The organism is Vallitalea sediminicola, from assembly GCF_054408565.1.
The window spans coordinates 1-57,671 of sequence record NZ_BTPT01000012.1 but is presented as its reverse complement, the minus strand read 5'-3'; the positions used below and the strand labels follow the sequence as shown (position 1 = coordinate 57,671).

Sequence of the window (57,671 nt, the reverse complement as noted above, 5' to 3'; positions counted from 1 at the left end):
AACTTATCCTTTTACTCCACCAGCTGTAAGGCCTGAAACCATATTTCTTTGTATCATAAGAAAGATAATTAGTATAGGAATAGCTGTTAATAGCGATGCTGCGGAGAAAATTGGCCAATTACGGGTATACTGAGTTGCTTGAAGCGCATATAATCCAGCAGCCAATGTGTATTTTTCTGAACCGGTCATAAAAGTCACTGCAAATATATATTCATTCCATACAAAAATGATAATCATAACTGCTGTTACTATGATAGATGGCTTTGCCAAAGGTATAATCAACTTAGTTACTAGCTGAAAATCATTAGCTCCATCAATTTTACCTGCTTCTTCAATCTCTATAGGTATAGTGTCAAAATATCCCTTCATATTCCATAACCCAAATATAGCCATTGTTCCTACATATATCAAAATTAATCCCAGATAGGAATTTACCAATTTCATAGGCATCAGTATACGGTAGATTGCAAACATTGATAAAATTGATGGAAAAGCATTAAGTATTATCAATATATATAAAATAGTTTTTCTTCCAATAAATTTGAATCTAGAAAAAGCATAGGCAGCAGGTATAGCTACTCCCAATGATATAGTTACCGTAGCGACAACTAATATTAATGTATTTTTTAACCATAAAAGATATGGTTCGTTAAATAATACCTCTTTATAATTATCAAGTGTCAATTCTTTTGGTACAAATGAGAATGATCCACTTAATATATTATTAGTACCATTCAATGATACAGATAAAGTATAGAGAACAGGTACAAGACACATAAGGCATGCGACAATAAAAAATATATTGAGTAAAATCATCTTAATCATATGACTTGTTTTTTTATGCATCTACATCTCCTCCTTTTAATCTGCCTCGAATGGTTAACGAGAATATAATTAATATCATAAATATAATTATGGATATTGCCGAACTGTAACCATAATTATTGGTGACAAAAGCTTTTTCATATGTATAAGTGATAATGGTATGAATATCTGCTCCTGTCTTGGAACCTTGTTGCTGTGTTAGCAGATAGATAATATCAAACTGCTTAAAAGTAGTGAATATAGTAATAACAACTGCTGGTGCAATAATAGGTTTCAACAGAGGTATAGTAATTTTTCTTGCCTTGTCAAAATGCCCTGCGCCCTCAATTGTTGCGCTTTCATAATATGTTTTATCAATACTTTGCAATGCTCCATCTATAATCATAATCATAAAGGGTAATGCCAACCACAGATTAACCATAACAGAAGAAGCAAAAGCTATGTTATTACTGTTTAACCAGTGTATATTAGCAAAACCTAGCTTATTAAGCCAATGATTCAATAAACCGAATTCTGTATTAAACATTCCCATCTTCCATAAAAGAATAGATATGTACCCAGGCATTGCCCAAGGGAACATAAGTATAGTTTTGTATAACCCTTTTAATCTAAGGCCTTCCACATTCAATAAACTTGCTATAATAAAAGCAATAACCATCTGTAATACCATGTTAACAATAGTCCATATAATTGTTCTACCAAAAGCCGTAAGGAATCCTGTATCTAGTACAAATAATGCTTTCATATAATTCTGAAATCCAATTACTTGAAAATCAAACCAATGATATACATTCATATTGGTAAGAGAGATATAACCAGTATAAAGGATAGGAAAAACAATCATAAGGCCTATTAATGCCAAACCAGGAAAAGAATATATATATGGAATAATCTTCTTGTAACCTCTTTTTTTCATTTCTGCACACCTGCCTTAATGTCACTTATACTCATATTGGTATACAGAAGGGGTACTTACCCCTTCTGTATATATTTATTTCATAGCTTCAATCTGTTCTAGTGCCTTTTTCTGCGCTTCATCTGAAGCTGTTACAGGATCTGCATCCCCTTTATTTACGCTTGATAATAAATTCTCTGTTATAGCCCACATAACATCCATCTCTGGTACATTAGGCATTGGTACAGCCGATGCGGATGCTTTTTTAAGTGTCATAACAATCTCATTATTCTTAACCGCATCATCATCATAGCATACATTGTTTACTGGCGCAGAACCAATAGCTTTTGCTAAATTGATACCTATATCAGGTTTTGATAACTGTTCTAGAACTTTTGCTACTGCTTCCTTCTTGCTTTCTGCTCCTTTTAATACACATATACCTTGTATACCAGCAAATGGGCTGATAGCTTTTAATGTTTCATTTACAACAGGCATAGGAGCTATACCAATATCAATACCATTCTCTACTAGGTCTGGAATTAACCATGGTCCACCAATAGTAGAATGAGCTTTACCTTCTTTGAATAATGTAGTCATTGTATTATAATCACCATCTATTGGCATATATTTTACAAATTGCTTATGATATTTGATAGCATCTTTTGTTTCCTGAAGGTCAAGACCTGGCTCAGCTTTTTCATTTATAACGAATCCATCATAAGCATGAATCCATCCTACAGTGAAATACGCTGTACTATGTTGCTCAACAAATCCGTAATTACCATCTTTTGTATTAGCTTCCATATAAGCCAATAAATCATCAGTTGTTCTTGGAGCCTCTTTCATAAGAGCTTTGTTATACATGAACAACAAAGATTCAAAGTAAATAGGTAATTGATATATTTGATCTTTATAAGTTGCTGCACTGACAGTCATAGGTATAAAATCATCAAATGTTGATTCAGGAATGAAATTGGTAATAGGTGATAAAATACCCATCTCAGCAAATATTCCTATCTTGTCATGTGCAAAGAAATACATATCAGGCGCACTACTCGGATCATTTCCAACAAGTTTTAGAGTCTCTGTTAACTTTTCTTTTCTTTCAACAGATACGATTATCTCTGGAGCTAACTTATCAAGTTCTTTCTGAATTTCTTCAGCTATAGCCTCTTGTGTCTCGTACCATATTTTAATATGTGTTGGTTCTTTGGTTTCTTCTTCCTTATTTCCTGAAGTGTTCTCACTTTCTAAATTTGCAGTAGTATCTTTGTCTTCTTCTTTTTTCTTACCACAACCTACAATAGTACCCATACATAGAGTGGCAACTAGTAAAATAGCTAAGATTTTTTTCATGTTAATGCCTCCCATTTTGATTGTCTAAAGAATTTCACCAACGCTTGTGGTGAAATCCTTTGTTTAACATTCTTTCTTTAATGCCTTAATTCCAATTATAAACAGGTGTTTCAGATGTACCATTAACATCGGATGTAGAAGTAAATACTCTGTTAGCCCCTGATTCCCAAGTTACATTACCATTAGCATCTTTTTTAATAAATTTAAATTCAAAAGTTGTATTAGCTGGTACACTGACTGGTAAAAACCACTCTGGATAATTAGGATTCATCATAGTTTCTGTACACTTATCTGTATTCCAATTACCTAACTCTGGAATGCTACCTACAACATGAATTGTATCACCATAACCTGTATTAGCATTCACATGGAATATAGCTTGCACTTGATCACCAGATAAAACTGTATATCCAAAAGTATTACTTGTACTTCCATTATTAGTAACTGTTATATTGACGTCACCAGCAGTTACATTAGGTACTATGGTTTCTATGTAATCAGCTGTATTAGCTACAACGTTTGCACTAACACCATCAAATTTCACATCAATATTTCCATCAAAATTATTTCCGTAGATATATACTTTATTACCTACACGGCCCATAGTTGACATAACATTACCAATTTTAGGTCCATTATTATTTGAATTACAAGACCATACTCCTGCATATCCTCCTGGCAATGTACCTATGTACACTTGACCACCATTAGAAACTACAAGTCCACTAGCTTTCATGATACCCTCAAGTTCATCGTTATAATTACCATCTGCAAAACCAGTAGTTACATTAGTATTAACTGTCACTGAATTGTCAGGCTGACGATTGATAGCTATTAGAACCTCTTTATCAAAGAATTTACGTGTCATAACTAACACATCATTATTTGAATAAAGTATTTGTGTTGTTCCATAAGCCAATGCATCATTTTCTTGTCTTAGATCTGACATGTTCTTAATGATGTTATAAGCATCTGTTGATGTATTGAAGCTGGAATCTACTTCCATGAACATTCTTCCGCCAACATCACTACTTGTATCAGGTGTCATGTACTGCTCTGTTCCATAATATATATTAGGAGTTCCTCTTGATGTAAGAAGTGCTACCAATGCCGCATTATAGACTTCTCTACGTGCTTGATTATAACCAAATCTAGTTACATCATGATTATCAAGAAAAGTAACTGCTTGATTTTCATAAGTATATTCACCAGTTGTAAAACATAACATATTTCCAAAATCAGCCATGCTAGTACTAAAATCTCCAAATGTAGTTGTTATGCATCTAAAGAATTCAAAGTCAAGATTATTGACCCCTGTTCTATCTGGAAATGATTGATATTCATCAAATTTCGGATCAGGTCTACCAATAAAGAATTCACCAAAATGAGTTAAAGGTCCATTATTATTACTGTCAATACTATCTTTTAGACCTTTTACAAAAGCAGGATTCATATGTAGAGTTGCATCATGTCTAAGACCATCAATTCCTTTATCAGCCCAAAACTGAGCTGCTTTTTCTAGGTACTCTACTACAACACCATTTTCTTGAGAATAATCAGCTAATGAACCTAGCTCTTTATGTCTAAAACCAAAGTGTGATGTATCAGTACCTCTGTCTCCTAGACCATGAAAAAACCCTTGAGTATCATTATGTGGATCTGCTAATAAATTCTCTAATTGACCATCACCATTAAGATCTACTGGTTCGCCATCAGCATCAAATACATAATTTCCATTAGAATTCTTATCAGGTTCATATAATCTTCCGTCTTCTGGACTATTATTATCTGTTGGGTTCAACCAACGACTACTATGATTAGTTACAAAATCAATAACAAGCTTAATTCCATTAGCATGTAGAGCATCTCGCAATTGTTCAAACTTCTTCATAGATCCAAAGTGTTTATTAGTTGCAAAATAGTTTCTTACATGATAACCATGAAAACTGGTCCAAACATCTTGGCTACCACCTGGTTGATAATCGATAATCGGTGTATCACGATTTTCATAAGGTGCACTAATCCAAACTGCGGTTACACCCATACCTTTTAAGTAAGGTATTTTGTCAATTATACCTTGGAAATCTCCACCTTGATAGAGTTTCAAGTCATCTCCATCACCTTTATTATTGTTATCACTATCATCAAATAGCTGAGCTGATGATGGTACATTATTTGATGTGTCCCCATCTGCAAAACGGTCAGTAATAATCTGATAGACTACATCCTTAGGTGTAACAGGACCAAGTGGTAATGTACTAGCACTGACTGGTACATTCAACTGACAAACTACACACATCATAACCATGAAAAGAGCTACTATTTTCTTCTTCATTTTAAAATCCTCCTATAATTTGTTATGTTATTTAATTATTTATTTAAAACCCTAGTTAAGTTATACATGGAGGTCTATTAGTTTCTAGAGTTTGAAATACATTAATTACTTGGGAATATTTCAAAGACATATTTTTTACCAATTAAGGAAAGTGTTTTCCTTATTAACTTGAATATTTATTAGGATTAATTGGTAATTTTATACTAATTATACACTCGCATTTCATATATGTCAACAAATCAACTATATTTTGCTTGACTTTTTTAGGAAAACGTTGTACTATTTAAGTACAATGTTTTCCTAATATATAGAAAGGATTGATCTTATGGCAACTATTAAAGATGTTGCACGAGAAGCAGGAGTATCTATCTCGACAGTATCTAAGATTATAAATAAATCCTCCCCCATATCAGCTGCTACAACAGAGAAGGTTGAAGCTGTTATGAAAAAGTTACACTATTATCCTAATATAAGAGCAAGAAATTTTGCTAGACAGACAACAAAAAACATCATTTATATGATGAAAATTGAAAAGAATGTAGCTTTTACCAATCCCCATTCTTTTGAGATTATGTGCGGCATCCAAGAAGCTCTTGCTAAAAAAGACTATAATCTAAGTATTATAAGTTCTAATTCCGAGGAGGATATATCTAGGCTTATTGATAAAATTGTTTATCAAAAAAGTGCTGATGGTATAATTATTCATGCTTCAGCATTTGACCCTACAATAGAGAGTGTCATAACAAAATCCAATTTCCCTCATATGCTCATAGGCAAACCAGATTATAACAGTGCATTATGTTGGGTTGATATCAATAATTATCTATCTGGAGAAATTACAGCCAAACATGTTATTGGATTAGGTTATAAGAAGATAGCTTTCATAGGCGGAGCCGAAGATGATCATATATCTGGACATCGTTTGGAAGGCGCAAGAACTATAATAAATCGCAGTCATGGAACTCTACTTCATAATGAATATACTGATTCTTCTAAAGAAATGAGTTTTGAAGTAATGCATAAAATACTGAGAGAAAAAAAGACACCCGATACAGTAATTTGTGCTAATAATAATATAGCTCTTGGTGTAGTAGATGCCATTAAATACAATGATTTTAAGATACCTGATGATATATCCGTAATTACTTTTGATGATTATCCTTATTCTCGCATTACAGAGCCTATGTTGTCTGTAGTTAATATCGATGTCTTTGATATGGGTTATCAAGCTGCTAAAACTTTACTCAGAAAGATTAAGAACCCTAATCTGCAGGTTCAATCTTATTCTACTTTGCCTACGTTGATTGAAAGAGGTTCCACTGTAAAATCAAAATAATATTTTAACAATCTATTTTATAGTAATAACTAAATGCACTTAATGATTCTAAATTCTTATTTAGGTTTATTAAGTGTATTTTAATATATGTATAAATAAAATCTACAGTCTTATCCTTTATCAGCAATATGTAATTAATCTTATAGTAAATACTAGAGCCTGAATCATTTTCTAATGTTCCTAATAATATTCTAATTCTTATAATATTGCCATTAAATTTATTAAATTATATAATTAACTTTGTTGACTTTGTCGAAATATGTATAAATCTATGAATTATAACAAAACGCATTAGTCTATAGCAAAGAAATTAATAAAGGATATATTGGTGATAAACATGAGAAAATATTTCAATCGAAAAATTTTACTTATCATAATAGCAATAATGGTGTCATGTACAATATTTATATTTAATTATCACTATACTCCTCATAAGAAAATGCCTAGAGCCAAAAACGGAGTTATAGATCTTACAAACTGGAATTTCATAAAAGATGGTACAGTAAAGTTAGATGGGGAATGGGAATTATACTGGAACCAATTTTTATCATACAATGATTTTCAAAACAGCAGCACCATTAATTCAACTGATCATTTTCAAGTCCCTTCAATGTGGAAGGGTTCTACAATAAATGGAACAAATATTTCTGTAGAAGGTTATGCAACTTATAGATTAAAAGTCAGAACCAATAATAAGAATAATCTAAAAGGGCTAAGGCTTGTAACTATTTGTGATGCATATAAGATTTTTATAGATGACAAGATGATAGGTTCAAGTGGAACTTTAGGTCAGGATTTTGGCACGACCATATCTGAGTACAAACCCCAAATTCTTGTTTTTGAGCAAAATTCTATGGAGTTTGAAATATTAATCATGGTTTCTAACTATATTGATAAAAGAGGCGGCATTGTTCATTCCATTGAATTAGGAAATTATCAACAAATAATAAATATAAAAGAAAACGCCGTGAAAAGAGATGCGTTTCTTATTGGTGTATTCTTGATTATGTTCATGTACCATATAATCATCTATCTACGTACAAGAAGAGATGCGACCACAAAATATTTGGCTCTTATGCTTTTACTAGGAGCATCACGAGCGGCATTATCCCAAGAATATCTAATTCTCAATGTAATTCCATTGAACGTGGAAGGAATAATCTTCTTAAATTACATGACTGATTGTTGGGGTGTAACTGCATTATCACTCTTCACTTATAGAATGTATTCACAAGAGGTCTCCCAAAAAATTATAAGGGTAATAATTAGTATAGCATTCGTCTTCACTATAATGACTCTGCTTTTTCCACCTAGTATATATATGAATTATATTATATGCATTGATATATTTTTAGAGATAGTAATTATTTATCTAATAGCCACTCTATTCAAAGCTGTTAGAAGGAAAAGGCATGATGCTGTATTACTTCTTATAGGAATGATAGGTTTATTAGTGGATACTATGATTGAGATATTGGTTTATTGGGATATCATAAATAATTACGGAGATAAAATAACTGTTGCCGCCATGTTTTTGCTTGTATGCATACAATCCGTCATTTTAACGACTAGATATGCTAATAAGTTTTTTGAAGTAGAAAATCTATCTAAAAGATTGATAGCACTGGATAAGATAAAAGATGAATTCTTAATCAATACATCGTACGAATTAAAAACCCCTCTTCGTGGCATTATCAATATTAGTGAATATAGCTTGCAAGACTCTTTGGGTAAGCTCAATAATAAACAAAAAGAAAATCTGGAAATTGTAATTAAAATCAGTAAAAGCTTATTGAATCTGGTCAACGATCTATTAGATTATTCAAAGTTCAAATATGGTGATATAAGTATCCATAAAAAAAGTGTAGACATAAAAGAAATAGTCAATGTGGTATTGGAAATGTATAAATACATTGAAGTAAATAAAGATATTAAATTCATGAATCATATTCCCAAGGATGTTCCTCTTGTATATGGGGATGAAGATAGATTGATTCAGATTATATTCAACATTGTGGATAATGCAGTAAAATTTACTGACTTTGGTGAGATTAATATTTCTGCAGTAGCAGATAACACTATGGTAGAAATAAGCATAGAGGATACTGGTATAGGAATACCAAAAGATAAAATCAATTTTATTTTTCAAGTATTCAATCAAATAGATGATACTATAGCAAGAAAAAAAGGCGGAACAGGTTTAGGACTAAGCATAACAAAAGCCCTAGTAGAAGTACACGGAGGTAAAATTAGGATTAAATCAGAAATAGGTAAAGGTTCAAAAGTCATATTTACCCTTCCTATAAGTCATGACGAAAAAACAAATTTCGACTCTGAGATAATGACACAAAAATTAATATTCAATAATACCTTATTGAAAACAGTATCTAAAGAACCTTTATTCATTCAAGAAGATAAAGAAATCACTGTTTTGATTGTGGATGATGATGATATGAACAGGCAACTACTTATAAATATTTTATCAGCTGAAAATTATGATATTATTGCAGTTGCAAATGGCATGAAAGCATTAGAGGTATTATCAAAAAATAAAAATATAGATATTGTCATAATGGATATAATATTGCCTAGGATGTCAGGATATGAAGTATGTCGCAAGATCAGAAAAGAGTATACTCTTTTTGAACTACCCATACTTATGTTAACTTCCAAAAATTACTCTACAAGCATCTCAATCGGAATTGAAGCAGGAGCAAATGATTTTTTATCAAAAGCTTATGATAGAGGCGAAATAATAGTACGACTCAAAACTCTATTACAAATGAAAAAATCGATAGATTCCGCTATTAACTCAGAAATGGCTTTTTTACAAGCACAAATCAAACCACATTTTCTATTCAATGCTTTAAATACAATAGTATCTTTGTGCTATGTAGAACCTGAAAAAGCAGGGGAACTAATTGCTGAGCTAAGTAATTATTTAAGAGGTAGTTTTGATTTTAGCAATATAGAAAGATTCGTAAGTATGGAAAAGGAATTAGAGTTTATAGAATCCTATCTAGTTATTGAGAAAATGCGTTTCCAGGAAAAATTGAATTATCAATATGATCTATGTGACAATATAAACTTTATGGTTCCTACTCTAATTATACAACCTATAGTAGAAAATGCTATTAAACATGGAATATTGCCTACAACTAAAGGCGGAAATGTCCAGTTATGTATAAAACGAGAAGATGAATTTATCAGTATTATAGTCCAAGATGATGGCGTAGGAATTCCAAAAGAAAAATTAGCACATATTCTAGATGAAGAGTATGCTAGTAAAAGTGTAGGAATTAGAAATGTCAATAAGCGAATGAAACAAATTTATGGATATGGAATTGAGATTGACAGCGAACCCCATAAAGGAACTATAGTAAGAATTAGAATTCCATACAAAGGAGGAAACATCAATGTTGAAAACCCTATTGATAGATGATGAGAAATTTGCGTTAAAAGCTTTGCAACATTTATTAAAGAAATATCAAGATATAGAAATTGTTGGTACATATACGGATATAGATGCTGCATTAGAGAAAATAAAAAATGATACCGTGGATGTTATTTTTTTAGATATTGAAATGCCAAAAATGAAAGGAATCCATGCAGCTGACAAAATATCCTTGATTGACCCTAGTATAGGTATCATATTTGTTACAGCTTATGATGATTATGCTGTTGATGCATTTGAAATCAATGCAATTGATTATGTAATGAAACCAGTATTAAAAAGAAGATTGGACAAGACAATAGAACGTATCAGAAGCAAACATCATACTGTTGATAAATCAGATAAAAAATCTAAGCACAATAAAATATTATGCTTTAGAAATTTTGAATTATTTATTAATAATAAAATAATAAAATGGCGTACATCCAAATCAAAAGAACTCACCGCGTTCCTTATATATAATAAAGGAGAATTTGTTCATAGGGATAAAGTTATAGAAACCCTTTGGCCTGATAAAGAATACACCCAGTCTATAAAACTCCTGCATACTAGTATTTATTATATTAGAAAAGTATTAAAAGAAGCTGGAACTGGAGATATACTTATATATTCTAATGAAATGTATAAACTGAATACAGAAGAATTGGATTGTGATATATGCGAATTTTATAAAATAGAAAATATCAGTAATAAAATTACCAAATACAACATTGAAAGTCTTGAAAAAATGATTTCCTTATATCGTGGTGAATACTTCGAAGAAAATGATTATTCCTGGGTAGTACATGAAAGAGAAAGGTTATCACACATATATATGAATACCCTAAAAAAGATTGCGGATTATTATAACCAGCAAAGTGAATATAATAAAGCTCTATATTATCTTAAAAAAATAACAGAAAAAGATCCTTATAACGAAGAAATTCATGAAATCGTATTAGATACATACTTGCAAAAGAAAGATTTCAAATCTTTTTTGGAATACTATAATCAATTAGTCTCTGATTTCAAAAAAGAATTAGATATAGAGTTAAATAACAGTATACAAAAAAAATTTCACAATCTTAATAAATCAATTAAAATGTAAATATCTATAAGTCTGTGTCATCATACATGATACAGCTTTTTTTATACTTATATTTGTTGAGAAATTGTTGAGAACCATTTGATATGATATCTAAGAGTGGGATATGTTTCAGAATAAGGATTGTAGAAACTTTCTACACTTCACTACATTTTATTTATAATACAATAATTTTTGAGGAGGTTTTAAAATGTGGAAAAAAGAAATTGACATTAATGAAATCAAAGAGATAAGAGTTAAGACAACTGCTTATCTAGGAGTAGGTGCCATTCAAAAAATTCACGATATCATGAAAGAACTTAAAGATAAGCAAATAGACAAAGTTCTTATCATGACAGGAAAGAGTTCCTACAAAAAAACTGGTGCTTGGGACCATGTAGAAAAAGCACTTAAAGATAATTCAGTAGAATATGTTTTATATGATAAAGTAACTCCAAACCCTAACGTAGTTCAAGTTGATGAAGCTACTGAAATGGGAAGAATACTTGGAGCAAAAGCTGTCATTGGAATTGGTGGGGGTAGTCCTATTGATGCTGCAAAAGGAGCCGCTATATTATTAAAATACACTGATAAGAATGCAACTCAGTTATATGAATATGATTTTACTCCAACTGAAGCCATGCCTTTGATTGCTATAAACTTAACACATGGTACAGGTACTGAAGTAGATAGATTTGCTGTAACAACCATAGAAGAAAAAGAATTCAAGCCTGCAATAGCATATGATTGCATTTATCCTCTATATGCAATTGATGATCCAGCATTAATGACAACTCTTCCTAAGAACCAAACACTATACGTATCTGTTGATGCTATAAACCATGTTGTTGAAGCCGCTACAACAAAGGTTACAAATCCATTAGATATATTACTTGCTAAAGAGACTATTAGATTAATTGCTGAATATCTTCCTATAGCACTTGAAAATCCAGAAAATCTAGAAGCTAGATATTATCTTTCATACGCATCCTTAATTGCTGGGACTTCTTTTGACAATGGATTATTACACTTTACCCATGCTTTAGAGCATCCATTAAGTGGTGTCAAACCAGAATTAACTCATGGATTAGGACTTGGTATACTCCTTCCAGCAGTTATCAAAAACATTTATGCTGCAAGACCTAATACTTTAGCTGATATTTTAAGTCCTCTAGTAGAAGGATTGACAGGAGATCCATCAGAGGCTGATAAAGCTGTTGAAGGTGTTAGAAATTGGCTTCAATCAGTTGGAATCACAGAAAAATTATCTGATATGGGCTATGTGGAAAGTGATATTGATAAATTGACTAACTTGGCATTTGAAACTCCAGGATTAGAAGGCTTAATAAACTTAGCACCTGTAGAAGGCACAAGAGAAGTTGTAAGAAGCATCTACAGTGATTCATTTTAATATAAAAATTGTTGTTGTATAGGTTAGTGATAGTATATATTTAAATAGTCAGCAGCTGTTAATAAGTATAAAAATAGCAGCTGTTGATTTTTGTTAAAATCAGGAGATGAATATTATATGGGAATTGATTTAATTTTTATTGACTTAATGAAAAATATTAGAAGTGATTTTTTAGATAGTATATTTACTAATATCATTTTTCAAAAATCTATGTATATATGGATTATTTTAATAGTAGTTCTACTCTGTATAAAAAAGACTAGAAAACTTGGTATTGTTGCAGGAATTTCATTTGTTGTTACACTTATTGTGGGAGAAATAATTCTAAAAAATATAATTGATAGAGCAAGACCTTTTATAACCTATAATCTCGATGTTATAGTTAAAAAGCCAACTTCTTTTTCTTTTCCATCAGGAAGTACTGCATTATCTTTTGCAGTTTTTGGAGCATTTTTATTTAGTAAGAATAAGTATGGTATTGTCATATACGTATTTGCGGTAATTATAGCTTTTTCTAGGATATATTTGGGACTGCATTATTTTTCGGATGTTGTGGGAGGTATGGTTTTAGGTATTGTTTTGGCTTATTGGGTTGATAGAGTTGAAAAAAAGTTAATTCCCGTTAAAAAACAGAAATTAACTCTTTTATTATAATTATCCCTACCTACTAACCTAACCAACAATTCACAATTCATATAAGTCATATCCTATCCCATTTTAAACAATTTTTTAAATGAATTCAATCTAAAAGCAACTGTTGCCAATAATATAAGACCGAAAAGCGCGGTAATCAAAAATTGATCTACACGTAGTATATTCAATCCACTTGCTACTATCTGCAATAGTAATACTGCAAGTATCATGCCACTAATCTTTCCTTTTCCACCATTAGGGTCTATACCTCCAAGCACTGCAATAAGAACACTTTGAAGTAAATAACTTGTTGCATAACCAGACGCTGCTGAGTTGAATCTTGATGTCAATATAACTGCTGCTACACCAACAAAGAAACCAGATAAAGAGTATACTTTGATAATCATACGCTTTACATTAACACCTGAAAACTCTGTAGCAGTTGGATTGGAACCATACATATACGCCTTCTGTCCCAACGGTAGATGATGCAGTACAATATACATAATGATTGCACATACTGCAAATATATAAAGCGGAACAGGTATTCCCAAAAGACTTTTGTTTCCTATGAACTGAAAACTCTCAGGAAAACCAGAAACAATCTCACCTTTTGTAATTACAATACTAACACCAGTTATAAGCATCTGCATACTTAATGTTACCAAAATAGCCGGAACTTTTAGATATGCAATAATAACTCCACTACCAAAAGAAACCAGTACACTAATTGAAATTCCTACTATAATAACTAATATCACCACTCCAAAGTTTTCAGTACCTTTTGGAATCAAAGAGGTCATCATCTTAGCCATAATAATTCCTGAAAGATTGGCAGATGCAATACATGAAAGATTGATGCCTCCTGTTATCATTGTAATCATCATACATAAGGTTAGCAATCCCATTTCAGGAAACTGTCGAGTTACAGAAATAAAAGTGTTGTATGATAAAAATCGTTCACTAATTAGAGAAACGATAATAACAACAATCATCATAATAATAGATAGCATTATATTATCTCTATTTCTCTTTACTATAGAACTTTGCATATTCATTTTCATTGCTCAATCTCCTTCCCTCTTTTTTTCCTTCCTCTAAGTCCAGTGAAACAGAAACTCATCATTACAACAACGCCCATAAACAGCGTTTGATAATAACTAGATACACCTACAAAAACAAGTCCATTATTGATTACTGTTACAAGCATCAATCCAAACAATGTACCAATAACCGTTCCTTTACCTCCTGATAAAGCCGCACCACCTAAAACAACCATTGCAAGTACTTCCATTTCTTTTCCTATGAGTGCATTAGGTGCTACATTTTGCGTTACATACATAAGCACTACAGAACCCAAAGCAGCCATTACACCCATATAAGCATAAGCAAAAAGAAGCGTACGGTAAACTTTGATTCCAACTCGCTTGGAAGCTTCGGCATTATCACCCACAGCATAAACATGACGACCAATATTACTATACTTTAAAATCCACCATGTAAGCAATGAAGCAAACACTAGTATTCCTATAGGAATAACCAATACTGTAACAGAAGTCTTTGTTGCAAACCACTCAGGGAAACCATATAGCCAAGTACCACCTGTAAAATACATTAAAAAGCCATAAAATACGTTCATTGTTGCAATCGTTATGATAATAGCCGGAACTTTCAAGTTATACACTAATGCAGCATTAATAAGTCCTAGAACAATACCAACCATTATAGCTACGCCAAACACAACAAACATATTCCCACCAATATTCATTATGAACATCGCAGCAAGGTATTGTGCAACAGTTGCCGTTGCCATAAAAGAAATATCTATGCCACCTGATATAATAACCACCAACAAACCGATAGCCATAACCCCTAGAGCGGCGGCACTTGCAAGCATATCAGTAATATTTCCAAAAGAAAGAAATCTCCCTTTTGAAACCACGGTTAAAACAGCGACTAAAGACAAAACTACCATCATAAGATAAAATTCATGGGTCTGAAAAATCTTTTTCATTGCGCTTTTATTGTGTTTGTAAGACATCATCATAAAACTCCTTTTCACTAATTTCCATGGTATTAACTTCTTTTACAATGCATCCTTTACTCATGATAAGACAACGTGAGCAGTTGTAATAAATCTCAGGAACTTCATCAGATATAATGATAATTCCCATACCACTTTTTGCCAATGATCGGATAATATCATATATAACACTCTTAGCTCCAATATCAATACCATTTGTTGGTTCATCCAATATTAATACATTTGGTTCAATAGCCAACCATTTTGCTATAACAATTTTTTGTTGGTTACCACCAGACATAGCTGATGCATGAATGTTTGGAGTTGCGCTTTTTATGCTTAACTTTTCTATATAATCATTTGTTATCTTCTCTTGCCTTTTTTTATTTATGAGTCCAAATTTTTCTTGTAATTTCTCGATAATCGTAAGAGACATGTTATTCTTAACTGATTGATCAATAACCAACCCTTGCAGAAGCCTGTCCTCTGGAACATAAGCTATTTTATTCTTTATAGCACATTTATTGGTTTTTAGTTTTACCTTTTCACCTTCAATAATAATATCACCCGAAGTAGGCGCATTCATACCAAACAACGAAAGTGCAAGTTCCGTTCTACCTGATCCTAATAATCCAATAATTCCAAGCACCTCTCCTTTACTAAGTTGAAAAGAAATATCCTTATAATGCCCGACACGATAAAGATTTTTTACTTCTAAAAGTGTAGTATCATAATCTGGTATATTGAATTTTTGTTCAGGCACGATGTTTTGTTCACTAATAAGATAACCAAGTTTGGTATCATCAATATCATCAGCTGCAAAAACGCCAACAATTTTCCCATCACGTAACGCTGAGATACGTTCTGCAATTTCTAATATTTCATCCAGCCTATGGCTAACAAACATTATTGTCATACCTTTTTTTTGCAAATCTCTTATGATACCAAATAATATATTAACCTCTTTACGTGTAAGCGATGATGTAGGTTCATCCATAATTACCAGTTCAGCATCGGTTGCTATTGCTCTTGCTATCGCTACCAATTGCCTATCTGCTATAGAAAGTTCTGAAACGGGAGTCGATAAATCAAATTCTACTTGAATTTTCCTAAGAGCCTCTTCCGCCTTTTTATGGATTTCCTTCCAATTGATATGTCCCACAGCTTTATCTGCATAAGAATTAATTGCAATGTTCTCTGCTATAGTCATATTTGGAAATACACTTAAATCTTGATATATAACAGAAACCTTATCATTTGTATTCCTATCATTTACTTCAATTACCTTATCTTTGTCAAATATACGAACAATAGAATTTTTGTCTGGTTTAAGCACTCCCGCAATAATTTTAATAAGCGTAGATTTTCCAGAACCGTTTTGTCCAACAAGACAGTGTATTTCACCTTTTTCTAATTCGAATTCAACATTCTCCAATGCTTTTACTCCACCATATGTTTTACTGACTTGCTTCATTTCTAAAAAAAGTTCTGACATAAATTACCTCCATCATACTATAATAATGGTGCTGAGTAACTTGACGTCACTCAGCATCAACCATTTTACTAATTAAAATCCTAGAGAATCTGCATTTTCATCAGTAATATTTAATGTAGCATCAAATATCAAAACATTTTCATTTTCAACTTTTGGTTTACCTATTTCTGGAACATCAATTGATTCTACATCTTTACCTTCGAGTAATGATTTTGCTACATATACAGCAGCATATCCTGAATCAGATGGGTTCCAAAGCACTCCATGATCTATAGAACCATCAGCAAGATATTGTGCAGCCTGTGAAGGAATAACTGTACCTGTTACAGCGATATCATCAGTCATCTTTTTCTCTCTTAACGCTTCAGCTGCACCAATTGGACCAAGACTTCCCCATCCTATTATTGCTTTTAGGTCAGGATAAGATTTGATAAGTTCAAGTGTCTTAGTACGTGATAATTCTGTATCTTCTCCACATGGGATACGGTCTGTTGCTTCTGTCATATTAGGATAATTTTCTGCAAGATATTCTGTAGCTAAATCAGCCCATTCGTTATGTAGGGGAACTGAAAGTCCTCCAACAAACAATACATATTGTCCTTCTCCACCAGCAGCCTTAGCAGCAGCTTCAGCAGCAGCAATGGCGAAATTTTTATTATCAATCATTTCTGTATCATAATCAGCTCCAACTTGTCCTGGAGATTCGTTAGCAATAACTAAAATACCCTTTTCTTGTGCACTTTTTAACGTTGGCTCAAGAACTGTTGCATCATTAGGTACTACCACTATTGCATCAACACCAGTTGTTATAAGGTCTTCAATAATCTTCTTTTGCAATGCTGGGTCAGCATCTGTTGCACCAGTTACATATGCCTTTACTCCTAAATCCTTCGCTGCCTTTTTAACTCCTTCTTCCATAACGTTGAAAAATGGAATACCTGTTAATTTTACAACTACTGCAATTTCATAATCATCTTTAGCACTGTCATCTTTAGTACTATTATCTGTCGTTTTATTATCTGTTGTACTGTTATCACTAGTATTATCTGTAGGTGGTACCTCTTTCTTAGTTTTACATCCTGCAAAAACCAACATTACCATAGTCAAAATCATAATTACTGATATCGTCTTTTTCATTTTGTCCTCCTTTAATATTTTTTTTGCTTGCTCCAATGTTCTTTTATGCTTATCATTAGCATAAAATTAAATCTCATTCTTCATAGAACACATTGAGAAACTCATAGAAACTTTACACCTATCAGATGTCGATAAACAACTTACCCTTAAGAAGCATTAGATAACCATATCTCAGGCTTCACATGCAAATGTAACTTGTTTCACTTATTATATTACTACTTTTTATGTGTCTTGTCAATAATAACTAAAATTTTTCTTTTACCTCATATTATTTTAGTTATTATTTTACCATGTATTGTTAATGTAACGCTTTATTTATGCATCATTAGTATTTTATTAATATATATATTTTCTTTTTTGTATTGTATTTAATTTTTAATACTTTTATTTCATTAATTTTTATTGGATAATACTTTCTTTTTTGGGTTTACTTGTTTCAATAGAGCCATTATAGAAAGTTAGATTTATGTGTTTCATTAAGTATATCTTTGGATATTACTGTAGATTATACAGATTTTTCAAATAAAATTAGAATAGTAATTAACGCCATATTTATGCAATTTTTATAAGAATATCTATATATATCTAATAAAGAATTATATCAGAACATATGTAACAAGATACATCAATTAAGAATAACTATTTTTTTACAAAAACAAAGCCCTACTTATAATTTAAGTAAGACTTTATTGCATTAGTTATAATCAATTAATAAAATTAGATACTTAATTTATATCTAACACATCTTATAATGCATTATTATCTATTTTATATATGATAATACCTTTTGTATTTCATTGTTTCTATTAGTTATACCTTCTTCTACTTCTACAGTAAGTTCCTCTATATCAGCTAGTTTAACCTCTTTTTCATCTTTCATAACATAATAATCTTGTATACCTTGCTTTATTATATCTTGATGTTGATTCAAAGTTATAAGCGCATATCCTTGAAGCGTTTTGTCTTCACCATTAATTTCAAATATCTTATTCTTGTTCAAGTCTCTTAAATACACTCTATAAAACTCATTAATTTTAATATTATAGAAATCGTTAGATTCATCTTTTATATATGCTAATTCATCAAATTCACTAGCTTTTATGATAAAGGATTTTTCAATGCATCCATAACTCTTATGTGATATATATTACTTTTACTTTCATTAGCTATTTCAATTAAACTTTTATCTATATCTGTTATTTCTTCATTTTGATTAGTTATTATCCTTTCTTTATCTTTAATTACCTTGTTTAATCTACAAATTTCTTTTATATCATTAATATAATTATCATCGTCAATATTCAAATTAGTTAGTTCATTAATTTTACCTTTTATATTTTTATATTCTAATATCTCTTGGAAATAATTGTTTAAGTACTGTTTCATTTCATTTTCATCAAGCATAGATATCATACTTGATAATTCATTATTAATTTCATTAAAATAATTAGCAAAAGCTCTTTCTCTATCACTGAATACCATTGTATTTTTAACAAAACCTGATAATATTTCAGATTTATTTATTTTGTTATAGTAATCTTTTTCCAAATAATCTAAATAAATTTTTCTTTTTGTATTGATTAATGTATTGATAACTTTTTCTTGATGAATATTTTTATTTTCTTTATAGTACTCAAATAATTCTTCTGAATCATTATAGGGAATTTTTATCGAATTAAAATATATCATCACTATACAAATAAGTATTACTGGTATTGTTATATAAAATATTTTTTTCAATATAATTCCTCCTTTGCATCTCAATTGATAATCTAAAATCCAATAATTTCATTGGCTCGTTTGCATTAATATAATCTATTTTTTAACAATAGGTATAAATATTTGTTTTAAAAATTCTGCACCCACAATAGTTAACATATATAAGAGAATTTTAAAAAGTGTATATAACGTACTAAAATGAATTGTAATAAAAGCTCCTATAAATAAAATTAATATAAAAGTTAATTTATATGAATATGCATATTTATTTCCACAATTCTTACACTGCTTATAAAACCGATCTTCTAAAAATATTCTTTCACGTATTGAAATATAACAATTACAGTGAGGACATCTATTATTTCTTTTCATTAGTCTACCTCCAATTGGTTTAATTAGTAAAATTATAATCTTTATTAAAAGATGTAGCCCAATTATCTAAAGTTAAATCGGGTATATTACTATAAAATTCATTCATTACATCTGTTCTTGACTTGTATTTTCGTCCATCAATAAGTTTATAGTTTTTATCAATCGAGAATTTATATGGATTAATACTGTACAATGTTATAGCACTGTCTGAATTAGGTTTCACCTCATTTATATATACATCATAAGTTAACTTATGTTCTTTTATTTTATCATAGTTATAGTAAAATCCTGCTATATTAAATGCTCCGCCCAACCACTTTCCAATACCAGGATTAATTCCTGTTAACGATAATCCAGTACCACCCCAATCAATACCCTCTGACAAATCATTTGTAATAATTGATTTACCTTTATCTTTTAACGGAAATAAACTTTCCAATGCCACTCCTACTCCATATTTAGTGAAACCAATCGTTGTAGATGCTAAATTATCAAACATTTCATCTGCATATTTATTACTAATGCGAACACTCATTTTTGTCTTTATTTTTTTATCATGATACATATATAAGCTAATAGGATTTCCATTATTATCTTGCATATCATACTTATATCTATTAACTCTCTTCTGTCGTATTGTATCAATCGCTCGAAGTACTGCATACATAGCATCACTATTTTTTTGGTTTGAATATTGTAAGTATAACGTTTTTAATCCTATGACAGCTGAGTAATCTTCTCTTGATAATATATTTATATCTTGATTATCTGGTGATGCCATATACTCAAAAGGACTTTTCCCATATTTCCTATAATAATTTACAGCGAAATCCTTTGTTAATAATGCATATCCTGAATCTGCTATATGTAAATATTTTAATATACCACTGTTACTTTCAATATCTCTTATATGTTTTGTATCTTTCGCCAATTGAAGTATTAATTTTTCTTTAGCTGAAAAAGCATCTGTTCTTACTTCTCCAACATTCACTCTCTCTATATTTGTTATATGTTCAATTTGTCTATAACTGTATCCTATTTCTTTAGATATGAATACATCTTCAATCATCTGCTGTATCTGAAATTCTTTTTCTTTTGTTACTCGTCCATTATCTTTTTTAATAGTATCAATATATCTATCTAATAAATACTGCTCAAATTCACCTTCATATCTACCATTTCCTGACTGCATATTTTCAATGGCTTTATTTACTTTCCCAAATCTCCAATCTAATACAACCAATCTAGCTCTAAGTAATTTACTATTTCCATAATATATTTTTTGATTATCTGTCATATTAAATCGATATTTTCCAAGAAATTTTTCTTCTTTTTCCCAATCTGTTTGATATGCTTGAATAAGTGTAATTATCCTACTTGGGTCATCTATACTATCTACATAATCTTTAGTAAATTTCACAGGTGTTGTATTATCTGATTTACCATAGTTATTAATTGAATAATTTGATGTTTTAAAATTTCTATTTTCCTCAAATATGTCATTATACTGTTTCTGACTTTTCGGTATTTCTAACCCTTCGGCTAATTTTCGTAATGTACACTCTGCATCAAAATAGTAATTTATAGCTGTATTAATGCAAATTCCCGACTTTCTCAATCTTTTTTCTAGAGATTTTAAATCTTTACTAATTTCACTCAGCCTATATCTTATATTATGTCTCTCAATTATTTCACTGTCAATATTATTCTTGTTAGAATCGAATTGATTTTGGATACTATTTACCTTCATTGATAATTTATTCAATCCTTCCACCTGTTTTTCTAATCCATCTATATTTGAAGATATATTTGCCATATTTTTTCCCTCCTAAATTCATGTATAATAAAAATAATATATACTATTATTTTGTATATAATACAAATTTTTTAAAAAAAAAGTCAACAAATCCTGACGAACGACATGATTTATGGGATAAAATGCATTTAAACATCTAATTTTAATATAAGAACAATTAAACTTACTTATTCTTTCTTATAATATACGATAAATAATATTCCTATCACAGCTGTCCCTATTACAATAATGATTATTATCTTTGTTGATTTTCCATCACCACCATTCCCCTCATCATCCTTCTCTATATTGCTTGCACCAAGAGTTGGATGTGTTTTAGGCTTATTATCATCAATAGTATTTTGCCTTTTTCCATCTTTCTTATCATTTGCTTTATTTGGGGTTACAATAGTATCTTCATTTTGTTTTATAGTACTAACAAACCCTTTTGCATAAGCATTCTCTGAATTATTGTAGCCATACAATATGATATCACTTATACATATATCTTCATAAGAACTACCTTTCTCAGCTTCTAGTATCGTTAATTTTATTTTACTTACATCAGAATAACATTCTCCATTTCCTAGATAAATATCTCCATAATCTACTTGTTCCAGATTTTCAACATTTCTATTTAACTGCTTTTCTTTTGTAATAATTAGATACTCCTTGTTAGAATCATCCATACCATATAAATCTACCTTTAATAATTTAACAATACCATTTTTATTATATATATTTTTATTAGCTATATATCCATTCTTAATCCCTATTTCTAAGAGCTCTGTTTTAGGCTCTAGTAATATTTCAATACTTTCGCCAATACCAATATCTTTTTTCCCCTCTACCCAAGCAGTATTAGAATCTTTATCAAATAGATTTGATGGTTTATAAGTATATTTCCCTTCGTCCGGCAGTACAGAAGAAACAATAACCTCAGCAATTGCATCATTGTTGAGTATATATTTTTTATTCATCATGAAGTTTTCCCTATTATATTCAACAGATAGATTTTTGAGTATATTAAAGTCAACATCTTGTTTAACATATTCAAAGTATCCTTTGCTTTTATCAAATGAAAACTCAGGAATATTCATATTTATCCCTTCACATTGATCTACTATATTTTGATAATCAACTAGTAATTTAAATTCTTTTACTTTTCCATTACCCCACTTAGAGGCAGGTGTAAAATCATAATTAAAACTTTCATTAGAAAGAGAAATATCAAATGAACCTTCTTCTGAAAAAAGTTCATTTACATATTCAGGCTTTATTGAATAAGAAATTGTTAATGTTTTTTCTTCATTCTCTTCAAAAACTAGTTTCGATATATAATTATTGATACATTGCAGGTCATATAGTCTATCAGATTCTTGTTCTTCTTGTTTGAGCTGATATTGTAATTCTTTGCCACCATCAAACATTTTTATATCTTTTAAGTATATTTCATCATATGTATCATAACTTTGGGTTTTTAATTTTATAGGAAAAGCATATATTACTTTTTGATCAGAACCCTTATTTAACAGTTTATATGTTACTTTTACATCAATATATGATTCATTGATATATATCTCTAAGCATTCAGAATTTAATTGTACATCTTTGACATCTATAAAGTGTATATTACCCCCTTGGGCAACTCCATTCCACTCTATTGGACCACCATTCCCCCATATTATATTAGTTGGACAAATGAATATATAGACACCAACCAGCATTATTAATAATTTTATATTTTTAGACATATACTCACTCCCCTATATAACAATAATTTTATATGCTAAAAATCCACTTTAAAAGAACCTTTACATTATACTGTAAAAGCTCTTTGGATTCTTTTATTTTTCTCTCTTTTTAAAAATAAGTATAATAAGTAATAATAATATACTAATTATGCTTATTAGAATAGGTATAATTAGAGTTTCATTATTCATTAATTCTATATCACTAGTATCATTTAAATCATTGTTAACTCTAACTTCATGATCTCTTTGATTTTTTTGTCTATTAATAACCTCAGATTTATTTTCTAATTTGGTTAATTCATCATTATTACTGAATTCAACTTTTGTATCATAACCATCTTTATATTTTTCTGATGTATTTTTACTACCTAGTAATAATAATTCACTTATGCATACATCCTCATATTTATATCCAGATTCTGCTTCTAAAATGGTTAGTACAATTTTATTAGTATATACTCTTCTATCATCAAACACATTTAGAAAATCAAACATGTCATAATATTTATATAAATTAGAAGTTATAGCTAAATTTCCTATTATAGGAATCTTATTTTCATTATATAATTCCACTATTTTACTAACACATCTTTCTTTTCCATCATAATCCATATCATATATATCAATTTTAAGTTTTTTGATTTTCCCATTATTTTTATAACAACTATCATTTGATATGTAACCATTAGCAATAGCAATTTCACCTATATTGATATCGGATTTAAATTCTATCTCGATACTCTCTCCAATTCCTAAATCTTCTTTACCTTCAACCCATGCTGTCGTTAAATCTTGATCAAATAAATTTTCAACCGAATATGAATACTTACCTTCATCTGGTAATTTAGAAGTTGATGTAATCGAATTTATCACATTTGAGTTTAAAGTATTATTCATTATATATTTATAGTAACTATATTTTTTCATATCATATTCTATTTGTAAACTATTATACTTATCAAAATCAAAATTTTTCATTTCTAGTTCATATATACCCTGATCATTATAAGTAAATTCAGGCATATTAACCTTAAAATCTTCACATTTATCTATAATATCTTTATAGTTTATTTTTAATCTAAATGTATCAACTTTCCCATCTCCCCAATGTATTGCAGGAGTAAAATCATAATAAAACTTACTATTACTTGAAGAAGACAATAAAAAACCTTCTGATTGATTAAGTATATAGTATGGCTTTATGCTATAAGATATAATTAATGTCTTAATCTCATTTTTTTTAAAATGTAATTTAGAGTTAAAAAAATAATTTGCTTCTTTTTCATCATCTTCATCATTCTTAACTATTTCTTTACTTACTACATAATCTAACTCTTTATCACCATTAATCATTTTAACATCTTTAAGATATATTTCATCAAATTCTTGCCATAAAAAAGTCCATAATCTTATTGGGAATGAGTATTCTATTTCTCTCTCTTGTCCAGTATTTATCAATTTATACTCTACTTCAACATTAATAAATTCTTCTTTTATATCTATTGATAATAATTCAGTTGTTAGATCTATATCTTTTATATCTACAAATTTAATATTTTGCCCCTCTACTATTCCATTCCATTCTGAAGGACCACCATTTGCAAAAACTTGTACCTTGAATATTATCAAACAGATAAATATTGTTATTATATATTTCTTTTTCTTCAATTAGTTTCTCCTTTCACATCATACTATCTAAGAATTCAAGTGCTTTATTGAATATGGGTAAATACTTATACTTCTCTTCATTAAATTAAATCAATGCATTTATTCCTTTAGTAAATGTAATTTTCAAACAAATATTTTATTGTGTAAAATAATCAGCATTTGTTCTATCTATAACTATATAACCCGATACTTTCTTATATCTGTAACCACCCCTATCAACTTTTATATCATCTTTTTTAAAACCCACAGATTTTGCGAATTTATCGTAGTCCTTTCTCAAAATAGTAAGACAGCCATCTGACCACCCTCTTTTACCATATCCAATATGAATATTTATTTGATCACTTTTAGAAGCCGTACGTTTTTCCCCTCTGGTTACTGGTATTGTTTGATTTTTATCAGAGCCTTCATAGTAATTTCCTATAAATAATCCAGGATGTCTTTTTTCTGTGTCCCCTGAATTATGAATACCACTAACAAAATGATAAACACCTTCTTTTGCTGTTGGCTTCCCTTTACCATAATCAGATATATGTGTATTATTATCAGGCAAATCAGGTAATGTACTAGCATCAGTAAATACATTATCAATCTGACCATCTTTTATTACTACAGCCATAGCTTTGTACCTACCATCTTTGTGATAATTAAGATCAATACCATATGTATTTGTCGTTGGTTTATTGCCCTCTTTATCATCCATTGCACCCTCGAAAAACATTACTAACGGATCAGTACTTCTATTATCAATATAATGTTCTTTAATAATCTCATAGTTAGCATATCTATTAATACCTTCACGCAATATTTTTTTCTGTATATTTGATAGTCCACTGTGAGAATTAATAAATGCTTCAATAATACTCGCTGATATAAGGCAGTTATGCGTTTCATTTTGTGGTGACTGTACATTACCTAGTGTTGGTTCTGTTACTTGTTTACCCGAAGTAACTTTTACACCTATATTCAACTTACCCGTATCTACCCAAGCCGTATCATATCCATTTCCCACTGGATATCTTACATGACTCCTATTTCCTTTTTGCTCAAAGATCATAATTCTATCTTTATCACTTACCCATAATTCTCCTGGTTGACCATTATCTTTAGTGACTTTTATAGTTCTTGATACACTTGCATAAGTATAGTCTACATCTACTTTAACACCTACTGAAGTTGGAGACCATTTGACATTAGCACCTGCTTTTTCTGATATTTCCCTTATACCAACTTGTATATGTCCATCTTTCACTGTAAATATTGAACCATCGCTTGCATATCCAATACCATCTTTGATATTATTCAAATTATACCTTGTTGTTTTACCATTTATAATTACTGTTGCTATTTTTGATATTTCATCCCACGAGACTGTACCTCCTAGTCCCTTAACAATGTCTATCAAATTTCCCGTAGTGGTGCCATTAGACACCATTGTGTTTCCAACTTTCACATTTCCCACAGTTACATTAGCAGGTTTAATATCACTATTACTTTTTTCATCTTTTCTAGGAGATTCTAGTACCATAAGTGCTTGTTCCAATTTTCGTTCAGCATATTCATATGCATTTATTACGCCATTAATTTGTTTGCCATACTTAGTAAATCTTTCTGATATGAATTTTATTTCTTTACTAATTTCATTCAAATCATATCTAATATTATCTCTTTCACAAATTATATTGTCAATACAAATTTTCTGCGAATTAAATTCATTCAGAAGATTATCAGTCCTTTCAGCCAAATTATTAGACTTTTTTATTGGTTCCTCTAATGCTTTCATATCTATCTTTATATTAGTCATATCTTTCCTCCTTAATAAGCTATACCTATAATACTAATTTCATATAAATATTTCTACAAATCCTGACGAACGACATGATTTTTGGGATGAAATGCATTTTTTAATAAAAAAAGACTATAAAAAAGTTGATTCCCGTAATTAACAGAAATCAACTTTCTAATTCTAATAATAAGTATGTGTACTAAATTTAACGATTACAATAGATCGCCTGCGGCTTTAATTTTAACCCGATTAGTGTTCCCAGGATAATATGCCAGTGGAGTATCTTCTATCTCAATAATCTCTATGGTTTCACGTATTGCTCCTGATTCAACAGCCATCTCTACAGCATCTTTTTTTGCCTTCTTCAATGCTTCTTCTCTTAAAATTTCTTCATAATTTATAAGTTTCTCATAAGTACTACTGACTCTGGAAATTGCTGACCCGATTGCATTAGCTATACCGAAATGCTCTGGTCTTGCAACGTTATTGGTACCTTCTAATTCACTAGGTATTATAATGGATCCACCACCTACCATTACGACTTCTATATCTTTATTGGAAGTTTTCATGATATCAATATCTTCTTCTACCATAGATTTTATCTGCATCATTGCTTTCCCTGCAAAATCCTTATCAATTTTTTCTACTTTTGTTTTATCACCTATTTCAGCCATACCAAGACATACCGCAATATCAGTAGCCGTAATGACATCTCCTCCAAAAACTAACGCTTTGTTCGTTATTTCATAGCCTACGCTATCCGGACCAACTGTAACCGTTCCGTCTTCCTGTTGCCTAACAATAGAACCTCCACCTAATCCTATAGATATTACATCTGGCATTCTAAAATTAGTACGAACACCACCAATTGTTACCGCAACACTGGATTCTCTAGGAAATCCATTATGTATAACTCCTAAATCCGTGGTTGTTCCTCCCACATCGATTACGACCGCATCTTTTTGGTTACTTAAATAACTAGCTCCACGTATGGAATTTGTAGGACCACAGGCAATGGTCAATATAGGATATTTTCTTGCGTGATCTATAGTCATTAATGTTCCATCATTTTGAGATAAGTATATCTTGGCATTAGTGACTCCTTCATTGTCCAAACTACGAGCAAATCCGTCTGTAAAACGTTCTGCCACCTTAAAAAGTGATGCGTTCAAAATAGTAGCATTTTCTCTTTCAATGAGCCCCATAGAACCAATCTCACTAGAGATAGATACATGTACATCATCACCCATAACTTCTCTACAAAGCTTTGCAGCTGCTAGTTCATGTTCATTACGAACAGTAGAAAATACACAGGAAATAGCTATTGACTTTACTTTTCCCTTCATTCTTTCAAAAAATGATCTTGCCTCATATTCATCAAATGGTGCTAATTCTTTCCCGTCGTATTCGAAACCACCTCTTACAATTATTGTATCAACGGCAATCTTTTTTATATCATTATCCCAATCTACCATAGTTGGTATACCAAGGGTTGCAGGTGCTCCGATTCTCATAAAACCAATGGGAGCTAAATTTTTACGTTCAACAATTGCATTAGTACATTGGGTTGTGCCTAACATTGCTTGATGGATGTCTTTTCTATCAACACCTGATATTTCTAACACATTTTTTAACGCACCTGAAATTCCATCGTAAATATCTTCTGTTGTAGGATGTTTTATTTCTGCAACTATATTTAAGTTTTCATCTATTAATACTGCATCTGTATTGGTTCCACCTACGTCAATACCTAATTTATACATTTATACTACATCCTTTCACCCGTTCTTCTAGAGGAATATAATCAGTATCACAGCCAAAGTAACCAGGTCCAACTAATTCTAGACCCTCTTGAGTTCTCCACATCTCAAAACACTTGAGCCCTATAACCATTACACGTTTCCCATATTTAATAGCATCTGTAGTTACGGGGATAAATGTTTCTGTATCTACTATACAGATTAAATCTGGTGTTGTAGCTAATAATTTTCCATCTACTTCAGCAGTCAAATTTTCATTTTGAAAAGTTACTGAGGCATTCTTTCCCTTATATTCTCCAATACCCTCTAAGACCACATTACCAAAATTGAAAGCACCTTTTGTTTCACGAAGCACATCTACAATTTTACCTTTGAACAACTTAAATCCTTCAGTAGATTTCAGGAAATTTTGTTCAGGCGTACCATCATTACAGTCTTTTACCTTTCTAATGGCTTCTCCGAGTTTTTGACTTCTCGTAACTATATTCTTGACAGCATATTTTTTCAATGTGGCACCATCTACACAAAAAAGTGAAACAGAAACGGAACCTCCACAACTCATTGTTACCGCTCTTGCCAGCTCTTCTGTCCATTTATTTGTAATTGTGTTAAAGATAGCACAATTTCCTTTTTCATCTGTTAATGCCATAGGTGTAGCTTTAACGCCTCCTATGGTAAAAGTAACCATCTGTAATTCTGGAAAAGCTCTTCCCATACCATCAGCATCTACCATAGGAAGTCCCAATCTAGCACAAGCTGCAATGGGAAGCATACTATTAACTCCACCAGCTTCTATTGGCATAAAAGCATATATTTCCTTACCATAAAATTTGGACACCATGTCATATAGGGTTTTATACTCATTTCCTCCAACACCTTTTTCACCAAGAATAGTTGGTGCACCCATCATAGCAATAGGAACAATAAGTGCATCATCTGGTATCTCTTCTGGATCCAACAGTGTTACTTCTCCACATTCCTTAACTGCTCCCATAGCTATCAGTTTCCCTATATAAGGGTCTCCACCTCCTCCTGCTCCTAGTAATGCGGCTCCTAGTGCGATATCTTCTATCTCTGACAATCCAATTTTTCGCATTTACATACAACTCCTTTCAACTATTAAACTCTCTCTCAAAAGTTAAAGATTACAACTGTTACATTTATAATATTTATTTTTCTGGTAATAATTTATATAGCATAATATACACAACCATTGCCACTACAATTCCGTTTAATGGTCCAATAAAAAATGGAATATGTAGAATCGGTAATGCTTTTATCAATGTTGGAAAAGCAGCAAATGTACCACCTGTCATACAGGCAATCAATGCACCTGCAACAAAAGATATCATACCTGTTGCTGAAACTCCTTCACGTATTATAAAATTCTCTTTTTTCCCTTTACCTATTATCCAATAATCAGCAATCAAAGTACCTACAAGAGCAGGGACCAAAGCGGATAATAAACTCAAAAAGGAAGTAAGTTGATTCAATACTCCGATTACAGCCAATAAAGTTCCAACTCCACCAGCAATGGCTGTTGTAATTTTGAATTTGCTCTCATTAAATCCCAACAAATTGGACAGAGACAGTCCTCCACTGTAAGCATTTGTAATATTTGTCGTCCATGTTGCCAACACCAAAGCAACCAAACCAATAGCTGGTACACCTACGGTAGTCAATACTGTACTTATATCATATTGACCAGTTACAATGCTCATTAACGCACCAATGAAAAGCATGACCAAACCTGCTGGCAGAACTCCTAGTATTGAGGATTTAATAACATCTTTTCTACTTTTTGCAAAACGACAATAATCACTGCTGATAGCTCCACCTACTGCAAAAGTTGCAACCACAAGACTGATTCCACTCATTAAAGTAATGGGCGTCACCGGTGTATAATTAGCAATTACCGTTGCACCATCAAATTGTACCATTGCAGCCCAAACGCCATAACCACATACGATTAATAACAAAGGGACTGCCACATAATTTAACCATTTCAATCCTTTAAATCCATAACAAGCGGTGATTAACATTATCGTTCCCCATAAGATTGATGATATCCATACAGGTATATCAATCCCTATCATTGAAGCTAACATTGAAGAAAATGAAGCTCCACATACAGCTGATTGAATTCCGAACCATCCGATACAAGCAATTGCCAATACACTACTAATTACATATTTAGCTCCTTTTTCACCTAAAGCTCCCGCAGCCATTACAGCTGTCGGTAAACCAGTATCACATCCTTGCATACCCATGAAACTCATGTAAAAACAGATAATACCATAGCCAATTAATATAGCTAGGACAATACCACCCAATGATAAACCGTTACCTAGAAGACCTCCAACCATTAAGCATGGTACACATATCATTGATCCAATCCATACTATGGCAATAGACTTCCAACTTTGACGATGTTCCTGTTTCACTTCAAATCCAGTACTCTTTTCGTTCATATTAAAACTCCTTTCATATAATCCATAATTTTCATGTGGCCCTATACGATTAAATTTATAATAACCAACGAAAAAACTGTTGATTTTTCAAAACCTATTAATTAATTATATAGACTTCATAAGAATCTGTAATTATCTGAAAGGCAAAAAAAAATAGCTGATTATTGTCCGATTGTACAATAACCAACTATAAGGATTCTCTTTTCTCAATTCCATTGCTAAGAAAGTTTTGATTTGTTTTTCAATAGCCTTCTAAGAGCAATTGCTTTATATAAGCCGTAAGACTCTGGCATTTTATCTATGTTAAAATTAAACTTTTCATTTAATTTTTTTATCCTATATTTTATAGTATTTTTATGCAAAAATAATTTTTCCGCCGTTTTGGATACATTTAATCCAGAATCCAACATAAAAATTTCCAACGTAGTATATAATTCCTTCTTTTGTTCTTTCCCACTTTTTTCAATAGGCGACAACAAATGCAAGGTATCTTTTATACTATCTTCTCCCTTTGTTATTATATCCTGACATTTTTTTGCAAATCGTAATTCTTGTAGAGTAATTGAGCACTTATTGGGATATATACATCTTGCCTGTTGCAAATAATTGCTGCACATTATGTAAGCACTTCGTACTTCCCTAGTATTTTCTAGTGCAAAATTACTTACTAGAATGATTCTCTCTTCAAAATCTTCTAATTCGTATAAAAGACATTCTGTTATCATTTCACATGAATTCTTAACCTTTTCTTTGCCCAAAAATATAACGAAACAGTCATCATAATTACCAACCAAACTCACATGAAAGAATTTTTCAATTACTGTCTTTGTCTTTTCCTTGAGATGTTGATTTATCTTCTTAATGTGACCACTATCAGCTATTAACTTATCCTGTTTAACTATAAGAAGATGCTGTATGGCTCTAACATCAATATTAAATATTTCAGCAAGTCTTCTCATTTTCATAGGTTCATCATTCAAAATAGCCCTTATCAATTCTTCTGTTCCAATATTTCCATGTCCCTGACTCCATATATTAATAAACAGCTGAACAACTTCAGCAGCTTGCCTACATATTTCCTCTGATAATTTACCATCTTCTTTTACGATGATTAAGTATAAGCATGATGTTTTTTCGCTTTTTATACTATGACTACAGATACAGATATCACGATTAATAAATACAGAAACAGGCTCTTTAGGTATCCTAGTATAATCATTACCATAATATTCTCCTATATCAGTGAGCTTTACATTACTGATGCTAGGCCAATTTGCCATGTTCATGCTGACAAAATCAAAATCCGTCAAATAAAGGGAACAAGTCATTCTGTCACTTAGCATCCTAAGGACCGTATCCATACTGCGTTGATGAACTGGCAATAGAGAAATTCGCTCTAGCATTTCACTGACTAGATGGATATCTACTGTTTTTTCTTTTAATATGGCTTCTACCACTTCATATATAACTTCACTATACCTTAGGTCCATCCTATTTTTCGGCATACAAATTATTGAAAATTCTAGTTCATCAGCAAGGTCTATTACTTTTTGGTCAATGCGTGGAAGAAAAATTCCTACATAAAAAAGTATTAAACCTACTTCGCCCATTTCGTGAAGACGTCTTATAACTTTACACTGTGCCTCAACATCATCTTTAATATAAACAAAACCTGTAATGACTATTTCACTTCCATAGAATTCATTATTTCCAAACAATTCATCCTGCAGAGCTATTGGATCAGGATATTCTAAAACAGAAATGGAATCTACATTTTTATATAACCCTACCTTACCAGCAACAACTTCGGCATTACTTAGTGAAGGTAATTTTAATAAATTCGCTATGGTTAAACTCATTTTTATTTCTCCTTAATATAATATCAACATAAATATTTTTATCCAATTAGCACAAGTTCATTTTTAACGTTTCCCAGTTTATTTTCATCATATAAAAATAATACCTACTTTAATATTTTATTATATATTAATAACCCTAAAATAACAAATTAGCTTACAAATTTTCGTAACTTTGGTTTATAAAAAGTTGATTCCTGCAATTTACAGAAATCAACTTTCTAATTTAAAATAATATATCTACTTATAATAACGGGCTATCATTTTTAGCCTTCAACCTATCCCATCTTCTATCAACTTCCTGCTGAATATCACCAAGCAATCCTTCATACTTAGGTTTTAGTAGGTGTTTCGTTCTTCCCATCATCTTGAAGAAATCTGCCATTGGAATCTTTTTATTCTTAGTCTCTGGATTATAAGTTATTGTTGTAATACCATTTTCAATTTCATAAAGAGGATGATAGCAACTATTAACTCCTGCTTCAATTACACTTCTCTCATATCTTGGTTCATCCCCCCAATTAAGAGGACATGCAGATAATGTTTTTATAAAAGCTAATCCATATTCTGAAGCATATTTTTGTGCCTTAGCTGCTTTCCTGATAAAATCTGTTGGCATGAATTCAGCAACTGTTGCAACATAAGGAATGTTAGTAGCTGCAAATATCATAGGAGTGTCTTTATTATAGTTAGCTTTTCCTGCTTGAGCTGGACCAACATGAGAAGTTGAAGTCTTAGCCCCTCTTGGAGAAGAGTATGACAATTGATATCCTGTATTCATATATCCACCATTATCATATTCCATTATTATCATTTTATGATTTCTAAGGGCTGCCCCTAGAGCTGCTCCCATACCTATATCAAGACCACCGTCTCCACTAATCATAATAAATGTAAAATCTTCATCTGCAGGTATTTCTCCTCTTTTTTGTTTCTCATGGAACATCTCAACAACACCTGATAAAGTAGCCCCACCATTTTGGAATAGATTATGGATATAGCTTACTTTGAACGCTGTTTGAGGATAAGGAGTTGTTACAACCATACCACATCCTGTTTGAAACAATAACACTACATTTCCTTCAATACCTTTTAATAATAGATTGACATTAACTGGAATACCACAGCCTGGACAGGCTCCTGAACCTGGTCCCCATCTCTTAGGCATCTTAGTAGCGTTTTTAGGAATACCACCTTTTGCAATGAATCTACCTGTTTCTTCATCTTTAGTTACAGTAACTACGCCAGGAGAAGCTTCTTCTTTAGTTATAGGTTTAAATAACTGTTTGGGTTTATAACTTTCATCACCTTTATAGTTACCATAATAATCAAATCTTTTTTCTACTTTTTGACTTTTTGCTATGTCAAGTGCTCTGTTTAGCATTTCTATGGCATCTTCTATATAGAAGTCTTTTCCACTAAGTCCATAAACAAGAGTTGCTACTTCAATATTTGATTTATGATCTTGTAAAGTAGCTTTTAATTCAATAGAAAGATTACCACCATTGGCACCATAACTATCTTGCCTATCAGCAACAATTATAGCTTTTGTGTCCTTAACCATTTCATATATTTCATCTCTATACCAAGGTCTAAGAGCATTAACTGCAAATACACCAACTTTTTTACCTTCTTTTCTTAACTCATCAACTGCTAGAATGGCTGTATCATAACTTGAACCTATTATGAATAGAGCAGCATCTGCATCTTCCATTTTATAACCTTCAACTACATTATAAGTTCTACCTGATAACTCACCATACTCTTTTAGAACATCCTTGACTGCTCCTCTTGCTTCATTCATAGCTTCGTGTAATTGAAATTTATTATTTATAAGGTCAGGTTCATTCATATAAGATCCCATAGTAACAGGTTTATCGGGGTCTAATAGATGATACTCAGGCTCATATTTTCCTATAAAATTTTGTACATCTTGGTCACTCGCAAAAACTTTAGCTCTTCTCTTTTGATGACTAGTAAAAAATCCATCAAATGCAACTATTACAGGTAATTTAACTTTTTCGGCAATTTTAAGGGCACATATATTCATATCATAAACTCTCTGAGGATCTTTTGCAAAGAGAATGACCCAACCTGCATTTAGAGTATACATAATATCACTATGATCGCCTTTTATAGATAAAGGACCAGACACTGTACGACATACTACATTAAGTACCATTGGCAATCTTGTACCCGACTGTACAGGCAATTGCTCTAAAGCATATAGTAAACCATTAGCTGATGTAGCATTAAAAACACGTCCGCCACCGGCTGCAGCTCCATAACAAATACCAGCTGCTCCGTGCTCTCCATCACCTGGTATCATCATTACATCGTGCTCACCTTCAGCTTTTAATAAGTCAAGATGTTCTGCTATCTTAGTTGATGGAGTAATTGGATAATAACCCATTACATGATAATTTATCTGTTTAGCAGCATAAGCCGCCAGCTCATTCCCACTATCAAAAACAATCTTTTGTTCTACCATTTTTAATCCTCCTCTACTTTCTAATTTCCGCTTTCAGTATTAACAATAGAATTAGCACCAGTATGTTCAAATTCCAAAGAATCCACAATTAGACTTTTATTTCTTACATGCAATTTACGTATATCTACATCTCTTTCTAACTCGGCTGTTAATGCTGCTGTTGGACATATTTCTACACATCTAAGGCATCCTTTACAATGATGATAATCTAATCCTTTATTAACCATGGCTGGTTTACCTTTGTATTCACCTTGAACAAATTGGAATACCATGTCTGGACATGTAGTATCACACAGACCACAATGTATACATTTCTCTTCATGAAAAATAGGCACATAACCTTGTCTACTTGCAGATACATCATTAGTTACTGTACTTCCAGGTATAGTATTAACACCACCTATAGGTGCATTAGCGTATCCCCAATCTCTTTTGACTTCCTCATATTCCTTATATGGATATTTCCCGTCATCATCATATTTGTTGACTGTATCTACTTCATAACCTCTTCTAACTCCGGCAAGATTACCTTCTAATGCCGCTGGATACTTCTTACCTATGGTTTCCCTTACCACTTGTTCCAAAGAATCCAATGATATGAAACCTGTTGCTTTAGCTATTACGCCTAACATAACCATATTGATTCTTGTATGTTCTTCCAACGCTATTTTAAGAGCATCTACACATATTAGAGTTCCTGCATGCATTTTAAGAATATCTCTTACAACATTAGGATCATCATTAGTATTAATGACAACCATAGTATTCTCATCAACACCTGCCATTACCGGGATTTTTCCTGCTAATTTATCATGGAATATTCCTAATACATGAGGCTTCTCGATTGGACTATTAATTCTTATTTCTCTATTAGGATCACAATATCTTATAAATGATTTAACTGGTGTTCCTTTTTTTTCAGAACCATAACTTGCGAAATTAGAACTATTAAGATCAAGATACAAAGCCCCTAATTCACCTAGAATTTTACCGATAAGGTTAGCTCCCAGTCCTCCAATACTTTCAAGTCTAATCTCATAAAAACCATGTTCATTTGTAACAGGTAGATTTACACTCATCTTCTTTCCTCCTTTTTATGTGTTAGTAATTAAAATTACTAAATATATCCTTTGACAATCATTATAACATAATAATTATTATTATCAAGTACTTATTATTCAAAATTATGTTTTATCTACTTATACATACCACTTTCAGTATAAGTAAAAATATAGCGGAATATACCATTTATAAAATAAAAAAAATCATCCTATCACTTACTGATCAAACCTAATCAGTGTAAGTGATATAATGATTTTTATTATTCCTAAGACATTATTTCTTTAATGACATCCTCCAAAACATTTTCATCTAATAAAGAACTTTTTCTTTTTGGTTTGGTTCCTTTTGGTATTTCTGTACTGTTTGATAAATCTTCATCCCTGTTCCTACTAACCCTAGGATAGTTTGAGATATCGTATATACCTTTTTTGCCCTTCTTATAAATATTTTTATTTTCTTTACTTTCACCATAACCTTCATTAGCAATCTTAACCCCATTCATAACGATTTCCAACTCATTATCCAGATGGTTACACAGATAAATTGCAGCAATTTCTTTTTTATCTTCCAATCTACATATCATTCTAACTCCAAGTAATACCAATCCAAGTACTAATCCTACTATACCACATATCAAAACATTTGGTAAATTATCTATATTAATTTTATTTAGCAATGCGATTTCAAGAAAAGTAAATGTAAGACCTATGAGTATTGTAAAATAAAGTGTATTGATTGCAAGATCTTCTAATATACATATTGGTATCTTATTTATTTTAATCTCGTATAGATTCTTTTCAATAAAGATTTTTGTGTTCAATGGCTTAGATTCCGAAACAACCCTATGTCTATATTTATGTTCAATGGACATGACATCCTTGTCCATAAACTTTCCGTCAATAGTTTTTAGAATTCCATTATATTTATTATTAGCTGATAAACAGCTAAATACACCTATAATAAAAATAAAAAATAATATTGAGCATACTATTAAATTAATTGTATCAAACATAACAAACTCCCCTTCCAATTATTTACAATTAATTATACATCAATAATTAAATTATTGGAAGGGTTATTTGGAAATTATTTACAATTTATAATATTTCAATCATTCCTTCAATTATTTTAGTAGAATTATCAGCAGCAATTTTAGTGAATTCTGCAAAATTAGTTTCAGCTGAATTATCTGCTTTGTCTGAAATAGATCTTATAACAACAAAAGGTATTTTATTAAGATGGCAAACATGTGCTATGGATGCCCCTTCCATCTCCGTACAAAATCCCTGAAAATCCTCTAATAATCTTTCTTTCACTTTCATATCCGAAACAAATTGATCTCCACTAACAATTCTTTGAACAAAAACATTATGGTCAGTAATTTTATTCTTACTTGCTAGAGTTGCCAGTTCAATCAACTTTTCATCCGCTTTAAAACAACTTACATCCATTCTTGGTATTTCACCAAGCTTATAACCAAATCCAGTTGCATCCATATCATGTTGAAGCGCATCACTTGAAATAACAATATCTGCTATATTCAATTCATTACTAACAGCACCAGCTACACCTGTATTGATAATCATATCTACATTAAATTTATCAATAATTATCTGAGTACATACCGCCGCATTCACTTTTCCAATTCCACATCTGACTACAACTATTTCTTTGTCATACATCTTACCTATGTAAAATTCCAAACTTGCACACTGCTTAACATCATTGATTATCATTTTTTCTTTTAAGGCTGCTACCTCTTCTTCCATAGCACCTATAATTCCTACTACGCTCATAATCTTCCTCCTACTAATAAAATTATTTATATTTCTAAACCCTTTATTTATTCTTCTAGTAATTTATAATAAAACAATATATATAAGTTGAATTAAATAATTGCTATAGAGCCAGCAATTATTTAGATCTATCCAACTTATAAAATCAAGGAAAATATATTGAACTTATTGAAATGAGTGTAAAGATGTTTAAGTTCAATATATCCAATAAAAGATTTAAAGAAAAAAGTGTTCACACTTATAATTATCTCATAGTACAAATAATTTGTGAACACTAATTTTTCAAATAGTACTTTATTAAATTTGGGTTTACTTCTATATAATTAAGAGATCATCTATACAATACTCTACATTACAATAAATTTCTTATCCAACTTTCTATGAACAATAATTCCTTGGTGATTCACATCAAGTAAGTACGCTTCTTGTAAATATTTTAATCCACTACTGATTTTACCTATTCCTAATTCTCCAAGTCCCATTAGATACAGACAATGAATCCTGTTCTTAAGATTCAAGTCATCTTCAAATACTAGAAAATCTGGTAAAGAAACAGCAAAATAGTCAATCTTTTTATTATTATAGATATGGTTTTCTCCATAATCGAATAACTTATTAAACATACCTTTAGCTTCACTAATTCTATTTAACTTAGCTAGAGCTAACCCTTGATAGAACATCATATCAGCAGGCTGGTCATTATAATACATAGCATCAGTAGGTTCATCTATTCCATAAGAAGCTTTATCATAACAATCTTTAGCTTTGCTCTCTTCTCCTATTTGTTCATAAGCTAGACCCATAAAATAGTATATATCATTTTCTGCTGCCGCTGGGAGTTTTCCTTCACCAAGATTATGAGGATAAACTGTACACTCTTGTAATAATTTGATAGCTGGTTCTGCCTTAGCATCAAGTATAGCTTCCTTAGCCAATTCAATACGACAACGTTTATATTGTGTAGTTACTTTTCCTTCTCCACCTTCCCAAGGATGGAACTTTCTATCAGCTATAAGTTTCAATGCCTTATTATAATCACCTATATTATTATATAAGGTAACATATTCAATAAATAGATCATCTCTCGTTTCAACAATTTCTCTATGCTTTTCAAGGAATGATAATCTCTCTTTATAAGGTTTTTGCAACTTTTTATACAATTGGTCAAGCTCAAAAAGTACTCTAGCATCAGTTTGATCTAAGTCAAAAGCTTTTTCTAGATAAAAAACACCTTTATCCATATCATTATTTTTATTCACATAAGCTAATGCCAAGTTCCTGCTAGCTATGGCAAAGGAGCTATCTTTTTCAAAACTTTCTTTCCATAGCTTAATTGCCTTTTCATACTGTTTCTTATCATATAATAGGTTAGCTAAATAATAAGGTGCTTTAGCATCTTTATCATTAATTCTCATGGCTTCCTCTAACACTAGAATAGAATCCAACCTGTTAGGAAAACAATAATCCGGTTTAATATTTGCAGCTTTTTTATAAGCTTCTACAGCTTTATCCATATTATCAAGTCTCATATAATAATATCCCATATAATAATCTATCAATGGATAACTATCTTCCTTTTCATTATATAAGGATAATATATCTATGGCATCCTCATACAATCCTCCAATACCATAATCAATAGCAAGTTCTAGATAATTATGATAATAACCTCTTAATAATTTAACGATTTTTTTATAATATTCATCTCTAAGTTCTTTTTCATCAAGTATGGCATAATTCTTATATAATTCATAAACTGCTCCAAAATCTATAGGATCAATATCTATAGTCTCTAATGCCAGTTTTATGCTAGATTCATTACGTCCCATAATTCTTAGGATAGAAGATTTTAGATTACATGCTTTAGTATTATGATAATTTCTTACAATAGATTTATCTATATGCTCTAGTCCTAACTCCCATTCTTGATTAATGCAATTTATACAAGCAATTTCATAGTAACCGCAGTCTTGCCAAGCACTATTCCATACACTTTTATAGAATGCATCATAAGCTTCACTATATCTGCCTTGTTTTTTTAATGTTAATCCTAGATTATAATATGGTTCACTATCATATGGGTTTGGATTCTTGGCGGTTACACTTTTTATAGCTCTCCTAAAATATTTCTCACTGTCAGTAAAATTTCCTCTCCTGTACATAAGCAGACCATATGCATTATTATTCCTGATATCTCCTTCATCTCTCTTAAGAGCCTCAATATAATAATCCTCTGGTTGATATGTAGCGTGGCGATACTGCTCTATATGGAGACCTGTTAAAAAAAGTTCCTCACAAGTCTTGATATCTTTTGGTTCCAATGCAGGTTTTGCAGGGTCTGGAGTCTGAAGTATTTCAGGTTTAGCTGGTCTATAACTAATTAACTCCTGTCCGTTTTTCCTACTTACGACCACTGTTAATCTGTGTTCTTCAACTTCATCCTGCAATTCAATATTTTTCTCTATGGCAGCAACAGGAGATATCTCTTCTATTAGTTGCTGATATATTAATCCATCATCAAGATATAAGCTCATAGTCAACTCTTCAAAAGCACTTGTTGTATATAAAATAACTTTTGCTATATTATTTTCTACCTCTAGGTTCAAAACAGCATCAGTGGTAGCATTCTTCACTTCCCCAACTTTTTTGTAAGGCATAAAATACTGTTTGAAAGTTTTCTCTTCTTTTGGTGCTAACCATGTAAAATCTGGTTGATTATCAGTATAGATACCAGTCATCAATTCAATATATGGTCCATCTTCATCTGTCAGATTTCTGTCCCATGCCTGACCGAAGTCTCCATTACCCCAAGTCCATTGTTTTTTACCTGGTGAGATATGATGGTCAGCTATATGAAGTATTCCTGCTTCAACTGAAAAATCATAGCCCCCTACAAAATTATAATCAGAATGATAAGCCATATAGGAAGTAGGAACTTGAAGATTCTTATACCTGGAAATATCTACTCCTTCTGAATAATCCATCTTATAATAGATTCCTGTTGCTATTGGAAATCTAGAAACATCTCTTTTACCATGATCAAAAACAGCATGAACGTCTGGAGGAAATATTGATTTTGTATAATCATTGACTTCTACCGCTGGATTAGCCCACCATAAAAAAGTCTGAGGCACTTCTGTTCTATTATATAATTGTCCTCTAACTTCAATGAAAGCTTTGTCTTTATATACTGTAAAACCAGCCATCCCTTTAGTTCCATACATACGGTCTATCTCACTAACCCAACATGTTTTACTACCATCTTCGTTTTCTTCTATCGTATACTCTATTGGAGAAAAAGTACTAGGTCTGTGATGTTGGGGCCAGTTGAATTCAATACCACCCGAGACCCAAGGTCCAGCTAATCCTACCAAAGCAGGCTTAACCACATGATTATAATAGACGAAATCATAATTATTAGTCTTATCATATGCCCTGTATATCTTCCCACCCATCTCAGGCATGATCATAACTTTTATATACTCATTCTCTAAGTATACCACCTCATAAGTTTTCATGACCTTCTCATCAATTAGCTCATCAGTAAAAGCCAAAGGATATATTTTACCTGAACTACCTTGATAAACTCTTTTTTCTAAAAACAGTGGGTTTTTATTGGGTTTACCTACTGGATATGTAGGTAATTCAATACTATCTACCCAAATCTTAGCATCCATTATATTTTTCATAAAAAACACCTTCCTTATATAGTAATTTATTTTTATAATAATTAAGTTTCAATGTTACTAATTATGAATCAACTTTCAAACTGAGCTCTATACGAAAATCAAAACTAGTATTTGGTTCTAATTTCAAGAATTTATTTTTCTCATATACATTTTTCATACTGTCATAAAAACCATTAGAAGGTTCTAATGCACAGTTATAATCACCTCTGTAGCCACCTTCTGTAACCCAAAATCCTAGATAAGGTAGTTTCGCTACATCATACTTCGTGATAAATTCAATACCTTTGCTGGGATAATATGCACCGCAAATACCATCTTTTATCTTATCTACAACATAATACTTTTCATATCTATTACTATCAGGCGATTTAACATGATCCAGTGAATAACTCTCACCTGTATCCCTTTTTGTCACAGGAAATGTATGTATCTCACCTTTTTTCCCTAAGTAATTGCTATCTATTACATTTATAACTTTTCTTGTATCTACAGGGAATTTTAATATCATATCTTCTTCACAATGTATCAAGCAATGCATTGTATAAAAACAATCAATCACTTTTGAACCAATATTTTTGATACTGTAATCAATCAATATGGAGTTTTTATCAATTCTAATAGATTTTTCATAAGTATATGGCAAAAGCTGGCTGACATAATTCAGCTTAATCTCATTACCACTTATCTTATAGTCCATGTTACTGCTCCATATTTCCCCATGGTCAGGATACTTTATTTTTTCTGAACCAAAATCTCCAAAGCCTTCTTCCACACTGGGAAAACAATCATCAAAGCCTGAGGCATCATATAATGAAAAATCATCATACATATCAGGATTCAAATATTTATCGCTCTTATTCTGAAATAACAATTCAAATTTTTTATCCTTATGATAAAAAGAGGCTATCTTCCCTCCTAATTCGGGTAATATAGTACAGCTTATAAATCTGTTACTAATATGAACACTCTTTTGATTTTTGTAAATGCTCTCATATATCTCTATCTCATCTTTCAACCAATCACCTGCCCTTACACTCTATACTAGTATTGTAATAAGAATCCATCATATTAGAAATATCATATATCAATCTAAAGATGGATTATATTACTTTTTTATTGCGAAATTAATTTTATTAATGTATACTATCTACATGAATAGAATCAAGATAGAACAAGGATTCAAGAGTGAAAAGCTCATTGTGATTCCTAAGCCAATTCTGGAAAAAGTTACTATTCACCCATTAATAAGACCTTTATATATAACAGATATTGGCTATTTTCCAGAAGCTAGACATCATTATAGAGAAAGAAAGGAAGGTTCTAATCAATATATCTTACTTTTTTGTGTTTATGGAAAGGGAAAAATATTATTTGATACAATGGACTTTACTCTAGAAAAAAATCAGCTTACTATAATAGAAGCTAATAGAAGCCATATATATTATGCTGATGAATGTGACCCATGGAGTATATATTGGATACATTTTAATGGTGATTTGAGCAATGAATATTATAACTATATCATGAAAGAAAATGAACCCCTGATTTCTTTATCTCCATTAAAACACAGTAACCTGATAAAACAGTTTGAACAGATATATTATCTTCATGAAAAAGGATATTCAATTAATAACATGATTCATATAAATAAACTGCTTGGTGTATTTCTCACAAGTATTATTCATGATGGAAAGAATAATTATGGAAATAACTGTGGGGATAGTGGTTTCATCAATCAATGTATTGAGTATATGAATGAAAATATTGATAAAAAGATAACCCTGGATGATCTTAGTAACCATCTATTTCTTAGTAAAAACTATCTAATACATGTTTTCAAAGAAAGTACCGGTTATTCTCCTATTGATTATTTCATTCACCTGAAAATGCAGAAAGCCTGCCAACTATTGGATACAACCAATAAAAGTATAAAGGAAATATCTAAAATATTAGGATACAAAGATCCATATTATTTTTCTAGAGTTTTCAAGAATACTATTTCTCTATCTCCTAATAACTATCGTAACATTAAAAAAGGTTAACTTATTACTAACAACTTAGAAAGGATAGATACATATGTACGAATATTTCACATCAGGAACATGCTCTACAAAAATAACATTTGATATTAAAGAAAATAAAGTAAGAAATGTAAAATTCACTCGAGGCTGTGCTGGTAACACATTAGGTATTAGTACTTTAATTGAAGGAATGGAAGTTGAAGAAGTTATAGAGCGTTTGGAAGGACTTCCTTGTGGTTCCAAATCCACATCATGTCCAGACCAGTTAGCACAAGCATTAAAAGAGTACAAACAAAATAACGCTTAATCAACATAATATTAGAAGCTATCCATAACTTTTGGATAGCTTTTCATTTTGAGCCCTTCATATTTCACATGTTTTCCACATCAAAAACAAAAAAATTATACTTTATGCACAAAACGCCTTGAATTATGCAAAAAAATATGTTACACTCTTTTTAACTGGTAGTGACGAGATGACATCACGTTAACACCACCTAAGGAGGAATAATATGAATAGTATCGATACGCCAATACCTCTGTATTATAAATTAAAACAAGAAATAGTACAGATGATTGAAGACGAAGAAGTAACCGCAGATGAACTAATACCTTCAGAACGTGACATGATGGAAAAATATGATATCAGTCGCACTACAGTTAGAAAAGCAATAGACGTATTAGTTAACGAAGGTTACTTGTACAAGATTCATGGTAAAGGCACATATGTAAAAGGTAAAAAATTCTCACAAGGATTATTAAAATTAACTAGCTGTACTGAAATGTTAAGAAGCAAAGGCTTCGACCCTGTATCCAAGGTTATAAAATATGATGTATATACTCCAAGCAAAAGAATAATTCATCATATGAATCTAGATAATAAGGATAAAGTATTCTATACAGAAAGAGTTAATTTAATTGAAGGTACTCCTATCAATTACACAAAATCATATATACCCTACAAATATGTACCCTCAATCGAAAACTTTAATTTTAATAATAACTCAATTTATAAAACTCTTTCAAAGGTTTATAAAATAGACATAATCGGAACTAATCGAACAATAGAAGCTGTATTACCTTCTGAAGAAATTGCAAAAGCATTAGATATAAGTCTTAACCTGCCTTTATTAAAATTTAACGGTTGGGTATATGGAAAGCATAATAGTGGCAAAATATTAGTAGAATATTTTAAAACTTATTACCGCTCAGATAGATCAAAGTTCTATATGGATTTTGTTGAATAAGTGGATACTTTCCAATTTTACTAATAACTTTCGTACCAAAATTCAATAATTGTTTTGCCCATCCCTTTGGTACGAAAGATTTTTTCAAAAAGTAGAATGGAAGTTATCATATATGTCAAAACTAATTAAAACTTATTTTAATTACTAAAAGGAGGAAGAAAATGAACTTAAAAAAGGTATTTGCAATTATGTTATGTTTAACTCTATTATTAGTGGGATGTACAAAAACTGGTGACGACAACAACAATAATAATACCGACACTGATAATAAAGATACATCAAAAGACAAAACTTTTAAAGTTGCTATGGTAACAAGTGCTGGTGGACTAGGAGATCGTTCTTATAATGACTCTGCATATGAAGGACTTAAAAAGATTGAAAAAGACTTAGAAATGGAAATTAAAGTTGTTGAACCAGCTGATGTTTCAGAAGGTGAAAAATACTTAACTGAACTTGCAAAAGCAGGTTACGATCTAGTTTGTACACTTGAATATGGACATGCTGATATTCTTAACACCGTAGCTCCTCAATTTCCAGATACAAGATTCGCAATATTCAATATAGTAGTAGACCAACCTAATGTTACTTCTGTAATTTTCAAAGAACATGAAGGCTCTTTCTTAGCTGGTGCTCTAGCCGCTATGGTTACAACTGATGAATCCATTGACAAAACAAACGATCAAAAAGTTATTAGTGCTATAGGTGGTGTGCAATCTCCTGGTATTGATAAATTTATTGTAGGATATGAGGAAGGTGCCAAATATATCGACCCGGATATCCAAGTATTAAAAGGTTATTCTAACTCATTTGGTGATCCAGCAAAAGGAAAAGAACTTGCATTAGTACAGATAGACCAAGGTTCAGATGTAGTATATCAAATAGCTGGTGGAACTGGCGAAGGTGTATTTGAAGCAGTAAAAGAAAAAAATGTTTATGCTGTAGGTGTTGACTCGGATCAAGATTATATTGTTCCTGGTAACATTCTTACAAGTATGATGAAAAGACTAGATATGGCAATGGTAATGCTTGCTGAGAAATTACAAGATGGTACTATTGGTAATGAAAATCTTTTAGAACTTGGATTAAAAGAAGGAACAGAACTAAGTCCAATGGAACATACAAAAGATATGCTGAAACCAGAATATCTTGATCAACTTGAAGAGATAAGAGAAAAAATTGCAAGTGGAGAAATCAAAGTTACTGATGTAACAAAAGAATAAAAAAAGATATCAACTAATCCTTGCCGCAATACATTTCGAGGTCTTTTATAAGGGAAAACTCCTTGAAATGTATTGTAGATTAGTTAATACCTATATAAACAAATTAAAATCATCCAAGTTTACATCATAAATAAACGAACTCGTTATGTAAAGGAGTGAATTTCCTTGTATATCATAGAAACTAAAAATCTCACAAAAAAATTTGGAGATTTTACAGCTAATAATAATATTAACCTACAAGTTAAAAAGGGTGAAATCCATGCAATTGTTGGTGAAAACGGTGCTGGAAAATCAACTCTTATGAATATGTTATATGGTTTATTACAACCCACTGAGGGTGAAATCTATATCAAAGGAAAACACGTATCAATAAATAATCCTCGTGATGCAATTAATCTTGGAATAGGTATGGTTCACCAACATTTCAAATTAGTACCTACATTTACAATCTTTGAAAATATTCTATTAGGCGATGAACTTACAAAAGGCATACGCATCAATAAGAAAAAAGAAATCAAAGTGGTAAAAGAACTAATTGATAAATATGGTTTCAATATTAATCCAAAAGATAAAATTCAGAACGTACCCATTGGAACTGAACAAAGGGTCGAAATATTAAAAATGCTTTATCGTAACGTGGATATTTTAATACTTGATGAACCAACTGCTGTACTTACTCCTCAAGAAGTTGATGAACTACTTATCAGCCTAAATGAACTCCGTGAAGCGGGCAAGACAATCATCATTATTACACATAAGCTAGGAGAAGTCAAGAGATGCTCAGACAGTGTAACAGTCATAAGAAAAGGCGGAATTATTGACAGAGTCGAAACAAAAGATGTAACAGAAAAAGACTTAGCAAAACTAATGGTTGGTAGGGATGTTCTACTACAAGTAGAAAAACCAGAAGCGGAAATTGGTGATGAACTTTTTACTGTCAATAACCTGAGCGTTACTAATAAACAGAAGGTGAAATTACTAGATAATGTAAGCTTCACTGTCAAAAGAGGAGAGATTCTTGGAGTTGCAGGAGTTGAAGGCAATGGACAATCCCAATTAATCAAAGTACTTACAGGTCTTATGAAATGCACTAATGGAAAAACAACATATAAAGATAAAGATATAACTAATTATCCATCTGAAAAAATTAGAAAATTAGGAATTGGTATTATTCCAGAAGATAGATATAAACATGGTCTATGTAGAAATATGAAAATATCAGAAAACCTTATGGCTGGTTATCATGATACTAATAAATTCGGTTCTACTTATCATTATAACTATAAGAAAATAAGGAATAATCGTGACGAATTGATAAATGATTTTGATATACGTGTGGGTTCAAAAGATGGTAATGTTGGTCAACTATCTGGCGGAAATGCACAAAAAGTAATAATTGCAAGAGAATTATCTATGAATCCTGATCTAGTTATTGCCAGTCAGCCTACTCGTGGAGTTGATATAGGTTCCATCGAGTTTATTCATAAACAACTCATCAATATCCGAAATGATAATAAAGCTGTACTAGTTGTATCATCCGAATTATCAGAGGTCATGAGTCTTAGTGATAGAATAATCGTTATGTACAAAGGCAGTATTATAGGAGAAGTCAATGCTAAAGAGACAACAAAAGAAGAACTAGGATACCTTATGGCCGGAATAACAGATAGAAAAGAGGTAGAGAATAATGGCTAAAATTAATTACAGACAAATTTCAAAGAAAGTTTTTTATCTAGTCTTACCTGTTATTTTTGCCTTTTTAGTAGGAGCTATTTTAATCGTTGTTTCTGGACACAATCCAATAGAAGCTTATGGCGCTATGTTTAGAGGTGCTTTAGTTGGTAAAAGCGCTCTTTACAATACCCTATTCAGTTCTACTCCTATTATTGTAACAGGTCTTGCTATAGCGGTTGCTTTCAAAGCGAATCTATTCAATATGGGTGTTGAAGGTCAAATGTATCTAGGAGCATTTGCCGCTGCTTATGTAGGCTTCACATTGAAAGGACTACCACCTGTACTTCATGTCCTTTTATGTATACTTGCCGCAATTGTAGTTGGTGGACTCTTTGCTCTTATCCCTGGAGTATTAAAAGGCAGATTCAACGTAAATGAAATGGTTGTTACTATCATGTTGAACTATGTAGCAATATTGTTGACTGATTATTTAACCAACTTCGTATTCTATTCTGGAGAAGGTTATGCCGCTACATACCCTATAGAACAAAGTGCTTATCTTCCCCGTTTTATGAAAACATCTCAATTAAACTGGGCATTCATCATTGCTCTTATCATGGTATGTATAGTCTATTATATATTCAAATATACAAAACTCGGTTTTGAAATAAAAGCTATCGGTCACAATGTAAGTTTTTCTGAAGCTACTGGTATGAATACTAGGAATAAAGCAATCATCATCATGGTAGTTAGTGGAATGCTTGCAGGTATTGCTGGTGCTGGGGAAGTTCTAGGTGTTCATCATAGATTCATAGCTGGATTCTCACCTGGGTATGGATGGGACGGTATGACCATCGCACTACTTGGTAAAAATAATCCAATTGGTATATTAATAGCCGCACTATTTTTTGGAATACTAAAGAATGGCGGAAGTACTATGGAACTAATGGTTGGTGTACCAAGATCACTTATCAGTATAATTCAAGGTTTAATTATATTCTTCCTAGCTGTAGATTATTTAAATACAGAATTCAGTTTCATGTCAAGGCTCAAGCTTATGTTTAGAAGGAAAGTGAGGGGTTAGTATGTTAGAAGCTATATTACACACATCATTAAGAATGGCAACACCTATAGTGTTAGCTGCACTTGGAGGACTATTTACACATAAAGCTAATGTTCTTAATATTGCATTAGAAGGCATGATGCTTATTGGCGCTTTTGCCGGCGTACTAGCCAGCTTTGCTACTGGAAATATCTTTATTGCTATAATTGCAGCCATATTCGCTTCCATGTTGTTTGCATTACTCTTCAATGTATTTGGTATTACTTTGAAAGGTAACTTCATAATTACAGGTCTTGCAGTTAATATTTTTGCAGCCGGCTTAACATCCTTTATCTTACAAGTTGCTTTTGGTAGAAGAGGTGTTTTCTCTGACCCCAAAATAGTAGGTACAACTCCTGTTCATATTGATTTTTTGGACAAAATACCTTTTATCGGACCTATTATCAATGACCATTCACCTATGGTTTATGCAAGTATACTTATTGCGGTAGGTGTATATTTTGTACTCAATCATACAAAATATGGAATCTATGTCAGAGCTGTTGGCGAAAATGAAGAAGCTGCCAAAGCCATTGGAATTAAAGTTAATCGTATTAAGTACTCTACTGTTTATATAAGTGCAGCCCTCTGTGCATTAGCTGGTGTTAATCTATCCCTTGGAAATCTTACCATGTTTGTGGAGAATATGACTAATGGACGTGGATTCATAGCACTTGCAGCTATATTCTGTGGAAGAGGTACCACTCTTGGTACTTATGTATTTAGTTTCTTATTTGGTTTTGCCGATTCAATTCAACTTAGATTACAGAATCTAAATATTCCAGGAACTTTCGTACAGATGATACCTTTTATATTTATTGTAGTTGTATTATCAATAGTTGGTGCTATCAGGATGATTGGTAACTTAGATAGGGGGATAAAAGATGAATAAAAAAGCAGCATTGCTTATAGTTGATATGCTTTATGATTTTGCGCACCCAGATGGAAAAGTATTTTATCCTCAGAATCAAGAAATTCTACCTAGAATTCGAGAGGTAATAGACCACTGCAGGGAAAAAAATATATTGATTATTTTTGCTAGGCATTATCATAGAAAATATCTATTTGATAAAGAATTAGGTTCTGGTAGAAGGGTTAATTGCCTAGAAGGTTCTGGCGGTGAAAATATCATGCCTGAACTTGGGTATCAAGAAAAAACTGATTATATTGTTAATAAAAGAAGATATAATTCCTTTTGCGGTACTGACCTTGATCTTATTCTTAGAGAACATGATATAAGAAACCTTCTTATCTGCGGTACAAAAACCAATTGTTGTATTCGTGCAACTGTAGAAGGAGCATATCATTTAGACTATAATCCAATTGTTATAAAAGAGTGTGTTGCAACCAATGATGAAGTTGTCAATAACGTTCACTTAGCAGATATTGAGAAATACTTAGGTAGCGTTATTACAATGAATAAACTATATGAGAAGCTAGATGGTGGTGAATTCAATGACTAAAGATATAGACTTTATAGCAGTTGGCTATCCAAGCCTAGACAGAATAATCAAAACAGGTGATTCTATTTCTATCGGAAAAACTTCTATAATTCAAAATGCTGATAACAGCAAAATATATTATGGTGGATGCAATGTGAACATAGCCTATACTTGTGCTAAGTTATCATTAAAATCAATGTTGATGATGCGTGTTGGTAATGATTTTGAATCTACTGGATATAGAGATTTTCTGCACAATGTCCATATCTGTTTAGACGGTGTAGAAGTTATAGAAGAAGATGTAACCTCTAACTCTTATCTTATAGAAAATAATATGGGTAATCATATAACACTATTCTATCCAGGTGCTATGTCTGATAAATACCCTATTCACATTGATAAAGAGATTATAAAAAGATCTAAATACGGTGTAATTACAGTTGGAAATCTTCAATACAATATGGCTTTCGCTGAAGCTTGTGTGAAAGAAGATGTACCAATTATATTTGGTATGAAATGTGATTTTGATGCCTTCCCAAAGGATATCCTGAAACACATACTTAATTATTCTACGATAATCTTTATGAATGAAGGTGAAAAAGAAGAGATTAAGAAGCTGTTTGGTCTTAATGATATTTGTGAGCTATTTGATAATGGTCGGTGTAAATGTTTAGTTATTACACAAGGTGAAAAAGGCAGCCTTATCATATGCAAACATAATGATAGAATTCTAAAAAAAGCAATCCCAATTGCGAGGACTGATAAAGTTGTAGATACCTCAGGTGTTGGTGATGCATATATATCAGGTTTCATATATGGATTAATCAATGATATGTCCTATATTGATTGTGGAAAAACCGGAGCTACCGTTGCTTCATTTATAATAGAAGAAATGGGATGCCTAGGTAATGTGCCTACAAAAGAGCAACTAAAAGAACGTTTTGATTTTAATTTCAATTAATAACTATAGATTATTGACAATAGAAAGGAATTGGCATAAATGGAAAAGACTTTATATCTGAAATCAACAGATAAAGATATCAGCAAATACGTCGTTTTTTCTGGCGACCCAAGAAGAGTCGAAAAAATAATAAGCTTTATGGATGATGTTAAAGAAATAGCAGTAAGTAGAGAGTTTCACTCTTATACAGGTTTTTATAATGGTGTGAAGATAACAATAAGTTCAACAGGTATTGGAGGTCCTTCAGCTGCCATTGCAATGGAAGAAATGTATGAATGTGGTATGGAAGTTGCCGTACGTTTAGGAACTGTAATGGGACTTAGAGATGACCTATTAGGTAAATTCATTATACCTGTTGGTGCTATGCGTGAAGATGGAACAACAACAACATATGTTGACAAATCTTATCCCGCAATAGCTGATTTTGAACTCCTTCAATACATGAATAAAAGCGCAGAAGATAATGGCTTTGGTTATGATAATTCCATTATATGCAGTTATGACGGTTTCTACAGTCAGATGAGGGAATCTAGATTATCCAATAAGCTTGAAATGTCTATCGTAGAGGATATTCAAGAACTTAAGAAGTTCAACATTGGCGGAATTGATATGGAAAGCAGTACTATTCTTACTCTAGCACGTCTTATGGGTATCAAAGGATGTGTTGTGACTATGACAACTGTTCTTGAAAATCTAAAGAACTACTTAAAAGGTGGTAATAGACAAAAAGCTGAAGAAGAAGATCTTGTACGTGTAGTACTTGATGGAATTGTTTTATATGATAAGACAAAAGCATAGATAATTATATTATAACGTAGACATTCAATGTAATAGAATCAAGGAAATATAAAATAGATATTCCTAGATAAGAAAGGAAGATGAAATATGAGTTGGTGTGAAGAACTATTTGGAACAAAGAAACCTATAATTGGTATGGTACATCTAAAAGCTTTACCAGGTACTGCTAATTTTGATGGTGATATGGAGAAAGTATATGATTTAGCAATAAAAGATGCAAAAGCTCTAGAAGAAGGTGGAGTCAATGGCATAATGGTAGAAAATGACGGCGATATGCCTTTTAGTCATTTACTTACTATTGAGCAAACTGCCGCTCTTGCAGCATTAACAGCTGTTATTAAGGAACATACTAATGTACCTATTGGTGTAGATGCCGCTTTTAGTGATTATAAAAGTGCTCTTGCTTGTGCAAAAGGGGCTAGAGCTGATTTTATCCGTTTACCTGTTTTTGTAGATACTGTTGTCAGTTTTAATGGAGTGATGGAAGCTTGTAGTGGAGAAGCTCTAAAATATAGAAAAGCTATTAATGCAACTGAAGTTAGAATAATAGCTGATGTACAGGTAAAATATACTCATATGTTAAACCCAAATATCACCCTTGAAGAATCTGCTGTATGGGCAAGTGCTTGTGGTGCTGATGGAGTTATCGTAACCGGTTCACATACTGGCGGAGAAACTCCTCTTGATGCAGTTAAAAGAGTTAAAAGCAAAGTGAAAATTCCAGTATTCATCGGTAGTGGTGTTACAACTGATAATGCTGATGATCAGTTAAATATTGCTGATGGAGCTATTGTTGGATCAAGTCTTAAGACTGATGGAGTTATTGATGCTGATAAAGTTAGAGAATTAATGAATAAAATAGAGCAGTAATATATATGTGTGTGCTTCCGTAGGTTAATATATATACAAAACAGCTCATGTTAAATATAAGAAGAAAAGCTAAGTTCGCTCCAATTAATATTACTAAACCTTAACAACTCCTTCGTCAAACAGTTAAGGTTCTTAACGTAATATTAATTTCCGCTCACTAAGATTTTCTAACTTATATTTAAAAATCGCTTTATTTGTATATATATTACCTACTGGGCTACTTTAGATTTGAATTTATTATATATAATATTAGTTCATAAAAATATAAAAATAATTTTAATTAATATAAGGAGAGTGACTGAAGATGATGAGACCTATGAAATTAGGTGGAGAGCAATTGATGTTCGGGCAAGGTGTTCTTGAACATTTGAAGACTATAGATGGTAAGAAGGCTGTGATTGTTACAAGTGGTGATTATTTGATTATTAGCGGTCATATGGCTAAAATTCAAGGTTATTTGAAAGATGCTGGTATTGAGTCAATAGTTATTGATGATGTTGAGCCAGATCCATCTTTTGAAACAATCGATAGAGGTGCCAAGAAAATGCTGGAATATGGTCCTGATTGGATTGTTGGTGTTGGTGGAGGTTCTGCTATGGACGCTGCCAAGGCTATGTGGGTGATCTATGAGCATCCAGAGATTGATAGCATAGATAAATTTGAAGCTAAGCACAATAATATGCCTCCACTTAGAAATAAAGCTAGAATGATAGCTATTCCAACTACTAGTGGTACTGCAAGTGAGGTTAGTCGTTCTGTAGTTATAACTAATACAGAGACTCATAAAAAATCTGGTGCAAGTGATATGAAAATGATACCTGATGTAGTAATACTTGAGCCTGATATCACTGCTTCTATGCCTCCAAAACTTACTGCGGCAACTGGTATGGATGCTCTTACACATGCAATAGAAGCTTATACTTCAACAAGAGCCAATATGATATCTGATGTCCTAGCTGAAAAATCAGTAGCTATGATAATGGATAACCTTGTAACCGCTTATAATACTGGTGATGATTTGACTGCAAGAGAAAATATGCTTGTTGCATCATGCCTTGCAGGTATGGCATTTACTAATGTATCCCTTGGGATAGTACATAGTATTGCTCATACTGTTGGAGGATTATTTGGTATTCCTCACGGTTTAGCTGATGCTATAGTTCTTCCTTATGTCATTGAATTCAACATGACAGATGATAAAGCTAAAGAACGATATAATGACCTTGCTAAGAAAATCGATAAAGATTCATTATTAGATGCGGTAAAAGAAATTAATGATAAATTAGATATACCGATATCTCTAAAAGAAGTTATCAACGATGATAAATCATTCAATGACCAATTAGAAGATATTGCAAAATTATCAATTGCAGATGGATGTACTAAAACTAACCCAATCGTTCCAGATGTGAATGAAATGAAAGCATTGATTTCAAAAATATATAATGGAGGTACAACTAATGAGCGTTAAAATAATTGGTTACTTATCTTTTGGTTATCCAACAATAGAAAAAAGTATAGAAAGAGCAGATATCTATACCAAGGCTGGATGTGATTTTCTAGAAGTCGATTTTCCTACTGACAACGCATATCTAGATAGTGACTTCATCGGCGGTAGAATGAAATCAGCCATGGAAGCTTGTGATGATTTCGATAAATATTTTGATGGCATCAAAACTCTAAAAGAAAAACATCCCGATACACCAATAATCCTATTAGCTTATGAACATACCATAAAAGCCATTGGTGTAGAGAAATTCATCAACCGCTGTAAAGAACTAGAAACATATGACTTAATTATGGTTGGTCTCGAAAACGAAGATATCAAGAACCAATTGATTAACGAAGGTATAAAAATATCCTGCTGGGTTCCTTTTGACTTACCCGAAGAAAACGTTACTAGCGCAGTAGCTTCCAACGGTTTCGTTTATCTACAATCCAAATCAGGCGGTACAGAAAAAGAAGGCTATGAAACACTCGATAAATGCGTAGAATACCTAAGAGAAAAAGGTATCAAAAATCCTATCTACTGCGGAGTCGGTGTCTCAACTCGTGAAGATATCATTAGAATTGAAAAAGCAGGAGCTGACGCAGCCTTCATAGGAAGTGCTCTTTTAAAACAAGAAACTGACGAAGATATTATGACTTACATTCAATCTTTAAAGAGCTAAAACCTACTATAGTACCTAATTAAGCTTTACTCAAATCAAACTATAAATAGCCATAAGTCATTTTAATCAGAAGAAAAAATGTTTTGTGATAACATGCACGGTACTTAAAGCAAAAGAGTATATGTATATGTGGAGTAGTGAGGCAGGACGCCGAACCCAGCTATTTACTCAGGACGAGTAATTTTGCTGGCGTAACATATACATATACTCTTTTGCAAAAACCAAGTCCGAACAAAACACTTTTTTCTGACTTACCTGTTATATTTTTTTAAAATAGTATACTTAAATGCCTCATCTATTTTCAACCTCATAAATATCTGATATACTATATGTCATCAAGAACATTGTGAGGCGAAAAAGTAATGTTAGATTGGATTGAACTTGAAAAATCATGCAATAATTGTACGAGATGTGACTTGTATAAAACAAGGCATAACATGGTATTTGGAAAAGGAAATATTAATACTGATTTAATGTTTATTGGTGAAGGTCCCGGTGAGCAAGAGGATTTAACCGGAACCCCCTTCGTTGGAAAATCAGGTCAACTTTTTGATAAAATCCTAAAAGCAGTAGATATAACTAGAGAAGAAATATACATAGCCAATATTGTAAAATGCAGGCCCCCTAGAAATAGGAATCCCCTTGAAAATGAGAAAAATGCATGCTTACCATATTTAAGACACCAAGTTAAACTTATTCAGCCTAAAATAATTGTATGCCTTGGACGAGTATCCGCTCAATGTATCATAAATAAAAGTTTTAGGATTACAAGAGAACACGGAACATGGGTTGACAGAAAAGGCTATCATTTAATTGCAACATATCACCCTTCTGCTCTATTACGTGACCCATCCAAAAAAAGAGATGCTTGGGAAGATTTCAAGAAAATCAAAGAAAAATATGCTGAATTAATTAAATAATATAAACAAAGATCAAAAAGGGACTGTCATCATTAAGACAGTCCCTATAATTTATCTCGTCAGTTATACTAACAAATATCTAATCCATCATATGCAACTACAACTTTATATCTACTTTCATCAAAAGTATCTTGAAGCTCTTGATGCATCAAATCATGTGAATGGCTCATATGGGTGGCATATATCTTAGTATTTTCATCTATGAAATTCCTTTTCTTGAACTCATCAAGCATTTCTAAATACCCTTTTATATCCAAATGTGAACCCGCTCTTTTACCTTTGTTCTTACTATCAGTTGTACAACATTCCATTATTACATAGTCCATTTTGCCTTCTAGATGGTCAAATGTTTCATCTGGATAATATCCTGTATCAGATGCGTATAATACCTTAACACCATTTTTTAATGTGAAAATATAGTTTATACTCTTTTCTCCTTCACCATATGCATCATGATTACCTTTTAATGTATAGATTTTCATATCTCCTACTTCATAATTCTCAAAATAATCTAAAGGGATAAAATTAACATACTGAGACTCTGTAGACCCCTTGAATGGGCTAGTCCTCATTGCTGCATATAATTTTTCCATATATCCATAAGCTGGCTTACTTATATAGACATTTAATTTATCTCTACCATTAGCCCCTCCGTTTTTATGGGCATGAGAGATATTCAATAACTCATTTAGACTAAAATGATCTTCATGGCTATGTGTTATAAATATATTTCGTAATTTAAATAACTCCAAATTAAACTTCTGAGATTGAGCATTAATATCTTGTCCAATATCTATTAAATTATTTTCATCAAGAAGAAAAGATGCTCTCATCCTAATATCTTTCCCTTGTCTTTTCCTAGCTTCCATACAATGAGCGCATTGGCAATGCAGATTAGGAATTGAATCAGCTGCTGATGTACCTAAAAATTTCATATATGATACCTCCTATGTTGTAATAATATTATGAAACACTAATCTAATATTTTATTTAATTTATCCTCTAATTGTTTTACACCAGTTTTTATCACATCTGGAGTATTATTTTTGCTAAGCTCCAA

Annotated in this window: 44 protein-coding genes; 19 read left to right on the top strand and 25 right to left on the bottom strand. The window is 31.6% G+C overall.

What is annotated here, in order from left to right:
* Positions 1 to 3: 3 nt before the first annotated feature.
* The 4 genes from ACX6CF_RS05445 to ACX6CF_RS05430 all read right to left on the bottom strand — a co-directional run bounded on the left by ACX6CF_RS05445 (position 4) and on the right by ACX6CF_RS05430 (position 5,414).
* On the bottom strand, positions 4 to 846 hold the full coding sequence (locus ACX6CF_RS05445; RefSeq protein WP_458784293.1) for a sugar ABC transporter permease: 843 nt from the start codon (positions 844 to 846) through the stop codon (positions 4 to 6).
* Positions 839 to 1,741, bottom strand: coding sequence for a carbohydrate ABC transporter permease (locus ACX6CF_RS05440; protein ID WP_458784292.1), 903 nt, complete (start codon positions 1,739 to 1,741; stop codon positions 839 to 841). The genes ACX6CF_RS05445 and ACX6CF_RS05440 overlap by 8 nt, the downstream gene beginning before the upstream one ends.
* A gap of 75 nt (positions 1,742 to 1,816) precedes the next feature.
* Positions 1,817 to 3,079, bottom strand: a complete 1,263-nt coding sequence (locus ACX6CF_RS05435) for an extracellular solute-binding protein (protein ID WP_458784291.1) — start codon at positions 3,077 to 3,079, stop codon at positions 1,817 to 1,819.
* A gap of 85 nt (positions 3,080 to 3,164) precedes the next feature.
* A complete protein-coding gene (locus ACX6CF_RS05430; RefSeq protein ID WP_458784290.1) occupies positions 3,165 to 5,414 on the bottom strand; it encodes an alpha-amylase family glycosyl hydrolase in 2,250 nt (749 codons plus the stop codon).
* A gap of 325 nt (positions 5,415 to 5,739) precedes the next feature.
* Here ACX6CF_RS05430 and ACX6CF_RS05425 point away from each other — a divergent pair, with 325 nt between their 5' ends.
* From ACX6CF_RS05425 to ACX6CF_RS05405, 5 genes are all read left to right on the top strand, one after another.
* Positions 5,740 to 6,750, top strand: a complete 1,011-nt coding sequence (locus ACX6CF_RS05425; RefSeq protein WP_458784289.1) for a LacI family DNA-binding transcriptional regulator — start codon at positions 5,740 to 5,742, stop codon at positions 6,748 to 6,750.
* A gap of 337 nt (positions 6,751 to 7,087) precedes the next feature.
* A complete protein-coding gene (locus ACX6CF_RS05420) occupies positions 7,088 to 10,192 on the top strand; it encodes a hybrid sensor histidine kinase/response regulator (protein ID WP_458784288.1) in 3,105 nt (1,034 codons plus the stop codon).
* The gene (locus ACX6CF_RS05415; RefSeq protein WP_458784287.1) at positions 10,167 to 11,291 is read left to right on the top strand and encodes a response regulator; all 1,125 of its coding nucleotides are present in this window, start codon (positions 10,167 to 10,169) and stop codon (positions 11,289 to 11,291) included. The genes ACX6CF_RS05420 and ACX6CF_RS05415 overlap by 26 nt, the downstream gene beginning before the upstream one ends.
* A gap of 187 nt (positions 11,292 to 11,478) precedes the next feature.
* Complete coding sequence (locus ACX6CF_RS05410) at positions 11,479 to 12,678, top strand: iron-containing alcohol dehydrogenase (protein ID WP_458784286.1); 1,200 nt, start codon at positions 11,479 to 11,481, stop codon at positions 12,676 to 12,678.
* A 117-nt stretch (positions 12,679 to 12,795) separates the two neighbouring features.
* On the top strand, positions 12,796 to 13,332 hold the full coding sequence (locus tag ACX6CF_RS05405) for a phosphatase PAP2 family protein (protein ID WP_458784285.1): 537 nt from the start codon (positions 12,796 to 12,798) through the stop codon (positions 13,330 to 13,332).
* A 53-nt stretch (positions 13,333 to 13,385) separates the two neighbouring features.
* Here the strand turns inward: ACX6CF_RS05405 and ACX6CF_RS05400 are convergent, their stop codons facing one another.
* The 20 genes from ACX6CF_RS05400 to ACX6CF_RS05305 form a co-directional block, all read right to left on the bottom strand.
* Positions 13,386 to 14,375 (bottom strand): ABC transporter permease, encoded by a 990-nt coding sequence (locus ACX6CF_RS05400; RefSeq protein ID WP_458784284.1) that lies wholly within the window; start codon positions 14,373 to 14,375, stop codon positions 13,386 to 13,388.
* Positions 14,372 to 15,253: an ABC transporter permease gene (locus tag ACX6CF_RS05395; RefSeq protein WP_458784283.1), complete on the bottom strand. Its 882-nt coding sequence runs from the start codon at positions 15,251 to 15,253 to the stop codon at positions 14,372 to 14,374. The genes ACX6CF_RS05400 and ACX6CF_RS05395 overlap by 4 nt, the downstream gene beginning before the upstream one ends.
* A 79-nt stretch (positions 15,254 to 15,332) precedes the next feature.
* Positions 15,333 to 16,829, bottom strand: a complete 1,497-nt coding sequence (locus ACX6CF_RS05390; protein ID WP_458784282.1) for a sugar ABC transporter ATP-binding protein — start codon at positions 16,827 to 16,829, stop codon at positions 15,333 to 15,335.
* 72 nt (positions 16,830 to 16,901) lie between these two features.
* Positions 16,902 to 17,966: a substrate-binding domain-containing protein gene (locus ACX6CF_RS05385; protein ID WP_458784281.1), complete on the bottom strand. Its 1,065-nt coding sequence runs from the start codon at positions 17,964 to 17,966 to the stop codon at positions 16,902 to 16,904.
* A gap of 763 nt (positions 17,967 to 18,729) precedes the next feature.
* Positions 18,730 to 18,981: a hypothetical protein gene (locus ACX6CF_RS05380; protein ID WP_458784280.1), complete on the bottom strand. Its 252-nt coding sequence runs from the start codon at positions 18,979 to 18,981 to the stop codon at positions 18,730 to 18,732.
* Between the two features lie 83 nt (positions 18,982 to 19,064).
* The gene (locus tag ACX6CF_RS05375) at positions 19,065 to 19,706 is read right to left on the bottom strand and encodes a hypothetical protein (RefSeq protein ID WP_458784279.1); all 642 of its coding nucleotides are present in this window, start codon (positions 19,704 to 19,706) and stop codon (positions 19,065 to 19,067) included.
* A gap of 370 nt (positions 19,707 to 20,076) precedes the next feature.
* Positions 20,077 to 21,873, bottom strand: a complete 1,797-nt coding sequence (locus ACX6CF_RS05370) for a hypothetical protein (protein ID WP_458784278.1) — start codon at positions 21,871 to 21,873, stop codon at positions 20,077 to 20,079.
* 167 nt (positions 21,874 to 22,040) lie between these two features.
* Positions 22,041 to 23,606: an NADase-type glycan-binding domain-containing protein gene (locus tag ACX6CF_RS05365; protein WP_458784277.1), complete on the bottom strand. Its 1,566-nt coding sequence runs from the start codon at positions 23,604 to 23,606 to the stop codon at positions 22,041 to 22,043.
* 93 nt (positions 23,607 to 23,699) lie between these two features.
* Positions 23,700 to 25,274: an NADase-type glycan-binding domain-containing protein gene (locus ACX6CF_RS05360; protein WP_458784276.1), complete on the bottom strand. Its 1,575-nt coding sequence runs from the start codon at positions 25,272 to 25,274 to the stop codon at positions 23,700 to 23,702.
* Positions 25,275 to 25,410: 136 nt separating this feature from the next.
* The gene (locus ACX6CF_RS05355) at positions 25,411 to 27,078 is read right to left on the bottom strand and encodes a hypothetical protein (protein ID WP_458784275.1); all 1,668 of its coding nucleotides are present in this window, start codon (positions 27,076 to 27,078) and stop codon (positions 25,411 to 25,413) included.
* A 194-nt stretch (positions 27,079 to 27,272) separates the two neighbouring features.
* The gene (locus tag ACX6CF_RS05350) at positions 27,273 to 28,823 is read right to left on the bottom strand and encodes a hydantoinase/oxoprolinase N-terminal domain-containing protein (protein ID WP_458784274.1); all 1,551 of its coding nucleotides are present in this window, start codon (positions 28,821 to 28,823) and stop codon (positions 27,273 to 27,275) included.
* Positions 28,816 to 29,916: a DUF917 domain-containing protein gene (locus ACX6CF_RS05345; RefSeq protein ID WP_458784273.1), complete on the bottom strand. Its 1,101-nt coding sequence runs from the start codon at positions 29,914 to 29,916 to the stop codon at positions 28,816 to 28,818. Before ACX6CF_RS05345 ends, ACX6CF_RS05350 begins: the two co-directional genes overlap by 8 nt.
* A gap of 73 nt (positions 29,917 to 29,989) precedes the next feature.
* Positions 29,990 to 31,291: a cytosine permease gene (locus ACX6CF_RS05340; RefSeq protein WP_458784272.1), complete on the bottom strand. Its 1,302-nt coding sequence runs from the start codon at positions 31,289 to 31,291 to the stop codon at positions 29,990 to 29,992.
* Between the two features lie 218 nt (positions 31,292 to 31,509).
* The gene (locus tag ACX6CF_RS05335) at positions 31,510 to 33,150 is read right to left on the bottom strand and encodes a PucR family transcriptional regulator (RefSeq protein ID WP_458784271.1); all 1,641 of its coding nucleotides are present in this window, start codon (positions 33,148 to 33,150) and stop codon (positions 31,510 to 31,512) included.
* A gap of 241 nt (positions 33,151 to 33,391) precedes the next feature.
* On the bottom strand, positions 33,392 to 35,638 hold the full coding sequence (locus tag ACX6CF_RS05330; RefSeq protein WP_458784270.1) for a thiamine pyrophosphate-dependent enzyme: 2,247 nt from the start codon (positions 35,636 to 35,638) through the stop codon (positions 33,392 to 33,394).
* Between the two features lie 20 nt (positions 35,639 to 35,658).
* Positions 35,659 to 36,717 (bottom strand): 2-oxoacid:acceptor oxidoreductase family protein, encoded by a 1,059-nt coding sequence (locus ACX6CF_RS05325; RefSeq protein WP_458784269.1) that lies wholly within the window; start codon positions 36,715 to 36,717, stop codon positions 35,659 to 35,661.
* A gap of 248 nt (positions 36,718 to 36,965) precedes the next feature.
* A complete protein-coding gene (locus ACX6CF_RS05320; protein WP_458784268.1) occupies positions 36,966 to 37,712 on the bottom strand; it encodes a hypothetical protein in 747 nt (248 codons plus the stop codon).
* A gap of 85 nt (positions 37,713 to 37,797) precedes the next feature.
* A complete protein-coding gene (locus tag ACX6CF_RS05315; RefSeq protein WP_458784267.1) occupies positions 37,798 to 38,496 on the bottom strand; it encodes a 5'-methylthioadenosine/adenosylhomocysteine nucleosidase in 699 nt (232 codons plus the stop codon).
* A gap of 347 nt (positions 38,497 to 38,843) precedes the next feature.
* Positions 38,844 to 42,185, bottom strand: a complete 3,342-nt coding sequence (locus ACX6CF_RS05310) for a DUF5107 domain-containing protein (RefSeq protein ID WP_458784266.1) — start codon at positions 42,183 to 42,185, stop codon at positions 38,844 to 38,846.
* Between the two features lie 61 nt (positions 42,186 to 42,246).
* The gene (locus ACX6CF_RS05305; RefSeq protein ID WP_458784265.1) at positions 42,247 to 43,200 is read right to left on the bottom strand and encodes a DUF5107 domain-containing protein; all 954 of its coding nucleotides are present in this window, start codon (positions 43,198 to 43,200) and stop codon (positions 42,247 to 42,249) included.
* Positions 43,201 to 43,336: 136 nt separating this feature from the next.
* On the opposite strand from ACX6CF_RS05305, the gene ACX6CF_RS05300 reads away from it, so the two are divergent.
* The 14 genes from ACX6CF_RS05300 to ACX6CF_RS05235 all read left to right on the top strand — a co-directional run bounded on the left by ACX6CF_RS05300 (position 43,337) and on the right by ACX6CF_RS05235 (position 56,611).
* Positions 43,337 to 44,227 (top strand): AraC family transcriptional regulator, encoded by an 891-nt coding sequence (locus ACX6CF_RS05300; RefSeq protein WP_458784264.1) that lies wholly within the window; start codon positions 43,337 to 43,339, stop codon positions 44,225 to 44,227.
* 34 nt (positions 44,228 to 44,261) lie between these two features.
* Complete coding sequence (locus ACX6CF_RS05295) at positions 44,262 to 44,513, top strand: TIGR03905 family TSCPD domain-containing protein (RefSeq protein ID WP_458784263.1); 252 nt, start codon at positions 44,262 to 44,264, stop codon at positions 44,511 to 44,513.
* A gap of 205 nt (positions 44,514 to 44,718) precedes the next feature.
* Entirely contained in the window at positions 44,719 to 45,453 is a 735-nt protein-coding gene (locus ACX6CF_RS05290; protein WP_458784262.1) for a GntR family transcriptional regulator, read from the top strand.
* A gap of 161 nt (positions 45,454 to 45,614) precedes the next feature.
* A complete protein-coding gene (locus ACX6CF_RS05285) occupies positions 45,615 to 46,673 on the top strand; it encodes a BMP family lipoprotein (RefSeq protein WP_458784261.1) in 1,059 nt (352 codons plus the stop codon).
* Positions 46,674 to 46,838: 165 nt separating this feature from the next.
* Entirely contained in the window at positions 46,839 to 48,368 is a 1,530-nt protein-coding gene (locus tag ACX6CF_RS05280; RefSeq protein WP_458784260.1) for an ABC transporter ATP-binding protein, read from the top strand.
* The gene (locus tag ACX6CF_RS05275; protein ID WP_458784259.1) at positions 48,361 to 49,431 is read left to right on the top strand and encodes an ABC transporter permease; all 1,071 of its coding nucleotides are present in this window, start codon (positions 48,361 to 48,363) and stop codon (positions 49,429 to 49,431) included. The genes ACX6CF_RS05280 and ACX6CF_RS05275 overlap by 8 nt, the downstream gene beginning before the upstream one ends.
* Position 49,432: 1 nt before the next feature.
* A complete protein-coding gene (locus ACX6CF_RS05270; RefSeq protein ID WP_458784258.1) occupies positions 49,433 to 50,341 on the top strand; it encodes an ABC transporter permease in 909 nt (302 codons plus the stop codon).
* Complete coding sequence (locus tag ACX6CF_RS05265; protein ID WP_458784257.1) at positions 50,334 to 50,912, top strand: cysteine hydrolase family protein; 579 nt, start codon at positions 50,334 to 50,336, stop codon at positions 50,910 to 50,912. Before ACX6CF_RS05270 ends, ACX6CF_RS05265 begins: the two co-directional genes overlap by 8 nt.
* Positions 50,905 to 51,852 (top strand): carbohydrate kinase family protein, encoded by a 948-nt coding sequence (locus ACX6CF_RS05260; protein WP_458784256.1) that lies wholly within the window; start codon positions 50,905 to 50,907, stop codon positions 51,850 to 51,852. The genes ACX6CF_RS05265 and ACX6CF_RS05260 overlap by 8 nt, the downstream gene beginning before the upstream one ends.
* Before the next feature lie 39 nt (positions 51,853 to 51,891).
* Positions 51,892 to 52,650: a nucleoside phosphorylase gene (locus tag ACX6CF_RS05255; RefSeq protein ID WP_458784255.1), complete on the top strand. Its 759-nt coding sequence runs from the start codon at positions 51,892 to 51,894 to the stop codon at positions 52,648 to 52,650.
* A gap of 87 nt (positions 52,651 to 52,737) precedes the next feature.
* Positions 52,738 to 53,520 carry a BtpA/SgcQ family protein gene (locus ACX6CF_RS05250; RefSeq protein ID WP_458784254.1) on the top strand — a complete coding sequence of 261 codons (783 nt, stop codon included), beginning with the start codon at positions 52,738 to 52,740 and terminating at the stop codon, positions 53,518 to 53,520.
* A 304-nt stretch (positions 53,521 to 53,824) separates the two neighbouring features.
* Positions 53,825 to 54,991 (top strand): iron-containing alcohol dehydrogenase, encoded by a 1,167-nt coding sequence (locus ACX6CF_RS05245; protein ID WP_458784253.1) that lies wholly within the window; start codon positions 53,825 to 53,827, stop codon positions 54,989 to 54,991.
* Positions 54,981 to 55,691, top strand: coding sequence for a tryptophan synthase subunit alpha (gene trpA, locus ACX6CF_RS05240; RefSeq protein ID WP_458784252.1), 711 nt, complete (start codon positions 54,981 to 54,983; stop codon positions 55,689 to 55,691). Before ACX6CF_RS05245 ends, trpA begins: the two co-directional genes overlap by 11 nt.
* A gap of 362 nt (positions 55,692 to 56,053) precedes the next feature.
* Complete coding sequence (locus ACX6CF_RS05235) at positions 56,054 to 56,611, top strand: uracil-DNA glycosylase (RefSeq protein ID WP_458784251.1); 558 nt, start codon at positions 56,054 to 56,056, stop codon at positions 56,609 to 56,611.
* Between the two features lie 68 nt (positions 56,612 to 56,679).
* On the opposite strand, the gene ACX6CF_RS05230 is transcribed toward ACX6CF_RS05235, so the two are convergent.
* Positions 56,680 to 57,546 (bottom strand): MBL fold metallo-hydrolase, encoded by an 867-nt coding sequence (locus ACX6CF_RS05230; protein WP_458784250.1) that lies wholly within the window; start codon positions 57,544 to 57,546, stop codon positions 56,680 to 56,682.
* Between the last annotated feature and the right edge of the window lie 125 nt (positions 57,547 to 57,671).

Excerpts from the sequence above, each read along its gene's own strand:
- ACX6CF_RS05445 (WP_458784293.1), bottom strand. The coding sequence starts at position 846 with ATGCATAAAAAAACAAGTCATATGATTAAGATGATTTTACTCAATATA.
- ACX6CF_RS05440 (WP_458784292.1), bottom strand. The coding sequence starts at position 1,741 with ATGAAAAAAAGAGGTTACAAGAAGATTATTCCATATATATATTCTTTT.
- ACX6CF_RS05435 (WP_458784291.1), bottom strand. The coding sequence starts at position 3,079 with ATGAAAAAAATCTTAGCTATTTTACTAGTTGCCACTCTATGTATGGGT.
- ACX6CF_RS05430 (WP_458784290.1), bottom strand. The coding sequence starts at position 5,414 with ATGAAGAAGAAAATAGTAGCTCTTTTCATGGTTATGATGTGTGTAGTT.
- ACX6CF_RS05425 (WP_458784289.1), top strand. The coding sequence starts at position 5,740 with ATGGCAACTATTAAAGATGTTGCACGAGAAGCAGGAGTATCTATCTCG.
- ACX6CF_RS05420 (WP_458784288.1), top strand. The coding sequence starts at position 7,088 with ATGAGAAAATATTTCAATCGAAAAATTTTACTTATCATAATAGCAATA.
- ACX6CF_RS05415 (WP_458784287.1), top strand. The coding sequence starts at position 10,167 with ATGTTGAAAACCCTATTGATAGATGATGAGAAATTTGCGTTAAAAGCT.
- ACX6CF_RS05410 (WP_458784286.1), top strand. The coding sequence starts at position 11,479 with ATGTGGAAAAAAGAAATTGACATTAATGAAATCAAAGAGATAAGAGTT.
- ACX6CF_RS05405 (WP_458784285.1), top strand. The coding sequence starts at position 12,796 with ATGGGAATTGATTTAATTTTTATTGACTTAATGAAAAATATTAGAAGT.
- ACX6CF_RS05400 (WP_458784284.1), bottom strand. The coding sequence starts at position 14,375 with ATGAAAATGAATATGCAAAGTTCTATAGTAAAGAGAAATAGAGATAAT.
- ACX6CF_RS05390 (WP_458784282.1), bottom strand. The coding sequence starts at position 16,829 with ATGTCAGAACTTTTTTTAGAAATGAAGCAAGTCAGTAAAACATATGGT.
- ACX6CF_RS05385 (WP_458784281.1), bottom strand. The coding sequence starts at position 17,966 with ATGAAAAAGACGATATCAGTAATTATGATTTTGACTATGGTAATGTTG.
- ACX6CF_RS05370 (WP_458784278.1), bottom strand. The coding sequence starts at position 21,873 with ATGGCAAATATATCTTCAAATATAGATGGATTAGAAAAACAGGTGGAA.
- ACX6CF_RS05365 (WP_458784277.1), bottom strand. The coding sequence starts at position 23,606 with ATGTCTAAAAATATAAAATTATTAATAATGCTGGTTGGTGTCTATATA.
- ACX6CF_RS05355 (WP_458784275.1), bottom strand. The coding sequence starts at position 27,078 with ATGACTAATATAAAGATAGATATGAAAGCATTAGAGGAACCAATAAAA.
- ACX6CF_RS05350 (WP_458784274.1), bottom strand. The coding sequence starts at position 28,823 with ATGTATAAATTAGGTATTGACGTAGGTGGAACCAATACAGATGCAGTA.
- ACX6CF_RS05345 (WP_458784273.1), bottom strand. The coding sequence starts at position 29,916 with ATGCGAAAAATTGGATTGTCAGAGATAGAAGATATCGCACTAGGAGCC.
- ACX6CF_RS05340 (WP_458784272.1), bottom strand. The coding sequence starts at position 31,291 with ATGAACGAAAAGAGTACTGGATTTGAAGTGAAACAGGAACATCGTCAA.
- ACX6CF_RS05335 (WP_458784271.1), bottom strand. The coding sequence starts at position 33,150 with ATGAGTTTAACCATAGCGAATTTATTAAAATTACCTTCACTAAGTAAT.
- ACX6CF_RS05330 (WP_458784270.1), bottom strand. The coding sequence starts at position 35,638 with ATGGTAGAACAAAAGATTGTTTTTGATAGTGGGAATGAGCTGGCGGCT.
- ACX6CF_RS05325 (WP_458784269.1), bottom strand. The coding sequence starts at position 36,717 with ATGAGTGTAAATCTACCTGTTACAAATGAACATGGTTTTTATGAGATT.
- ACX6CF_RS05320 (WP_458784268.1), bottom strand. The coding sequence starts at position 37,712 with ATGTTTGATACAATTAATTTAATAGTATGCTCAATATTATTTTTTATT.
- ACX6CF_RS05315 (WP_458784267.1), bottom strand. The coding sequence starts at position 38,496 with ATGAGCGTAGTAGGAATTATAGGTGCTATGGAAGAAGAGGTAGCAGCC.
- ACX6CF_RS05310 (WP_458784266.1), bottom strand. The coding sequence starts at position 42,185 with ATGAAAAATATAATGGATGCTAAGATTTGGGTAGATAGTATTGAATTA.
- ACX6CF_RS05300 (WP_458784264.1), top strand. The coding sequence starts at position 43,337 with ATGAATAGAATCAAGATAGAACAAGGATTCAAGAGTGAAAAGCTCATT.
- ACX6CF_RS05295 (WP_458784263.1), top strand. The coding sequence starts at position 44,262 with ATGTACGAATATTTCACATCAGGAACATGCTCTACAAAAATAACATTT.
- ACX6CF_RS05290 (WP_458784262.1), top strand. The coding sequence starts at position 44,719 with ATGAATAGTATCGATACGCCAATACCTCTGTATTATAAATTAAAACAA.
- ACX6CF_RS05285 (WP_458784261.1), top strand. The coding sequence starts at position 45,615 with ATGAACTTAAAAAAGGTATTTGCAATTATGTTATGTTTAACTCTATTA.
- ACX6CF_RS05275 (WP_458784259.1), top strand. The coding sequence starts at position 48,361 with ATGGCTAAAATTAATTACAGACAAATTTCAAAGAAAGTTTTTTATCTA.
- ACX6CF_RS05270 (WP_458784258.1), top strand. The coding sequence starts at position 49,433 with ATGTTAGAAGCTATATTACACACATCATTAAGAATGGCAACACCTATA.
- ACX6CF_RS05265 (WP_458784257.1), top strand. The coding sequence starts at position 50,334 with ATGAATAAAAAAGCAGCATTGCTTATAGTTGATATGCTTTATGATTTT.
- ACX6CF_RS05260 (WP_458784256.1), top strand. The coding sequence starts at position 50,905 with ATGACTAAAGATATAGACTTTATAGCAGTTGGCTATCCAAGCCTAGAC.
- ACX6CF_RS05255 (WP_458784255.1), top strand. The coding sequence starts at position 51,892 with ATGGAAAAGACTTTATATCTGAAATCAACAGATAAAGATATCAGCAAA.
- ACX6CF_RS05250 (WP_458784254.1), top strand. The coding sequence starts at position 52,738 with ATGAGTTGGTGTGAAGAACTATTTGGAACAAAGAAACCTATAATTGGT.
- ACX6CF_RS05245 (WP_458784253.1), top strand. The coding sequence starts at position 53,825 with ATGATGAGACCTATGAAATTAGGTGGAGAGCAATTGATGTTCGGGCAA.
- trpA (WP_458784252.1), top strand. The coding sequence starts at position 54,981 with ATGAGCGTTAAAATAATTGGTTACTTATCTTTTGGTTATCCAACAATA.
- ACX6CF_RS05235 (WP_458784251.1), top strand. The coding sequence starts at position 56,054 with ATGTTAGATTGGATTGAACTTGAAAAATCATGCAATAATTGTACGAGA.
- ACX6CF_RS05230 (WP_458784250.1), bottom strand. The coding sequence starts at position 57,546 with ATGAAATTTTTAGGTACATCAGCAGCTGATTCAATTCCTAATCTGCAT.